Genomic DNA, 56,427 nt, shown 5'->3' on the forward strand with positions numbered 1-56,427 from the left:
AATCTTGGTGACGTCAATCTCCGGCTGACCAATAACCTTCAGGTCATTCTCGGTCACAGCAGCGTCATAACGCGTCGGCAGCATGTCATTGACAACCTGCTCGAGGATCGGGCCGCGACCAAAGCGCGCGTCGATAAGCTGGCGCGGAGCCTTGCCACGACGGAAACCTGGAATATTAACCTGCTGAGCGATTGCCTTGTACGCCTGGTCAATTTCCGGGCCGAGCTCCTCGAACGGCACGGTGACGGTCAGCTTCACGCGGGTGTCGCTGAGCTTGTCCACAGAAGTCTTCACGGAAATTCTCTCCTGGCTAGATTGCGGAATCGTTCTAAAAATTAACAGGGACGCATGAAGCGTCCCTTTGTCGGGGCGACAGGATTTGAACCTGCGACCCCCTGCTCCCAAAGCAGGTGCGCTACCAAACTGCGCCACGCCCCGTAAGGTGACCGCAAGCCTACCGATGAAGCACCGGCTTGCTCACGGGAGACGATTCTAGCGTGACCTAAAAACAGGCCACATCATTGGGGGCCAATTGCATACAACTAGATCCCAATGTTGCTGCTAGAGCAAGGAAAAAACCGGCGACACTTTAACGTGAAAGCCGGCTCCCTTGGAGGGAATGACGGGAATCGAACCCGCGTCTTCAGCTTGGAAGGCTGAGGTATTAGCCACTATACGACATTCCCAGCTGCGCAAAGCGCGCTCAACAGCATATCCCACAGCGCGGCCCCCTTCAAAAAGGAACTCTTTTCAGCCCCGATTCGTTGGGAAAGTAGTTGACCATCAAGAAGAAAAGGGATCTCGTGGAACTCGTTATCTTGCTAGGCATTGGTGTCCTTCTCTTCGGCGCCGTCAAAGTCATCGGAGGCGCGCAAAATAACAGCCAGCGCGCGCAGATCGACGAAGCCAAGCTTGACGACGAGCTTGCGGACGCCCGCAGGTGGATCGACCGCCTCGGCCACCAGGTCCTCACTATTTCCGGTAACGACGCTGCGTCGACGCAGGCGATGGCGGATGCGTCGGAGCGCTATAACGCAGCGCATTCCGCTCTAACCTCGGCGCGCACGGTACGCCAAGCGCAGCTCGCCCGCGAATCCGCCCTCGAGGGCCTCTATTACGTCAATGCTGCGCGTGAAATCCTCGGGCTCACGCCCGGCCCACAACTGCCTGAGCTTGAAGCCCAGCGCCAGGCCGGCCGCGTCACCGAGCCACGCACCGCAGAGTTCGACGGCCAGACGATCCAAGCCTCCCCCTACGCCAGCGCCAACACCCCGCACTACTACCCCGGCGGCGCTGTTGCTGGCCGCCCCGTTCCGGCCGGCTGGTACTCCAGCGCCTGGTGGGCACCCGCCGCAATGACTGGCGTGTGGGCTGCAAGTTCCATGATGTTCTACTCCGCCATGTTCGCCGGCATGGCGGGCACCCCCAGCGCAGACGCGTTCGCTGCTGGAGGCATGGGCGATGCCGGCGATGCTGGCGATCTAGGCGATGCCGGTAGCGATCTGGGCGATGCCGGCGGAGACCTTGACGGTGGCGGCTTCGAGGGCTTCGGCGACTTCGGTGGCGGCGACGGTTTCGACTTCGACTTTTTCTAGTAACGGACGCAACACTTAGTCCCGATGTGTAATGTAGCTCTCATTACAGAGTCACATCGAAGGAGTGCACAACATGGCAGCAAAGATCAATACCCGCATTAATGAGATGCTCGGAATCGAGCACCCGATCATCCAGGGCGGCATGCAGTGGGTTGGCAAGGCCGAGCTCGCAGCAGCTGTTTCCAACGCCGGTGGCCTGGGAATTCTCACCTCGCTGACTCAGCCGACTCCAGAAGATCTGGGTAAGGAGATTGATCGCTGCCGTGAGATGACGGACAAGCCCTTCGGTGTGAACCTGACCATTCTGCCGACGATTACTCCGCCACCGTACGAGGAGTACCTCCGCGTAGCCATTGAAAAGGGCATCAAGATTGTAGAGACTGCTGGCGCGAACCCAGCTCAGCTCGTGCCGTCGCTGAAGGCAGCTGGCGTCACCGTCATCCACAAGTGCACCTCTGTGCGCCACGCCATCAGCGCCCAGAGCAAGGGCGTTGACATCCTTTCCATCGACGGCTTCGAGTGCGCCGGCCACCCCGGCGAGGACGACATCCCGGGCCTCATCCTTCTGCCGGCAGCAGCCGACAAGCTGGAGATTCCGTTCGTTGCATCCGGTGGTATTGCGGACGGCCGCGGTATGGCCGCCGCCCTCTCCCTCGGCGCCGAAGGCATCAACATGGGTACCCGTTTCCTGGCCACCAAGGAAGCCCCCATCCACCAGAACGTGAAGGACGCGCTCGTGGAGCGCTCCGAGCTGGACACCAACCTCATCCTCCGCACCCTCAACAACACCGCGCGTGTGGCGAAGAATGCGGTGAGTGACGAGGTCGTCGAGAAGCTCAATGCTGGCGCAACCTTCCCAGAGATTCGCGACCTCGTGGCCGGCAAGCGCGGCGCTCAGGTCTACGAGACCGGTGACCTCGACGCTGGCATCTGGTCCGCCGGTCCGGTCCAGGGCATCATCAACGACATCCCGTCCTGCCAGGAGCTCATCGACCGCATCGTGGCTGACACGGTGGAGATCATCGAAGGCCGTCTGGCCGGCTTCGTGTCTAAGTAAGGCTGCCCGCCATGTCACGCCAGCTCAAAGGCAATATCACCAGCGAAACGCGGGGCACCACGGAAATCGTCCGGATTTCCAACCCCGCCAAACGCAACGCCCTGGAGCCGGATTCCTACTGGGCGATCGGCGACGCAGTCAATGCTGCCAACGCAAACCCGGACATCCGCTGTGTGATCATCACCGGCGATGAGTCCGCGTTCTGCTCTGGCATGGACCTGCAGGCGTTCCTGAGTGAGAATTCCGCTGAGGCCGCCTCACACTCCCTCGGCGGTATCGAGCACGTCATCTACGCCATCACCCGCGCGGACGTGCCCGTCATTGCCGCGGCCGAAGGCGCTATCGCTGGCATCGGCGCCTCATTGGCCTGCGCCTGTGACCTTATCGTCGCTGGCCAATCCGCGTTCATCACCCTGCCCTTCGGCCGGATCGGTCTCATGCCCGACGGTGGCGCGGTAGCTACGTTGGCCGCATCCGTTGGCCGTCACCGTGCCATGCAGTTGGTGCTGCGCCAGGAACGCATCCCTGCTGTGGACGCAGCACAGATGGGGCTCGTGGCCGAGGTCGCGGAAGGTCCCGCCCTCGACCTCGCACTCGAGTGGGCCGAGGAATTCCGCCTCTCCCCGCGCGGCGCTGTCGCCCAGACCAAGCGCGCCGTCAACCGGGTTTCTTTGCCCCAGCTGCCACTCAGCCTGGCTGAAGAAGCCCGCGAGCAGACACTGCTCACCCAAAGCGCAGAACACAAGGAAGGTGTGGCGGCCTTCCTGGAGCGTCGCGCGCCGAAGTTCTAATCCCTCCACCTTTAAGGACCGCACGGAATACCCACACGGTGTTCTGTGCGGTCCTCTTTACTTTCTCCCAGCACATTAGGTAAGGTTTGCCTTGGCTAGTCAAGGGTAACCTTATTTCCATAGGTCACCGCCCTTGGACTGGCCAGGTTAAAAACGAGAAAGTCCCCAAATCTGTTCATCGCCGCCTTCCTGGTCGGCCTTCGAGAAGGCTTGGAAGCATCGCTCATCGTCGGCATGTTGTTCGCCGCGATTCACCGCCGCAATAGTCCGAGCAGCGACATCCAAACCAACACCGCCACCCACACAGTCTGGGTCGGGGTGTTTCTAGCAGCTGCGATCTGCACCGCCCTCGGTGCCCTTTTCACCTTCGGACGTTATGGTCTTTCCTTCCGCGCCCAAGAAGCAATCGGCGGCATCATGTCGCTCATCGCCGTGGCCATGATCACCGGCATGGTCCTCTCCTTGAGCAACGAGAACGGCAAGCTGCGCACCATGCTCGACGACAAAACCGGCATCGCGCTGACCAAAGGTACGCAAGCGATGTTCTGGCTCGCGTTCGTGGCCGTCGCCCGCGAAGGCATCGAACTGACGCTTTTGCTGTGGGGTTGGACCACTACCCCGAGTGCGATCACCGGAGCATTCGCGGGCATCGCCATCGCAATCCTGATGGGATGGCTGATTTACCGTGGCGCACTCCGCCTCGACCTGAAAACGTTCTTCACCTGGTCGAGCGCCCTGCTCATCATCGTCGCGGCAGGCATCCTCGCCTACGCCATCCACGATCTCCAGGAGGCCCAGTTCCTCCCTGGCCCCTTCTCCGGCGCACCGATTGCCCCAACACACCCACGAACCGGCGAAGTCCTCACCGGATTTGCCACCTATCCATTCTGGTTGGCGTCCTTCCCATTCGGCTGGGCTTTCAACCTCGATGGGGTCATCGACCCAGCGGGGATCACCGCCACACTCCTCCAAGCGTTCACCGGGTTCATGCCCCAAATGTCCTGGCTGCAGGTCGTCGGTTGGGGCGTTTACCTCGCCGTCATTGTCCCGGTTTTCGTGGGGCATGTGCGAGGGGCGAAGCGCGGTGGCGTCGATAAGCAAAAAACTGACTCTCATCCACGAAAGGTCTCATTATGAAGCGCTCCCCTGTCATCCTTGCCTCGCTGGCTCTCGCCCTCCCACTCGCGGGATGCGTGGAAAACAGCAGCGGCGACGGCATCGACGTACAAGCGAAGGAAGATGCGTGCACGGTGTCCACGAACTCTGTTGAATCTGGCACCAGCACTTTCTCCATCACCAATGAAGGTGAGCGCGTGACCGAGTTCTACGTTCTCGCCGACGATGGCCTGCGCGTGATCGCTGAGCGCGAGAACATCACCCCTGGCAGCACCGCGGACCTGACCGTGCAGCTGGAGCCCGGTTCCTACTTCACCGCGTGTAAGCCCGGCCTGCGCGGACCGAACGTCGGCCAGGCCGAGTTCACTGTGACCGGCGAGCCGATCCAGTACAGCGAGTCCGATGAACAGCGCTTCAATGAGGCACGCGATAACTACGTGGCCTTTGTGAAGAACGAGGTCTCGGAGCTTCTGCCAAAAGTCGAGGAATTCGCCGAAGCCTACGCCGCCGGCAATGATGAGAAGGCCAAGGAGCTCTACCCCACCACCCGCGTGCACTATGAGCGCATCGAGCCGATCGCAGAGGCCCTCGGCGTTCTGGACGCACGCATTGACTACCGCGAGGTCGACTACATCGCCGAGGCTGACCAGCTGAAGGAAGATGATCCGACCTTCACCGAGTGGCTCGGTTTCCACCGCATGGAGAAGGACCTGTGGCCGCCAGCTGCAGACACCAAGAATGCTGACGGCGCGCCTGCCCGCGAAGGCTGGGAGCCGTCTTCACCGTCGAAGCGCCGTGAGATCGCCGATGCCCTCATCGCCGACGTCGAGGAACTACACTCCACCGTCACCTCCCCGGACTTCGCAGAGGAGAATGACATCACCGTCGACACCGTGTCCAATGGCGCCATGGGCCTGCTCGAAGAAGTTGCCACCACCAAGGTCACCGGCGAGGAAAACTGGTGGTCACACAAGGACCTCTACGATTTCCAGGCCAACATCCAAGGCTCCCGCATCGCGTTCGACATGGTCAAAGACATCGCCGCCGAGCGCGGAGAAGAGGGCAAGAAGCTTGTCGACGAAATCTCCTCCCGCTTCGACGACATCCAAGCCCTCCTCGACCAGTACGGCAGCCTTGAAACCGGGTACGTCGACTACGACGAGGTTGACGCTGGCCAGCAGGCCAAGCTGACCCGTGCACTGGACGCCCTGCGTGAGCCGCTGTCCAACCTCACGGGCACCGTGCTGGGACTCAACGTGGACACGGAGGCGGAATCCTAAATGACTGGATTCAACCGGCGCACCTTCTTGGCGCTCGGCGGTGTGAGTGCCGCCGGCGCTGCCGCCGCTGCCTGCTCTCGGGACTCCTCTAGTGCATCGGGTTCTGCCGGCAGCACCTCCCCGGACGAGCTCATCATCGACTTCGCCGGTGAGCACCAGGCAGGAATCATCAGCCCGATGCAAACCAGCCTCCACTTCGCGGCTTTCGACATGGATGAGAAGGCCACCCGCGATGACCTCATTGACCTGCTGAAGCGCTGGACCGATGCTTCCCGACGATTGACCCTCGGTGGCGAAGTCAGCGCCAAAGGTGCCTTCGGCGGTGGCGAAAACTTCCCGCCCGATGATTCCGGTGAAGCCTTTGATCTAGGCCCGTCTGCCTTGACCATCACCATTGGTTTCGGCCGCAGCCTGTTCCGCGACCAGTTTGGGCTGGCTGACAAGCTACCGGATGAGTTCACCGTCATGCCACCGATGTCCAACGACTTCCTCAACCGTGAGCAGTCCGACGGCGACATCTGCATCCAGGCCTGCGCCAACGACCCGCAGGTAGCCACCCATGCCATCCGCAACCTGACCCGCTTGGCTGTGCCTGATGCGGTGCTGCGCTGGAGCCAAATCGGATTCGGCAAAGCTGCCGTGACCACGCGCGAGGAGCCCACCCCACGCAACCTCTTCGGGCAGAAAGACGGCACCGCCAATATCCGCGCTGAGGACACTGAGGCACTCGACGAACACGTCTGGATCCCCGCCACATCCTCCCAGCCTTGGGCTGCGGGCGGTTCCTATCTGACAGCCCGGCGCATCGCCATGAACATCGAGGTCTGGGACACCCTCCAACTCCAGGAGCAGGAGCGTGTCACCGGCCGCGACAAGTTCGAAGGTGCCCCGCTGAGTGGCACCAACGAATTCGACGAACCCGACTTCGCCGCAACCAATGAACGCGGACGCCCCGTCATCGATCACGGCTCCCACGTGTTCAACGTGCACCCCGACCAGAACGGCGGCATCCGCATGCTGCGGCGCGCCTTCAACTTCGTCGACGGTTCCAACGAGCAAGGTCGCCTCGACGCCGGCTTGTTCTTCATCGCGTTCACACGCACCGTCGACAGGTTTGCCACCGTGCACCAGTCCATGTCGCGTGACGAGATGTTCCTCGAGTACCTCAAAACCACCAAAACTGGTACCTACCTCATTCCACCTGGCGTAGGCGAGGCCGGTTTCGTGGGCGAAGGAATGTTCGCTTAAAAGCACTTGGGGCCGGGTTTTTGTAAAGTCGGCCCTATGAAAGCCCTCAAGGCAATCGGAAAAGTTCTGCTCGGGGTACTAGCGGCCATCCTCGTCCTGGTGCTCATCGTCTTCGGTCTGCGCGCCTACAACGGGCACAAGTACCCAATCACGCAGTCCATGGCCGAAGCCATGAGCTCTGACAAATCCACCTACGAGACCTCGGAGCACATCACCACCATCGAGGGCGAGTACTTAAACGGCTTCCACTTCCAACCGGCCGATAAGAAGCACCGTGGCGTCGTCGTGATCTACGGTGGCTCGGAAGGCTCCCCGGACTACTCCCGCGCCAAGCAGCTTTTCGACGCCGGCTACGAAGTCTTAAGCCTCTTCTTCTTCGGACAACCGAACAAGAAACCCACCCTCGCCAACGTCCCATTGGAACAGTTCGACGAGGTCACCGCCTACATCGCCGACCACGTGGAGGATCCTGCCCCCGTCACTGTCATCGGCACATCCAAGGGCGCGGAGTTCGCTGCTCTCCTCGCAGCACACGGCTACCCGGTGGACAATGTCGTCGCCTTCGCACCAGCCGACCATTCCTACAGTGGTCTCGACTTCACCAGCGGTGAGGACTTCCCCTCTTTCACCGATAAGGGTGAGGTGGTGGGGTATGCGTCGTTTAGGAAGGCGTCGATAAGCTCTGGTGCGAAAATGCTCTGGGATATGGCCACGGGCTACCCGGTCTCCTACCGCGCAACCTACGAAAGCGCCGCAGCCAACGCGAGCGATGGTGCACGGATCGACCTTTCTGATTTCGACGGCAACGTCCTGCTCTTCGCTGGCAACGCCGACCAGATGTGGCAGGCCGGCATTGCCGCGCGTGCACTCGCCGAACAGGGCGACAATATTGAGGCGCACGTCTACCCCGATGCTGGACATGTGTTCTTCCCTGATGCCGAAAAGCTACCGAATGGTTGGCAGATCATGCTCGGAGGAACCGCGGAAGGAAACCGCGCCGCCCACGAGGCTTCGGAGAAAACCCTGCTCGAGCGCCTCGCGGAATGGCACGGGTAATCATGCTGCCCTGGGTTGGGCGCGAAGCAGACGGCGGAGATCTCTCACGAGCTTCCCACTCACCACATCACGCCACCCGGCGCGCACCACACTAAACCCGAGGGCCTGGATCTCGTGCTGGCGATCAAGCTGGTCAAGCAACACTTTTACCCCATCGCCGTAGGTACCGTCAGACTTGATCCGCCCATCGAACTCAACGGCGAGCCACCCATTAATCATCATGTCCACGGACGCAAAACGCTGCTGCGCAAAAATGTCCTCGAAGACGACCTCCACCTGGAACTCAAAGGTGTGCGCCTCCGGGATCTCCGCCCGCAGCACCGCGTCACGGCCAATCGTCTCAAGCGCGCTTTGCGACGTCCCCGCACTCCACCCCACCACCCCCTCAAACCCCCGTATCCCATTCGCCCTGGGCAGCATGCTTCTGGCCCAGTACAGCAGCGCCTCCTGGGAGACCTTGCGGTAGTAACGCAGATGTTCCATGGGCACCAGCGCATCCAGTCGGCCGTAATAGCGGTAAATGTCGAAGAACACCTGGATCGGGTGCACCGTGAGCACGCCATTGTGCTCTTCCACCAGATCCTTTCGGAAGCTCCCACTGCGATACACCACCCGTGGGTCCTTCGGCTGCTTCCCCGGCTTCGCCCCCGACAGGTACCGCAGGTCCACCGCCTCCACCCACTCCAAGGTGGGCAGCCCCATAAGCCGTGCCGCCGCTGGCCCCGTCACCGCCGCACGAGGAAACGCCGCCGCGATGTCCCTGATCTCCCCCAGGCTCAGTCCCTTTTGTTTTCTGTTTTGTTGTCTGTTTTGTTTTCTGTCATTCCCCCTCATGTCTTCCAATGGTTCCTCATCCGCGACGGCCGCGCGAGGGAAAATTGTCCACTCTGGTGTGCATTGCCCACGCACGCTCCCGCTCCGCGCTCGCACGCCGCCCTCCCACAACGCCCCCTCGGGGCCACCCTCCGGGGCGAGTTAGTCCCGTTGCAGTCTGCCGCCACACCAGCCACAGTCGACCTGGGCTTTTGTTGGGTAGGTTCCGGACGCGACTAACCCAGCCTGAGAACGAGGGGTAGGGGGTGGGGCAAGGCCGTCGGAAAGCGAAAACTCGCCCTTCGCGGCCTCTCCGCAAGGCGAGTTAGTCGCGTTGCGGTTCGGCGCCACACCAGCCACAGCCGACCTGGGCTTTTGCCAATGCAATTTCGGACGGGACTAACCGGGCCCTGAGAAGGCGGCGCGGAGGGCGGCGCAGAAGGCGCGGCGCGGAGGGCGGGGCGGAGGGCAACGACCGCCCCGAGAAAAGCAAAAACCCGCTCCGAAGAGCGGGCTGCGCTAAAAGCGCGAAGGTGAACAGGACTAGAGCGTCTTCGGCGCCGGGATCTCCTCGGTCTCACCGGTCTCCTCGTAGCGGGCGAGGATGTCAATGCGGCGCTGGTGGCGCTCCTCTACTTGGTGGTCGGGGCCGATGCCAACGAAAGCGTCGACAATAGCGAGGGTCTCCTCCAGCGTGTGCATGCGGCCACCAATGCCGATGAGCTGGGCGTTGTTGTGCTCGCGGGCGAGCTGCGCGGTTTCAACGGACCAGGCGAGAGCGCAGCGTGCGCCCTTCACCTTGTTCGCGGCGATCTGCTCACCGTTGCCGGAACCGCCGAGGACGAGGCCGAGGGACTCCGGGTCGGCGACGGTCTTCTCAGCTGCGGCGATGCAGAAAGCTGGGTAGTCGTCGGCGGCGTCGTACTCGTGTGCACCGCAGTCGATGACCTCAAAGCCCTTGGCCTTGAGGTGCTCTGCGATCTGGTTCTTCCGCTCGAATCCGGCGTGGTCTGCTCCAAGGTAAATACGCATGGTGCCTAGCCTACGGGAAAACCAGCGGCCAAAGCACCAGAGCCCAACGTGCTTAGACCTGCGGGTCCTCAGTGCGGGAGCGCTTGAGCTCGAAGAAGTACGGGAAGGAAGCCAGGCCGACGGCGTGGTCGAACATGGCACCGGCCTCTTCACCTTCAGGCACGCGGGTGATGACGGGCCCGAAGAAAGCATTGTCGCCGAGCTTGATTACGGGGGTGCCTACCTCGTCGCCGACTTCGTCCATGGCGGACTGGTGGTAGGTGCGGAGCTGAGCATCGAAGGAGTCCGAGTTGGCTACAGAAGCAAAGGAGGCGTCCAGGCCGACCTGCTCGAGGGCTTGGGCAATCACAGCATCGTAGGCGCCAAAGCCCTGCTTGCCGCTTTCTCCACCTGGGTGGATGAGGGTGCCCATGGCGGTGTAGAGCTCATCGATCTTTTCGGGAGCTTCGGCTTTCACTTTCGCGAATACGCGGGCCGGGCCCCAGTTGGCTTCCATCTTGGAGGCGTAGTCGGCGGGGAGATCGCGGCCGTCGTTAAGCACGGAGAGCGACATGGGCACCCAGTCGACGCTGATGTCGCGGACTTTTTCTACTTCTTTGACCCAGCGGGAGGTGAGCCAGCAGAACGGGCAGGATACGTCGAACCAGAAGGTTACTTTTTGAGTCATGTCCCCAAGGGTACGTTGGAACGCATGAAGGCAAATCTGTTTCGATCTGACGCACAGCACCGCGCGGAGCTCATCAGCGACGTGCACTACACCGTTGACCTCGACATTACGGGCGCGGACACATTCACGTCCCGCACGAAGGTGACGTTTGAATCGAAAGCGGGTGAGACGTTCTTTGACCTCATTGCGGATAGCTTCGAGGCAACGCTCGATGGCACGCTTATCGACGAGCGAAAGCTCACGCTTTCGCCCGGCCCCCACGAACTGATCGTGGAGGCAACCCACACGTACTCCCGCACGGGCGAGGGCCTGCACAAGTTCACCGACCCGGCTGATGGCAAGGATTACCTGTACACCCAGTTCGAGCCGGCGATGGCCATGCGCACTTTCGCGTGTTTCGATCAGCCCGATCTCAAGGCGACCTATGAGATTTCAGTGACTGCGCCGGAGCGTTATGTCGTGGTGCTCAACGAGGCGGTGGAGCGCACCGACAACGGCGACGGCACGGCCACGACTCGGACGAAGCTCGACTACCCGCTGTCGACCTATCTCATTTGTGTTTGTGCCGGCGAATTCGAGCGTGTTTCTGATACGTACACCTGCACTGACAACGGAAAGGAGCGGACAATCGAGCTTGGTCTGTACGCCCGGGCGAGCCTCATTCCGCATATGGATTCGGAGCGCCTGTTCAAGCAGACGAAGGACGGCTTCGATTTCTACCACGAGAAATTCGGCCGCACCTACCCGTTCGGCGACAAGTACGACCAGATCTTCTGCCCTGAGTACAACATGGGCGCGATGGAGCACGTCGGTGCGGTGACCTACCGGGACGAGTACGTCTTCACGTCCGAGCCGACTCCTTACCGTCTTGAACGCCGCAACGACACGATCCTCCACGAGATGGCCCACATGTGGTTCGGTGACTTGGTCACCATGAAGTGGTGGGATGATCTGTGGCTCAACGAGTCCTTTGCCACGTGGTCGGCCGCAACGGCCCAGGTGGGCATCGGTGAGTACCCGGAGGCGTGGACCACGTTCGCCTCGGTGGAAAAGGCATGGGCCTACAACCAGGACCAGCTGCCGTCGACGCACCCGATTGCGGCGGATGCGCCGGATATTGAGACGGCGGAGCAGAATTTCGACGGCATCACCTACGCCAAGGGCGCCAGCGTGCTGAAGCAGCTTCAGGCCTATGTCGGCTACGAGGAGTTCTTCGCCGGGGTGCGCACGCACTTTGACAACCACGCCTACTCAAATGCCGAGTTCGCGGACTTGCTCGGGGCACTCGAGGAGGCGTCGGGACGCGACCTGTCCGATTGGGCGCAGCAGTGGCTGCGCACCACCGGCGTGTCCCGTCTTCGCCCGGAAATCTCTGCGGACAGCTTCGCGGTCGTGCAGGAGTCCGATGTTCTACGCACGCACCGCGTCCGTGTCGGCCTGTATTCGCTTATTCGCGGCTCCGTCACCCGCATCAAACAGGTCGAACTCGATGTCTCCGGCGAGCGCACCGAGATCCCTGAACTGGCGGGCGTGGAGCACGACCTCGCGCTGGTCAACGACGATGACCTCACCTACTGCCTCATGGGGCTGACCGAGGAACACCAGCGTTTTGCCTTGGAACACCTCGGTGACATTGAGGATTCGCTGGCGCGCACCCTCGTGTGGTCGTCGTTGTGGGAGTCCGTGCGTGATGGCTTCCTGCCCGCCCGTCAGTTCGTTCAGCTGGTGGCACGCTTTGCTCGCCAGGAAACACACCCGAGTGTGCAGGAGCGTCTGCTCGCCCAGGCAACCCAGGCAGTCAAGCAGTACGTTGCCGACGATTGGCGTGCCGAGGGCATGGCGCTGCTCAACACCGCTTTCCGGGGTGCTGAGCCTGCTGTCGTCTTCGACCGGGCGCTGGCCCGCCTCACTCCGGACAAAGAGACGGTGGATCACTTCACCACGCTGCTGGAGACCTCCGATAACCAGGAAACGCGCTGGCTCGCGCTGACGAACCTCATTGCGGCGGGAGAGTTGCCGGTTGCGGCGGCAGAGGATGAGAAGGACTCCTCCTCGGAGGGGGCGGTGTCGAGGTTGAGGGCGCGGGCAAGCGTCGATAAGCGATGGGCGTGGGACAAGCTGGTGAGCGAGGACCTCACCAACCTTGAATCCCGCTACCTGATGGATGGCCTGACGTTCACCCGCGAGGGCTTGGAGGGTTTGACCGACGAGTACTTCCGCGTGGCGCCAGAGTTGTGGAACCGTCTGACCAACGAGATGGCGCAGCGCACCCTCGAGGGCATGTACCCGCTGTGGGATGTCTCCAAGGAAGCGATCGCGAAGGCGGACGAATTCCTGGCTGGTGACATGCCCTCAGGACTGCGCCGCATCATCTCTGAAGGCCAGGACCGTGCAGCCCGCGCACTGCGGAACCGCAAGGTGGACGCGCAGGCCTAGAGCTTGGCCAGGGCCTGATCGAGGTCAGCGATCAGGTCCTCAACGTCCTCGATGCCGACGGAGATGCGCACGAGCGTCGGCGGCACCTCGAGGGCGGAACCCGCGACGGAGACATGCGTCATGGTGGCGGGGTGCTCGAGCAGGCTCTCCACACCACCGAGGGACTCTGCCAGGCAGAACACCTTGGTGGAGCGACAGAAGGTTTTGGCCTGCTCCGCAGTGTTGAAGGCCACGGAGACCATGCCGCCGAAGCGGGTCATCTGGCGCGCGGCGATCTCGTGGCCCGGGTGATCCTCCAGGCCCGGGTAGTAGACGCGGGCAACCTTGTCGGAGGCCTTCAGGTGCTTTGCCACGGCCTCAGCGTTGTCGCAGTGCTTGTCCATGCGCACGCTCAAGGTCTTCAAGCCGCGGCCGGTGAGGTAGGTATCAAACGGGGACGGAATAGCGCCGACCCAGCCGAAGAAGAAGCGGAGCTGATCCTCGAAGTCATTGAGGGCGTCGAAGCTGGCGGCGGTTACGCCGGTGACACCCTGGGAGGTGGAATCGGCCGGACGGTTCGCGCACACCACACCACCGATGACGTCGGAGTGTCCACCGATGTACTTGGTGGTCGAGTGCAGCACCACGTCCGCGCCGAGCAGCAGCGGCTTCTGCAAGTACGGGGAGGCAAAGGTGTTGTCCACAACGAGGGTTGCATTGCCCTTGATGTCCGCGATCGCCTGAATATCGGCGATGGACAGCAGCGGGTTCGTGGGTGTTTCTACCCAGATGACCTTGGTGTTGTCCTGGATCGCGGCGGCGATCTCATCGGTGTTGGTGATGTCCACCGGGGTGTTCTCAATCCCCCAGTGGCTGAAGATCTGCTGGATCAGGCGGTAGGTGCCGCCGTAAGCGTCGTTGCCGATGACGATGTGGTCGCCCGGCTTAAGCAGGATGCGCAGCACCGAGTCCACGGCCGCCATGCCGGAGGCAAAAGCGACGCAGTAATCGGCCTTCTCCAGCGCGGCGACGGTCTTCTCCAGAGCCGTAATGGTCGGGTTGCCCACGCGGGTGTACTCGTAGCCATTGCGGGTCACCGCCAGGTCATCCTGCGCGAAGGTGGTCGACGCGTAGATAGGGGTGTTAATCGACCCATAAAGGGAATCCGGCTCGTATCCGGCGTGGATGGAGTCGGTGCTGAAACCTGAGCGAGTGTTCTCGGTCATGGCGGTCCTTTCCTTTGTGGGCTTTGAGGGAACGTCGATAAGCACAATAGACCAAGCGGTCCATTTTGACCGACGGCGCGGTCGATTTAGATTCACGGCTAAGGTGAGCTGTGTGGACACAATGTATGAAGCACTCGGTGGTGACAGTTTCTTTCGGCGCCTGGTTTCCGGCTTCTACCAGCAGGTCAGAAAAGATGACCTCATTGGGCCGATGTACCCGGAGGATGACTGGGATGGCGCCGAGGATCGCCTGCGCTGGTTCCTCGCACAATATTGGGGTGGCCCTACCACCTACAATGAGCAGCGCGGTGCGCCGATGTTGCGCCGCCGCCACTTCCCCTACCCGATCGGCCAAGCGGAAGCGGAACGTTGGCTTGAGCTGATGAACCGCTCGCTGGACCAGTTCACCGCGGACGAGCTCAACGAGGAACAGCGCGCCGCACTGGTCAACCACATGGAGCGCGTGGCCTACATGACCATCAACCAGCCGGGCGACCACCCAGGATTGCCCACGGAGAAGAACCTGTTGTAAGTCGGCCCCCAAAAACGCGAACACAATAGTTTTGGGGAACTAGCATGTTCCCCATGCCATCAACGTCGACTTCCCCGTCTCAGACTCTGCTCGCCGTCGTGCCTGGGCTTATCGACGCCGGCGAGGTCTCCGCCCCCTGCGCCGCCGTAGACATCGCGGCCTTTGATTACAACGCGGCACAGATGCAGCAGCGCTCCAAGGGATTGCCCATCCGTGTGGCGTCTAAGTCCCTGCGAAGCGTGGCCGCACTACGCCGTGCGCTGTCTCACCCCGGCTTCCAGGGCATCTTGTCCTACAGCGTGCCGGAGGCAATCAACCTGGCACGCGAGGGCTTCGACGACATCGTGGTTGCTTACCCCTCCGTGAACAAGGTTGCCCTGCGGGAACTGGCTAGTGATGATCAGCTGCGCAGCACCATCACCGTGATGGTGGACTGCGTGGAGCACCTCGACCTCATCAGCTTTGCGGTGCAGGAGGCTGGCAATCCCGGCCCGATTCGCGTGTCCATTGATCTGGACTGCACCTTGCACCTGCCCGGCCTGGTCATCGGGCCACGCCGCTCCCCCATCCGCACACCGGAACAAACCGATGAGCTGGCACGCCAGATCACCGCGCGCACAGAACTCGCCCTGGTGGGCCTCATGGCCTACGAGGGACAGGTTGCCTCCGTTGCGGATGCCGAATCCGGCATTCCCGGCGCGGTGAAGCGCTGGCTGCGCACCACCTCCATGGACCAGCTCGGCCCACGCCGGGCTGAGTGCATCGCGGCAGCACGCCAGCATGCTGACCTGGAATTTGTCAACGGTGGCGGCACAGGATCACTCGATGTCAGTGCGGCCGAAGGAACGCTGACTGAGCTCGCGGCGGGCTCCGGTTTTTATACCCCAGTTATCTTTGACAACTTCGCCGATATCAACCACAAGCCGTCCGCGTTTTTCATCTGCCAGGTTTCACGCATCCCGGCACCGGGCTGGGCAACTGTGAACTCGGGCGGGTGGATCGCCTCCGGCCCACCGGCGGCGGATCGCGTACCAGTGCCGGTGTACCCGGCCGGGCTGCAATATTCCGCAACCGAGGGCGCGGGCGAAGTACAAACACCGCTCCACGGCCCTGCGACCAGCAGCCTAGGCGTGGGTGACACCGTGTGGTTCCGCCACGCGAAAGCGGGCGAAATGACCGAGCACGTGGACAACATCATCGCCGTCTTTCCAGACGGCACAACCGAAACATGGGATACCTACCGAGGACAAGGGTGGACACTGCGATGACATTTACACCGGAAAAGCGCACTAACCAGCGATTCAGCAACTGGTCAGGTTCTGTAAACACCAACCCGGGCGCTTTCTACTACCCCGCCACCATCAGCGAGGTGCAGCACATCGTCCGCACGCTGCCCGCCGGCCAGAGTGTGCGTACTGTCGGCGGCGGCCACTCCTTCACCCCGGTGGCTGCCGGCGCGCAGGCGATGATCAGCCTGGACAAACTCGCCGGCATCATCAACGTGGACACGGAGGAGAAGCGCGTCCGCTTCCTCGCCGGCACGCGCCTGTACCGCATCCCGGAGTACCTGCAGCCTTTCGGTCTCGCGCTGGCCAACCAGGGCGATATTGATAACCAGTCCGTCGCCGGCGCGATCTCCACATCGACGCACGGCACCGGCATCGAGTGGACCGGGTTCGCGGGCACAGTTACGGGTCTCAAGCTTGTCGACGCCAACGGGGAGATCCGCACCTACTCCATCGACGACGATCCAGACCTCCTGCGCCTCATCACCGTTTCCGTGGGCGCACTGGGCGTCATCGTCGAAGTGGAAATGCAGTGTGTGGACGCCTTTGACCTGCTGGCACGCGAGACCAGCGACAACCTTGATGACATCCTGGATAGCTGGGATGAACGCACCCGTGCCGTCGACCACTTCGAGGCTTTCTGGTTCCCGCACACGGACAAGGCGATGATCAAGAACAACACCCGCCTTGCCCCGGGTGAGCCGGCACCGGGCGGTGAGCCAAAGAAGCGCGGCCGCCTCACCCAGTTCATCGAAGATGACGTGGTGGGCAACGGAGCTTTCGCCGCCGCCCTCACCGTTGCGCGCATCGCACCGAAGACCACGCCATTCCTCAACGGTGTTGCTACGGACGCCATGGCAGCTAACACGTACCGCTCCCGTGCACATGAGGTCTTTGCCACCCCGCGCCGCGTGCGCTTCCACGAAACAGAATTCGCTGTGCCCCTGGCCGATGGCCCGGAGACCGTCCGCGAAATCCGCCGTGAGATTGACCGTCGCGGCTGGCTCATCCCCTTCCCGCTGGAGCTGCGCTCCACCGCCGCGGATGATGTGGCTCTGTCCACCGCCAACGGACGCGAGTCGATGTACATCGCCTTCCACGTCCCCCGCGCGATGAACCCGCACGATTACTTCCCGCACATCGAGCAGATCTTCATCGCCGCCGGTGGCCGCCCCCACTGGGGCAAGATGCACACCCGCGACCGGGAATTCTTCGCGCAGGCCTACCCGCGTTTCGACGAATTCTGCACCCTCCGCGAAACCATGGACCCCACCCGCAAATTCGGGTCCCCACACCTTACGCAGCTTTTCGGATAACTCCGAAAAGGCAAAGGATTTAGAACAGCAGGTTGAGTGCGGTGGAGTGGTACACGCTGCCGAAAGGCGCGTCCATGCGCACCCACCGGCCTGCTGTGGCAATCCGCAGGTGACGGGGCAGCTCCACCGGAGCACCTGGCCCTGGGATGAGCCCCAACGACGTGCAGGTAAAGATCATGCGCATGGGCACTTCTACGGCACTGCCGCCGGTTTCCTGCTCACTATCCACGGTGAGCACCGTCTGATTAAGCAAGGACCGCGGCGGGCCAAGAGGGCCAGAGAATTGGCGCGCCAAACGGCGTCCTTGATCAGCCAGGTCACGTACGACGGCAACGGGCACCACGTCACGCTCCACGAATCCCTCCGACGGCGGCAATGCGCCGGGCCAGCGGGAATCGCGGGCAGGGCCGATCTCCGTGCGCCCATCCGCGAGTGCCGCATCCACGTCCTTCGCAGCCACGACGGCTTTGTCTCGGGACACCGTTCCCCTCACGCGACGCGCGGCGAAGCAATCAAAGGGGGTGGTGACGAAGATGTCGAGGGTGCCGTCCCCGCGATCGTCGATACGCGCTGAAGCGTCCTCATCCAACGACAAGGCGCGGGAGGTGAGAGCCTTGAGCCCTGCTGCTCCCGCGCTGATTTCGAGCGTTTCGATGATTACTCGCCCGAACCTGCCGTAAGAATTCCACGCTCCTGCTGCGTGATCTCACGCGGCGCTGCGGTGGACAGATCCACGGCAACCAGCACCGTCTTAACCACGCCGCACACGTTGCCGTGGCGGTCCTTCAGATCCTGCGTGGTTTTGAAGGACGTGTTGCCGATCTCCGTCACGGTGGTATCCACCGTGACCTTCTTCGTATCCGGCATCACCGGGCGGAGGTAATCCACCTCAACGTGGCGGACGAACACACCGAATTCCTGCTCCTGGTCCGCGAAGTTTTCCTGCATGAAGGCGATACGCGCTTCCTGCGAGATGTCCACGAACTTGCAGTTGTTCAGGTGCCCATACCGGTCATAGTCGTTCCAACGCAGCGGAATGACCTGGGTATCTGAAAGAAGGTTGCCCACAGTGATTGTCCTTTCGTCTCAGATGTTTAACGGGTGAGCTTGCGGTGGGTGACGCGGGACGGCTTCGCCGCTTCCTCACCCAGGCGCTCAACCTTGTTGGCCTCGTAGTCGCCGAAGTTACCTTCGAACCAGAACCACTTGCCCTCTTCGACGTTGCCTTCCCACGCGAGGATGTGGGTACAGGTGCGGTCCAAGAACCAGCGGTCGTGCGAAATCACCACAGCACAGCCAGGGAATTTCTGCAGCGCGTTTTCGAGGGAACCCAGGGTTTCCACATCGAGGTCGTTCGTCGGCTCATCGAGCAGGATCAGGTTGCCGCCCTGCTTCAGCGTCAGCGCCAGGTTCAGGCGGTTACGCTCACCACCGGAGAGAACCTTCGACGGCTTCTGCTGGTCCGGCCCCTTGAAGCCGAAGGCGGACAGGTATGCACGCGACGGCATTTCGTTCTGGCCAACGTGGATGTAATCCAGCCCGTCGGAGACAACTTCCCACACGGTCTGCTCTGGGTCGATGTTCTCGCGGTTCTGGTCCACGTAGGAGATCTTCACGGTATCGCCGATCTCCACCGTGCCGGAATCCGGCTCTTCAAAACCAACAATGGTTTTGAAGAGGGTGGACTTACCCACACCGTTCGGGCCAATGACGCCCACGATGCCGTTACGCGGCAGGGTGAACGAAAGGTCCTTGATCAGGGTGCGACCATCGAAGCCCTTGTTCAGATCCTTCACCTCGACGACCTTGTTGCCCAGGCGCGGCGGGGTAGGAATCTGAATCTCTTCGAAGTCGAGCTTCTTGTACTGCTCCGCCTCGGCTGCCATCTCTTCGTAGCGCTCCAGACGAGCCTTGTTCTTCGCCTGACGTGCCTTTGGCGAGGAACGGACCCACTCGAGCTCGCTCTTCAGACGCTTCTGCAGCTTCTGGTCCTTCTTGCCAGCAACCTCAAGGCGCTCAGCCTTCTTCTCCAGGTAGGTGGAGTAGTTGCCCTCGTACGGGTAGAGCTTGCCGCGGTCGACCTCACAGATCCACTCGGCGACGTTGTCCAGGAAGTAGCGGTCGTGCGTAATCGCCAGCACTGCACCCGGGTAGGTCTGCAGGTGCTTCTCCAGCCACAGGACGCTCTCCGCGTCGAGGTGGTTCGTCGGCTCGTCGAGAAGCAGCAAGTCCGGCTCCGACAGCAGCAGCTTGGCCAGCGCGACACGGCGGCGCTCACCACCGGAGAGGTTGGTCACCGGCGAATCAGACGGCGGGCAGCGCAGTGCTTCCATCGCCTGTTCAATTTTGGAGTCCACCTCCCATGCGTCCGCAGCGTCCAGCTCCTCCTGCAGTTTGCCCATTTCTTCCATGAGCTCATCGGAGTAGTTGGTTGCCATCTCGGTAGCGATTTCTTCGAAGCGCTGCTTCTTTTCAAAGATCTCGCCGAGGCCCTCTTCGACGTTCTCACGAACCGTCTTTTCCTCATTCAGCGGCGGCTCCTGGAGCAGGATGCCCACGGTGGCACCGGGGTCCAGGAAAGCCTCACCGTTGTTTGGCTGATCAATGCCAGCCATGATCTTCAGCAGGGAGGACTTACCTGCACCGTTCGGGCCAACGACACCAATCTTGGCGCCGGGGTAAAAGGCCATGGTGACATTGTCCAGAATGACTTTTTCACCGACGGCCCTGCGAACGTTTTTCATCGTGTAGATGAACTCAGCCACTAGCGTCCCCTTCTCTCGCGTTTCATGCGTTGTGGTGGAGGTTTGAAAACCACCTCAAAGGGTACATCACCCCGGCGACAAGCTGGGTCGCCCCGTCTTACCCAGCCATTGCTGGCTGTGGTCGCGGTGCGTTTGCGCCGGATGGCCTATTGAGGACACCATCGCCCGCAACACTCTGATTGCTTGTCGACGGCGCCGGTTTCGCCTGCTGCCCCTGCTGGTCGTCCTGAGCGTTCTGGCTGGCCTGGCTGTCCTCCGGTGCCTTGGTGTTCTGGGTGTTCTGCGTGACAGTCACGCCGTGCTTCTTCCCGTACTCCTCCACGGTGAGGAGTTTGACATCGTCAACGCCATCTGGCGTGTGCGCCTGGGAAGCGGTAGAGCGATAAGCCACTTGGTGGCGGTTGAGTTCTAGCGCGATTTGGTTGGCTTTGATGATGTGCTTGTAGCGCGTCACGTTTTCCTTGTCCGTCCACTTTTCGGAGACAAGGCGACCGGAGACGATAACGGGCACGCCTTTGCGGAGGGAGGCTTGCACGTTCAAAGCCAACTGACCCCAGCATTCAACGTCGATGTAAAGGGTGTCTGTGTCCGCCCACATGTTGTTGCCGTTGGTATCCACGCTGTCCGTGCGCACGCGGCGGCTCGCCGCAAGGCGCAGTCGGGTGAGGAAGCTGCCAGTGTCAAAAGCTTTGCTCACCGGATCCTCAATCAGGTTGCCCGACAGTGTGATGGGTAGGTACGTCATTGCAGTGTCCTTTCGGAAAAGTTGTTGTGATGTTTCGTGTACTTTTCGCCCCGCTCCCGCATCCGGGAATGCGTGACACCAACAACGCTTCCTTAAATCGGCGCACTGCGCGAATACACCCCTAAAAACCTGTGGATAACTCAAAATAAATTCCACAGGCTCATGCCCGATTTTGCGCTTCATTCAATGGGAATGAAGCGCTCCCCCACCAAATTTTTTAACCGCGTGGGCCGCCACCGCGCGTCTTGGAGTACTGGGCCAGCATCTCGTTGTACGCGCGCCACTCCTCATCATCTGTCTCCTCTTCGCGCAGGTCACGGGCCTTTGATTCAGCGCGATCTTCACGGAGCCACCCCACGGCAAGGTACAGGAACACGACCGCCATGGGGAAACTTCCGGCCGCCCAACCGATGCCGGCGCCGACTTTTTGATCGCGCAAAAAGTCCGGGTTCCATGGAAGCGAAAGATTTTCGTAAAAACTTTCCCCCAAAACTAAATTCAGCTGCATGAGGTACACACCCATGAAGAGGTGGATGGGCATAGAGAAGACAAACCACGCGAAACGAACCGGCGTTGGTTTCCTACCCGGGATGTGGTCCGGGCCAATAAGTTCCCAGAAGTAGAAGTATCCGGACACCAAGAATGCGGCGTTCATGAGCACGTGGCCGGCATGCTCAGACACGGCCACTTGGTAGAAGGACGGGAAGACGTAGAGCACGTAGAAGACCACGAGGAACTGCACCGTCGATACCGGCGGGTAAGTAATCACGCGCACGAAGGTGGACTCTTCAAAAGCCTTCACCCATGCGTGCGGCCCAAATTCGTCTTCCGGATATGCGCGCTTGATCAGGGTCAATGGCGCACCGAGCGCCAAGAATACGGGCGCGCCCATGGACAGAATCATGTGCACGACCATGTGCACGGAGAACGCAGCCGGCATGTACATACCAATGCCGGAGGACATGGTGATCACGATCGTCGCGCAGCCAACCAGCCACCACGCAGTGCGGGACTTCTCCCAGCCGGACACGCGGCGCAGTAGGTGCAGGTAGTACACGGCCAGCAGCACACCAATAACGGAGAACAGCACCTCCGGGCGCCAGATCGTCCACACGTTGGTGAACGTCGGCGCTTCATAGAGGTTGTAGCCCATCTTCACCTGCATCTGCGTCAGGTCCGTCACCACCGGGGTGGGCGGCGGGGTGCGCCCCATCGACACAGCCACACCGGTCACAGCAGCCATGACCACTGCTTCCACGACGGCGATCCGTCGGAACAGCGCCGGACGTTCCTGCAGGTGCGGGATGGTCAGCTCACGGTGGGCATAGCCCAGCAAGCCCAGAACAACCAGACCAACGGCCTTCGCCAGGACGGTGGCGCCGTAGGCGGTGGCCAAAAGATCGTCGATACGCACCCTGATGAGCGCATTAATCACGCCTGAAATTGCGACAGCAAAGAAGGAGAACAGCGCGATACGCGAGTAACGCGCGACAGCTTGCGGCATGTGCGGGCCAAGGCGACGACCGTGCGCGATGAGCGCGAGCAGGCCACCAACCCACACCATCATGAACACGAGGTGCCACAGGAAGGAGTTCGTGCCGTAATCGTGGTTACCACCCGCCGCGGAGTGGCCGGACATACCCAGCGGCATGATGGCAGCAAGACTGCCAAGCAGCAGTGCTACCTGCGAAGACCAGCTACTCGCCAGCAGCCCACACGCCGCCACCGCGGCAGCGAGAAACGCCACGAGCAGCCAAATCTTCGCATCCGCCACGCGATCCAGCGCCATCGCCCACATCTCAGGGCTAAACAGCACGTCTGTCAGCGGAGTGCCCGAAATATCGGAGAGCACCAGCGGAATCATGAACAGCCCGATGAGCGCCAGACCCGCACTCGCCCAGGCGCCCGTGCGCCCCGCAATGTGCCCATCCACAGTCAGGCGCGCGCCGTGCAGCTCCTTCTCATTCGGCGGAATCAGGAAAGCAGAAAACATGAAGGAGCCCGTGGCCAGCGATGCAAGAATCCAGGCTGCAGCGCGTATCGACGGCAACCCCACCGTCGTCAACACCCCCGGATCTGGAATGCCCAACGCCGCCAGCGAATCGCCGAGGAACACGAACGACAACGTTCCTGCCACCAACGCGCTGACAAGCATCAACACCACGTAGATCGGCCAAGCTACACGCGCTGAAACACTCAAGGACATGCGTTAAAGCGTACAAGTTACCCACGCTTATCAGCGACTCCCCCAGCGTGCGTTACGATGATGAACACCAAGCCTCCATAGCTCAGTGGATTAGAGCATCCGGTTTCTACCCGGCTGGTCGCGGGTTCGAGTCCTGCTGGGGGCGCAAATTTTTTCGCTGGTCAGCCCACTGGTCAGGTAGTCTTTTCAACCGTGTTTCGCACCATGTTGAAGTCCAAGATCCACCGCGCCACGGTCACGCAGGCCGACCTGCATTACGTCGGCTCCTGCACGATTGACGCTGACCTCATGAAGGCAGCTGATCTGCTCGAAGGCGAGCAGATCGACATCGTGGATATCAATAACGGCAACCGCCTGACCACCTACGCCATCACCGGTGAGGCCGGCTCCGGGGTAATCGGCATCAACGGCGCTGCCGCGCGCCTGATTAACCCCGGTGACCTGGTGATCATCATCGGCTACGCCCAGTATTCGGACGAGGAATTGGCGGATTACAGTCCGCGGGTGGTGTTCGTCGATGAGAGCAACAAGATCCTGGAGAACGGCGAAGACCCAGCTCACGCGCCGGAAGGAACGGGCCTACGCAACCCGCGCCACCCCGAAGACAACTAGTTTTTTCACTAAACCCCTTGACGGCATATCGATTATCGACAGCATCGAATACCGATAAGAAAGGATTGCCGTCATGAACACCTCCACCCCAACCCCTGACCCCCGTCCGCCGAAGGGCCGCGACCGCACGAAGGTTTCCTGGTCTGATGCCCTCGCCGTCGCCATCACCTTCGCATGGCTCCTGCCAGAGATCATCGCGCTGGTGAACGATGGAACGATTTCCAGCCGACTCTCCCCCGCCATCGAAGGTGGCCTGCACTTTGCGGATCTTTCCTCAGGCCCGCAGACCATGTTCACCGTCGCCCTGGGCTTGAAACTGGCATCTCTGCTCTGCGCCGTTTTCCTCACGACAAACACCTTCACCGACATGGCGAAGGGCAACGTGTTCACCGAAAAGAACGCGCGGCGGCTCAACGTGGCAGGGAACAGCATCGTTGTCTTCTTCATTGCCCGATTGGGCCTGGAAGGCCTAGCCAATAACTGGGCGGCCGCCGAACTTGGCATCGACTGGTGGGGCGACGCCGGCACAAGCACCCCACTCTCCGAGCTGGCCCCGGCTCTGCTCCTCATCTTCGTTCTCGGCGCACTGGCCAGGATCCTGCGCCGCGGCGCGAAACTCGAAGAGGATGTGGACGGCCTTGTCTAACCCCACCACTGAACCCCAAGTGATCTGCCACCTCGACGAGCTCATGGCTGAGCGCGGCATCACCGGCGCCGCACTCGCCGCAAAGGTAGGCATCACGCCCGTCAACCTCTCCGTCCTGAAAAACAACCGCGCGAAAGCCGTTCGATTTAGCACCCTCGCCGCGATCTGCCAGGCGCTCGACTGTCAGCCGGGGGATGTCTTCTCAGTGAAGTAGGCTCGCAGGCATGAGTTTTCCTTCCCCCTCCCACGACTCCTACGCCCTGATCACCGGTGCCAGCCAAGGCATCGGCGAGGCCATGGCGCGCGACTTTGCCAAAGCTGGGTACAACCTCATCGTCGTCGCTAGGCGAAAGGACGTGCTCGAAGCGCTCGCCGCCGAGCTCTCAGACGCACACGGAGTTGAGGTCGTCGTCGCAGCACATGATCTCTCCGTCGCCGAAGACGTGGACGAGCTTCTTTCGCTTATCGACGATTACCGGGTCTCCATCTGCGTCAACTCCGCCGGCATCGCCTCCTTCGGCCCATTCATGGAGCAGGACTGGAACTACGAAACAAACCAGTTCAACCTGAATGCCACCGCTGTCTTCCGCATCACCAAAGCCGTGCTGGACCAAATGGTTCCGCGCGGCGAGGGCGCACTGTGCAACGTTGGCTCCGCCGCCGGCAACGTGCCGATTCCGAACAACGCCACCTACGTGTTCACCAAAGCCGGCGTCAACGCATTCACGGAAGCACTGCACTACGAACTGAAGAAAACCGGCGTGCACTGCACCTTGCTTGCGCCTGGCCCCGTGCGTGATGCCGTGGTTCCGGAGGAAGAGCAATCCATCGTGGACAAGGTTGTCCCGGACTTCCTGTGGACCACCTACGAGTCCTGCTCCGCCGAAACCATTGAGGCGATGATGAAAAACCGCCGCCGCATCACCCCGGGCCCGCTATCCAAGGCCATGGACTTCGTATCCTCCTTCGCCCCGCGCGGTGCGCTGGCACCCGTGATGGGCTGGTTCTACGCCAAGATGGGCTAGCGTTGTGCCCATGAGTGAAGCACTAGCTGCTAAAGACGACCGCATTGTTTGGATCGACCTTGAAATGACAGGGCTGGACCCTGACCGCCACGTCATCGTGGAAGTCGCCGCCCTGGTCACCGATGCGGAACTCAACATCCTCGACGAGGGAATTGACCTTGTCATCCACGCCAGCGAAGACGAACTCGCGGAGATGGATGACTTTGTCACCAACATGCACGCTTCCTCCGGTCTCACCGAGCAGATCAAGGCCTCCACGGTCACGCTGGAGGAGGCGGAGGAGGCGGTGCTGGAATTCGTCGAGAAGCATTGCGCAGACATTCGCCCACCGCTGGCCGGCAACTCCATCGCGACGGACCGCACCTTCATCCGCGCTTACATGCCGCGGCTTGATGAGCGCCTGCACTACCGCATGATCGACGTATCCACCATCAAAGAGCTCACCCGCCGCTGGTTCCCCAAGGCCTACTACAACCAGCCCGATAAGGGGCTGGCACACCGCGCGCTCGCTGACATCGTGGAATCCATCCGTGAGCTGGACTACTACCGCCGCGCCGTCTTCACCGCTACTCCCGGCCCTGAATCTGGCGAAGCCTCCTCGTTTTCGCAGGCCGCCGAGCAGCGCTACCAGCGGTTTTTGTAAAACGCACCAAGTGAACTAGAGTTGGTTTCCGCTGCGCAAGCAGCGATGGTGGCTGTAGTTCAGCTGGTAGAGCACCAGGTTGTGATCCTGGGTGTCGCGGGTTCGAGCCCCGTCAGCCACCCCGAAGAAAAAAGGCCCCGTGCCACTCCGCTTCAGCGGGATGGTGCGGGGTCTTGCGCATGCCGCGGACGCAGATGAGCCGAAAACTAGGCAGACGTGTCGGCGTTACCGGCCTTGATTGTCTCCCAATCAATGTTCCAGTAGCCCAGGCCGTCGGTGCCGGGCAGGGTGTCACCCTTGGTGTTCACAATCTCCACCGGGTCACCGCGCTTGACGGTGTTCATGTACCACTGTGCATCCGCCGGGGTGGCGTTGATGCAGCCGTGAGAGACGTTCGTCTGCCCCATTGCCCACGTTGCCCACGGTGCGGAGTGGACGTAGATGCCAGACCAGGACAGCTGGGTGGCGTAATTCACCGGGGTAACGTAGCCGCCCGCTTCCAGGCTGAGGCCGTAGGTGCGGGAGTCCATGACCAAGCTGTCGTGCTTGTCACCCACCACGTAAGTGCCGTTCGGGGTGTCGTAGCTGTTGTCACGCCCCAGGGCGATGGCGAAGGACTTCACTTCCTCACCATTGCGGTACACCGTCAGGGTTTTGGTGCTGTTGTCCACTTTGGTAAGGACTTCCTCACCAATGGTGAAGTTCGTTTCACTGTCCTGCTGACCGTAGATGCCGTTGCCAAAGTCCTTGCCATAAAGGTCGGCCTTGACCGTCACCTCCGTACCTGGCGTCCAGTACTCCTTGGGGCGCCAGATCAGTTGATTGCTCTCAACCCAGTAGAAGGCGCCCAGAGTGTTATTGGACGTCTCAATCGTGATGGCGTCCTGCACCGCCTGACGGTCCTCCGGGGACACGTCAAGGTAGAAGGCGATGGCTTGGGCAACACCAACCTCAGAGCCCTGGGTGGGGCTGATCGACGCAGCCAACTGCAAGCGGGGGCTCACGGTGGTGAACGTGGCAATCGAGGCCGTACCCAGCTTGGTCATGGCCTTGACGGTGTAGGTCTTGCCATACCCCAGCGGTTCAGTGGTGGTCCATTCCGTGCGGTCTTCGTTGAAGGTGGCCTCAACTTCCTTGCCGGACTCATTCGTCATGGTGACGGTATCCAGCCCCGCGGGAGTGTTCACGGTAACCGGGATACCCGGCTCTACATCCTCCGAGCCGTCCTTGACCGAAATGGTTGCAGGGGTGTCCTGGACAATCTCGGACTCCCCGGATTCCGCGGCGTCCCCGCGTTCGAGGGTGCACCCCACCGCGGCGGCGCCAACGAGCACTGCCGCCATGCCAGTAACAACTACACGCCGGATGTTTGACACTGACCACACCGACTTAGAGGACATGCTTCAACCACTTAACTTTCTGCCGCACGCCGATACCGCTATCGGACTTCACCTTTATTAGTCGCTTATAACGCCTACTTGGTTACAGGATTCCCACTCTTGAATTCTGCACCGCCATGAACACCGCCATGAACATACAAAAGCGACTGCCGTGACGGACACCTTAACCGCTCGCCCCACATAGTCCCACTTGAAACATTCACTTCCTCACAGTCGTTATCGTATTGTTTCCAAGCCTTTGAAACACCCCTTTAACCAGGCGATTTCACCTATTTAAATTGTGGTGCTATATTTTTCTTTCGTTGCCGTAAGGCAGAGCGCCATTAGCTCAATTGGTAGAGCAACTGACTCTTAATCAGTGGGTTCGGGGTTCGATTCCCTGATGGCGCACAGACCACGAGGTCGGAGCACACCCAGTGCCCTGGCCTCGTTTTTCGTATCCAGGACAGTTCATCAGACTACCCTTGTTGGGCATGAGCACCACCCCAGCAACAACACCCCACCCCATCACCGCCGTCACCGTTTTCGCGGGTGCACGGGAAGCCACCGTGCCCGCGATGAACACGTTGGCTAGGGATTTCGGGGCAACGCTTGCCCGGCGCGGGATCACGCTCGTCTACGGCGGTAGCCGGCTGGGGCTCATGGGGGCTGTCGCCCAGGGTGCAATCGACGGTGGCGGGTCGACGGTGGGGATCATCCCGAAGCACCTTGCCGCGCATGAGATCGCGCACACGAACCTCACGGAGCTCGTCTTCGTGGATACGCTCGCGCAGCGCAAGGCCCTCATGGGTAAGCGGTGTGATGCGTTCGTTGCGCTTCCTGGGGGTACAGGCACGCTCGATGAGCTTTTCGACGAATGGACCAACCAACAACTCGCCCTCCACACCAAACCCATCGGGCTGTTGGGCGTCGATTTTTGGCAGCCGCTGATCCAGATGGTGGACCACATGGTCGCCCACGGTTTTGTGCGGCAGGAGGATCGGGACAGCCTCGTCGTGGCAGATGATCCTAATGAGTTGCTGGATCTGTTGGCTCAGTGGCAGCCGCAGCGTCCGCGCTGGTCCCCTGCCCCACAGGACGTCTCACACGAATCAAAGTGAGTAGGGTTGCTTGATATGACCAAGGCTCTTGTCATCGTTGATGTTCAGAATGATTTCTGCCCCGGCGGTTCCCTCGCCACTGAGCGTGGGGATGTCGTAGCGGAGAGTATTGCCCAGCTCCTCGCCACCAATTCCGGGGACTATGACCACATCGTGGCTACCCAGGATTGGCACATTGATCCGGGCACACACTTTTCTAATACCCCCGATTTTGTGGACACGTGGCCTGTCCACTGCGTTGCGGACTCCGAAGGCGCTGCGATGCGGGCGCTACTGGCGAAGGAATCAGCCGCAGCCGTTATCGAGGAGTACTTCCGCAAAGGGCGGTATGAGGCGGCGTATAGCGGATTCGAGGGGGCGTCGACAAGCGATGAAGATGTACTTCTTGCGCAGTGGCTGAATGAGCGTGGCGTGACGCATATCGACGTCGTGGGCATCGCCACCGATCACTGCGTACGCGCGACCGCACTGGATGGGCTACGCGAAGGCTTTAACGTGCGCGTGCTGCGCGAGCACTGCTCCCCCGTGAGCGAAGAGCGCGGCCTTGCGGCGTTGGAGGAACTCCGCGAAGCCGGCGCCACCGTTATCTAAGCAAAAACAGCGCGCCCCTCATCGACAGGGACGCGCTATTTTTATTGTGTTTTAGTTGCGCTCAGCGAGCAGACGCTGCAGCTCCTTGAGATCCTTCTTCTTCTTGCGCTTGTTAGAAGACTTGATGGCCACCAGCAGCACAACTGCTACGGCGACACCGGCGAGAACCTTCTGCACCTTGTCGTCCTTGAGCTTGTTGCTGACCTGCGCCTTAGCGTTGTTAGCCAGGTTTTCCGGACGGGTACGGTCCGCAATCTCATCGATCGTGTTGGCCAGGTTGACGCGGGTGCGCTCGATTTCGCGCTGGATATCGTTAATATCGCGTGCCACTTTTAACTCCCCTGAAGGTTTGTTTCTCTCTTTGTTCTCCCAAGTACTGTACCGAAGAATCCGTGGCGCAGTATGAAGACAGTGCCACTATGGTGGCGGATATGACTGAACAGATTCGTTTGAACGTCGGCGACACCGCCCCTGCTTTCACTCTGACCAATGACAAGGGCGAGACCGTCTCCCTGTCCGATTACGCCGGCCAGCGCGTCATCGTCTACTTCTACCCACGCGCCAACACCCCTGGCTGCACCCGTGAGGCCTGTGATTTCTCCGAGAACCTCTCCGAGTTCGAGGACGCTTCAGTCGCAGTCGTGGGCATCAGCCCGGACTCGCCGGAGAAGCTGGCCAAGTTCCGTGCTGACCATGACCTGACCATCGAGCTGCTTTCTGATGAGTCCAAGGAAGTCATGACCGCTTACGGCGCCTTCGGCGAGAAGAAGAACTACGGCAAGATCGTCCAAGGCGTGATCCGCTCCACCTTCCTCGTCGGCGCTGATGGCACCATCGAAGCAGCCCAGTACAACGTCAAGGCCACCGGCCACGTTGGCCGCCTGCTGCGCGATCTGGACTTCAGCTAAGCGGCGAAGACCCCCACCCCGAACAGCTGTTTCTTTCAGCGGGTGGGGCACTGTACACTGTGAACCGCTCCGCGCCATGTCGCGGCCTACTTTTCAGGGCCCACGACGCTGAGGTGCGGGTGCGCGCCCGTGGCGGAATTGGCAGACGCGCTGGATTTAGGTTCCAGTGCCGTAAGGCGTGTGAGTTCAAGTCTCACCGGGCGCACAAATTCTTTGCCCTCCACCTCAGACCTTGGGGGCTCAACACTTTGATTGATAGAGTCTGGGGTGTGAGCGACCAAGACCAACACACTGAGCAACCCCCACAGCGCAAGCGTCTGCGCGTGCGCGCATGGCACGTCATCCTGCTTGTGGCGGCCGTGGCGGTGAGCCTCCTGCTGGCTAGCTGGCAGTGGTCGCGCTACACCTCCGGCACAGGATCACTCCAAAACTTGGGTTACGCACTGCAGTGGCCCATGTTCGGCCTGTTCTTCATATACATCTACCGCGCCGGTATGAAGATGGAGAACGAAAAAATCGATGCTGAAAACGCCGGCCGCTCCATGGATGCACTCTACGAAGCCGACGCCGCAGCATTCGGCGATCCGGACAAAGATGCCCCCATGACGGAGATCAGTGAGGACTTCCTCCCCCAACGGCGTGAGTTGGATGTGGAGGAATTCAATGAGCTAAACACTCCACGTAGGCGCCGGCCTATCGACGACACCAGGTAACCACCAGTAGCGAAAGACGAAAGAACAATGACCACTCCCCCAACCACCCCGGAACCGCGCATTCACCCGGAACGTAAGCGCCGTGTGAAGACTGCGCTGACGTTGTTCTCCGTTGCCGCATGGGTCACCGGTGTCATGCTGCTTCTGCTGTGCGTGCGCATGGTGATGGAGTACGCCCTTCACATGGATGTTGGCAGCCTGAACTGGGTGGCCATTGCCCACGGCTGGATGTACGCACTGTTCCTCTTGGCAACCTTGAACCTGGGCATGAAGGCCCGCTGGGCCACGAAGACCTGGCTCGTCACCGCCCTAGCCGGCGTTGTGCCGTTCCTGTCCTTCTTCGTCGAACACTGGCGCCGCCAGGAAGTCACGAAGGAATTCGCCCTCAACGAGCCCTAGACCTCCCCGGTTAGCCGTTCTTGGCTGCCAGGGCGTCGTGCATCCATGGTCCGGTTTGACTATCGCACCTTCCAGCGATCGGCGACCTGCGGTTTTGTCGCGCACGGATCGCCATAGTCAAACGGGCACACCGAAAGACCAGCTGTCGCTGGCTTTCGGCAAGAGGTGTCGCTTACCGCCCGTACAAGAGCGTCATTGCTCCGAAGGGGTGGACTGTGTTGGGGATGAGGTATCCGCGTGGTGATCTCCACATTGGTGTGCCTCTGATGTTTTCCACCCGCCCGTGGTGGGGTTTGGATGGGTCATCGTCGTTGGTGCGGTTGTGGTACCTGCACAGCATGGCAAGGTTATCCATGTTGGTTAACCCACCCCTCGACCAGGCTTTGATGTGGTGGACCTCGCAGTTATCGGCTGCATGCCTACAATCCGGCACAGGACAGGTGGGCATTGTGGCGCGGGCTAAGTCGCGCTGTTTCTGGTTAGCGAAGCGCTGCGTGTCGTACAGGTTGACGGGGCCTTCCTGGGGGTGGAACAGGGCGACTTCCAAGACGTCCCCAAAATTCTGCTGAAGGAATTCCGCACCGGTCATGGTGGTGCCATCGGTGAGCCCCAGGATGACATCATTTCCGTGACCTTTCATGATGTTGATGTGCTCGTCCAACGGGATGAGGACCAAGGGGCGGGGGACTGCAGGGGCAATACCAGAAGGAGCTTCACCCTCTTCGGGGCGCAGGCCCAGGATGGCCATGAGTTTCTCGTACATCTGGGGCCCAGCAGGACCATCGTCAAGGTTCTGTCGTGTGGCGAATTCGATGGCGGCAGCGTCGTCTTCTAGGGCCATGATGGTCACAGGACGCCTCTTCTTATTCGAGCGACCATACCGAACTGTTGGCTCCGGAGCAGGCTTATCCACCTCAGGCACGATGTCCGTCGAACGACGCTTCAACGTGTCGTAATTGCCCGGAACAGACAACAGGGCGAGGCGCAGGCGCCACTTCTCGGCGGAGTCCTTGATCCCAGCGAGGCGACCTTCGATGTAGGCCAGCTGATCCATGGACTTCTTCGTGGAACGGGCGATCTTGATCGCGTTGGCTTGCTTACGGGTGAACGTGGTTTTGCCGTAGTAGGCCGTGTGGACTTTTACTAATTCGCGAACACGGGCAGGGCTGCAGCCAGCATCGAGGAGCACCCGGGCATCAAAGTCTGCCAGGGCCTCGATCGGGTTGGTCAAACCCGCTACTAAGGCTGCAAAAGAACTCATGCCATGCACGCTAAACCGAAACGCAAGAAAGCGAAAGGATCAGCCAAAACGGCCTGTGGATAACACAAAACTATCCACAGGCCGCGCGCGCTGAAGTATGCGGCAGGACACGTAAAGAGGCCACGTAACCAGCAGAAACAGGCCGGTTCCCTCAAAACCCAAAAAAGTTAAAGCCTGCGCTTTACGCTCCCACCAGCTTGGCAATCTCCGGCGCGAGCACGCGCAGGGCTGCGCCACGGTGGGAGCGTTCGTTCTTCTCGTCCGGGCTCAGCTCGGCTGAGGAACGGCCGGGGCAATCTGCGGGTTCAAAAAGCGGGTCGTAGCCAAAGCCGTTCTCCCCGCGTGGCTCGCGGAGCAAGGCGCCCTCCCAGCGACCTTCCGCGGTGATCTCACGGGGCTGACCGTCAGGCGACAGCTCAGCTGGCACGTCAAGTGCGCAGCACGACACGAAAGCAGCGGCGCGGTGGTCAATATCGCTCATTTGCGCGAGCAACAGATCGTTGTTCGCCTGGTCATCGCCGTGGTCCCCAGACCAGCGGGCGGACAGGACACCCGGCATACCATTGAGTGCTTCGACGGCAATGCCCGAATCATCTGCCACGCAGGCAAGCCCCGTTGCGGCAGCACCCGCACGCGCCTTGATCAGTGCGTTCTCTTCAAAGGTCAGGCCGGTCTCCGGCGGTTCAGGGTATGGCTCTACGTCTTTGAGGGAGACAAGCTCCACGCCCGCGATGGAAAACTCAGCGAGAACCGTTTCCAGTTCGCGGAGTTTCTTTGCATTCCCAGAGGCAACGAGGATCTTCAGCGGTGTATTTACCACCCCAGCGCCGCCTTCTGCGCCGCGATGAGCTCGAAACAGCCCTTCTCAGCCGAATCGAGCATGGCGTTCAGTTGATCGCGGCCGAACAGGCCGTGCTCACCCGTGCCTTGGACTTCAACGAAGTTGCCGGACTCCGTCATCACCACGTTCAAGTCCACCTCTGCACGGGAGTCTTCCTCATACGGCAGATCCAGGCACACAGCGCCGTCGACGATGCCCACGGAGACAGCAGCGACCGGCGGCTGCAGCGGCTCCCCTGGAACCAGGCCGCGTTCCTTCAGGTGTGCGATCGCATCAGCCAAGGCAACGTACGCGCCGGTGATGGACGCGGTACGGGTACCACCATCAGCCTGCAGCACATCGCAGTCGATCTGAATGGTGTTCTCCCCCAGCTGCGACAGATCCACGGCCGCGCGCAGGGAGCGGCCCACCAAACGGGAAATCTCGTGGGTGCGTCCCTTGACCTTGCCTCGCATGGATTCACGTGGCATACGCTCATGCGTTGCCGCCGGCAGCATCGAGTATTCAGCCGTGAGCCAGCCCTCGCCGGAATCCTTCTTGAAGCGGGGCACGCCCTCCTCGGCGGAGGCAGTACACATCACGCGGGTGTTGCCGAATTCGACGAGGACGGAGCCAGCAGGATTCGTCGTAAAGCCACGCGTAATGCGCACCGGGCGCATCTCATCAAGCTCGCGACCATCAGCACGGACAAAGGAATTTGCTTCAGTCATGCCACGAGCCTACAGAACCTCGTAGACATCCTTCGCACAGCCGACAACAACCTCACCATCGAATTCCGCCTTGGCAGCTGCGAGGGTTGCTTCCTTGTCGGACCATGGCTGAATGTGAACGAGCACAAGCTTCTTCACACCCGCTTCACGCGCCAGCCGGCCAGCTTCCTGGCCTGACATGTGCATTCCGGGCGGGGTGTTCTCATCGGCAACCGGCCCCCACGCAGCCTCACAGAGGAACAGGTCAGCACCACGGGCCGCCTCCACCAGCGCGGGTGTGTAGGCAGAATCCCCCGAGAACGTAATCACCGCGCCAGAATCCTTGTCCTCCACACGCAAGGCATGCGACTCCGCTGCTGGGTGCACCACCGCGAAAGGAGTGACCGTCACGGCATCAATGTCCACGGACTCACCCGATACCCAGGTGTGTACATCAAAGGTGTCCGACAGATCATCAATCTCATCCGGACCGTTCGCGCTCATTCGACCCAAGTGCTCTGCCGCATAGCTGGGGCCGTAGAGCATGTGACGCCGCGTTGCTGGCGCCGTGGGGTGGAAACGACGCCACACGCACAACGACGCAGTGTCCGAGCAGTGGTCAGCGTGAAGGTGACTGAATAGCAGATGCGCATCCGACGGATCGCCTACCTCTTGCAGCGCAGCTAGAGCACCCGGACCAAAATCCATGAGAATTCCCGGGTCCCCCTCACGCGCGTTAATCAGGTAGGACGATCCGGGGTTGCCCGGAGCCGCAAGCGACCCAGTGCATCCGAGAACAGTCAATTTCATGCGAACACTGTGCCACGGATCCTAAGAAATACCTAAAACAAACTCGCCATGACCTGCCATAATCCCCACCGACATGGGCTAAATCACTTATGTAGTTCCGTGTGACACGGCCGCGACGTGCGGGCCAAGGAACCTCTCCGCAAGACGGTTGAAGGTTTCCGGGTCACCGGTGGACTCAAAAACCCTCGTGGGTTCATGCCCCTCATCAGCAAACATGTCGTTTTCCGTGAGAATGCGCAGCACGTCCTTCGCGGTTTCCTCTGCCGAGGAGACGAGCGTGACATCATCGCCGATAGCCAGCTGAATCACGCCGGAAAGCAGCGGGTAGTGCGTGCAGCCCAACACGAGCGTGTCCACACCCGCTGCCTGCAACGGCTCCAAGTAGCCCTGTGCCACACCAAGAATCTGGCGGCCCGAAGTGATGCCACGCTCCACGAATTCCACGAACGCCGGGCAGGCCGCGGCAGTTACTTCCACTGACGGCGTCAGATTGAACAAATCTTGGTATGCCCCGGAACGGATGGTCGCTTCCGTACCAATAACCCCCACCTTGCCGTTGCGGGTCGTTGCCACCGCACGACGCACGGCTGGCTTGATCACCTCGATCACCGGGACGTCGTAACGCTCACGCGCATCATGCAAAAATGCAGCGGATGCCGTGTTACACGCAATGACAATCATCTTGCAGCCGCGCTCAACCAACTCATCCGCAATGTCCATCGCATGTTGGCGCACCTGCGCGAGCGGCTTAGGGCCATACGGCCCATTCGCGGAATCCCCGATGTACAGCACCGATTCATGTTGCAGCTGATCCATGACCGCGCGAGCCACGGTCAATCCCCCGAACCCAGAATCAAAAATCCCAATTGGCGCGTTGTTATTCACGCATAAAAGTGTACCGCCCCTCGTGGGGGCGGTACTGAGAGCATGTTGCTTATCGACGGATCGTGCAGATAAGACCTACGCTGCGTCAACCTTCGCCGGCTGTGCAGCTACGGAGCTGAGACCCGGCTCAGCAACGAGAGCGGAGTTCACGCGGGAGAACACACCCGTGAGCAGGTCCAGCTCAGATTCAGAGAGGTTGTCAAAGAACACGCGGCGCATCTCAGCCACGTGACCCGGCAGCGCTTCCTGCACGGTCTTCTCACCCGTTGGGGTCAGTGCTGCGAAGGTGGAACGGCCATCATTCGGGTCCGGAATGCGAACGACGAGGCCCTTCTTCTCCAAACGGGTAACCACGCGCGACAGGTGGGACAGCGACATCGACGTCGCCTCCGACAGGTCCGTCATGCGGCGCGAGTTGTGCTTAGAGTCAGAGATTTTCAGCAGCGCCTGGAACTCAAAGTACGTAACACCAGCGTCGCGCTTCAGCTGTGCGTCAAGGCTGGTGGGCAGCTGCATCTGCATGGCCCAGAAACGGGCCCAAACATCATTTTCGTGGGCGGACAGTCCGCCGAAAGGGGCATCCATGTTGCTCATGAAACTAAGAATAGCTTAAGGCTTAGAAAATTCATATTTTCTGAATTGACCTTCTTATAAACACTGGTCACGAACAGTTTCACGGCGTGTCGTTTCGGCAACAACTTAAGAAATCACTTATCTGATGCCACAACTAAGGAGGATTCTTAAGAAAACAGGGACTGCCTTACTGCATGCGCTGCGAAGACTGCTTCAGCGCTTTCTTCTGCTGCTTCTTGGCGGCCAGTGCTGGCGGGTCATCAGACGTAATAATCACGCCCGCCGCGATACCGCCCAATGCGCCGAAGAGGTGCGCCTGCCAGCTCACCCCTGGTGTCAGCGGCAAAACGCCCCACACCAAACCGGAATAAAACAGGCCAAGCACAACCCCCAAGGCAATCTGTGATGCTGAGCGGTTGAAGATACCGCGGACCAACAGGTAACCCAACCAGCCATACACCAGCATGGACGCGCCGATATGGTTTGTTCCCAACCCACCGAAGAACCACACACCGACACCGCCGAGGGCAACCACAAAAGCAGTGACCTCCCAGAACACTCGGCTTCCTGAGTAACCGATAAGGAATGCAAAGATAGCACCCGGCACCGTATTGGACATGAGGTGCTCAAAATTCACGTGCAGAATCGGCGACGTAAAAATGTAGGGCAAGGACGATACATCCAGCGGGTGAATACCAAACGCCGTTAAGGTTCCACCGAACAAGAACACGTTGATGATGTGAACTGCCCAGATGAGCACCACATACCCCACCGCATACGTCAGTCCCAGACGCATCTGGCTCCGGCGGGTTTTCTGCCGGGGATGAATCGGCTGCGTCGGCTGGCCGGGATACGACGGCCTCATGGGCAAGCCACCATTCGGTGCGCCGTACGGATTGCCGAACTGGCCACCCGGCTGGTTGCCGTACTGGTTGCCGGGATATGGGCTGGAAGGGGGAAAAGTGCTCATCGTGCGGCTTAGCTTAATGGGTTTGGTGCGAGGATGTCGCTCCATGCAGTAACGCCGTAGCCTGATTCGGCGGATGCCACTGCATCCACAATCGCGGCTTCCACGCAGCGGGCCGATGCGTCACACAGGGCGTAGAACAGCTCCGGGTCAGTGGTGGCGGGGGTTTCCTGCGCCGTCGATAAGCAGAAAAGCGTATCCCCATCAAGCGGCGAGTGGGCGGGGCGCACGGCGCGCGCCAAGCCATCGTGCCCAGTCATGGCCAAGCGTTCGAGCTGTGCGGTTGGCAATGGGCACGTGGTGGCCACGACTCCGATGGTGGTGTTGAGCTTCGGGGTGGGGCGTTCCAACTGGGAAAACGCCTGTGTATCTACCGGCGGGCGGGTGGGATCGCCATAGAACCGGCCCGTTGCCGAATCGATGGGGCTGCCCAACGGGTTGGCCACGACCGCGGCGGCCACGATGTACTCGATCTGGCCATCGGCGCTTTTCACCGTGGTTTGAGCACGGCCAAATCCGCCGCGCAGCGCGCCGGCCAAGGCGCCACAACCGGCGCCTACTGTGCCGGAGCGATCCCCAGCAGTGCCGTCGAAAGCAGCGCGGATTGCTGCCGCGCCGTCCTCCGCGCCCGGACGATGGTTCGGATCCCCCACGATGAGATCAAAGATGACGGCGGCGGGGACAATGGGTACGCGCGGGCCTGGATTGCCCTCGCCGAAGACAGGGAAGCCGATGCCGCGGGATTCCAGCTCCCGCATGGCGCCATCGGCAGCGGCAAGACCAAAAGCGGAACCACCGGACAGCACAACGGCATGGACGCGCTCAACGCTGTTGTGAGGATCCAGCAGATCCGTCTCACGCGTGCCAGGTCCGCCACCACGAACATCCACGGCACCGAGTGCACCAGCACCATCGGTGGACACAATGGCGGTGACCCCCGTGTCCCCCAAAGAACAATGGCCAAGCGCAAGACCCGGCACAGAAAAATCAGTGACTAGCGGCGTCATGGCCCACGATGTGCCTGCAGCCACGTCACTCCCCCATCAAGGCTTCCAGCAGAGACTGTTGGCAGTACGCCAACCATTCCACCAAGTTGGCCTGATCTTGTTCCGCAGCCTCCGTCGGCGCTTCTGCTGCTGCGACGTACAACCGCATGTCATTGAGTGCAGCGATGAACTGCTCTGCCTCGTGTTCCTCAATGGTCACGGCCACGCCACCCGTGGGGCCGAGCGCCATGTTGACTACCTGGAGGTTGGACAACTTCGCCTTGATGATGTCGGTTTCATGAAGGGAACGCAGCAACGCGTTATCGCCTTCAAATTCCTCATCCCCGGCGCGCTCAAAATCCGGCAGGAGGCGAGCCAAAGACGGATCGGTGGGCGCTTCAGTGTGGCCGGTGGACATGTCCATCATCTCCGCCAACTCATCCTTCGGCGCCGACTGTGCGCGCTGAATGAGGGCTTCGGAGACGGTGGCGGTGAGGTCACCGATCACTTCACGCTCCATCGGATCAAACACGGTGCTGTAACGCGGGGTGCGTACAAACCCCTTCTTCCGCCGCCACGGCTGCATTGTTGCTAGTCCTCCCTCTAACCAGCCTGCTGCATGGTTGCCCACAGGCCGGCGGTGTGCAACTTCTTCACATCGCCTTCGACTTTATCTTTTTCGCCTGAGGAGACCACGGCCTTGCCTTCTGTATGCACCTGCATCATAAGTTCCTGCGCGCGCTTGCGGCTGTAGCCCAGCACGGTTTGGAACACGTAGGTGACGTAGCTTTGCAGATTCACCGGGTCATCCCACACGATGCACATCCACGGCAGGTTCTCTGCTGTTTCAACATTGATCTCGATCGCTTCGTCGAGCTCGGGCGTGGCCATGGGCGATCCCAGGCGGACCTCATGTGTGACACCGTTCATGGGCCCAAGAGTACTAAAGATCGGCAGCTCCCCGCGGGCAGGCCGAGTGCTGGCTGCGAAGACGGCGGCTGCGACTAGTGTTGTCTGCATGACACAGCCCGAGTCCGCGTCCACATCCCAGCAGCCGTCGACAGCTTTTCTCACTGACATGTACGAGCTGACAATGCTCGATGCCTCCATGAAGGACGGCACTCATTCCCGCGAGTGTGTCTTTGAGGTCTTCGGCCGCAAGCTGCCCAATGAGCGCCGCTACGGTGTCGTGGCTGGAACCGGCCGCCTCATCCAGGCCGTGCGTGATTTCCGCTTCACCGAAGACCAGATCGCCACCGCCGATTTCCTGAGTGAAGAGACAAAGGACTACCTGCGCCACTATCGCTTCACCGGGCAGATCGACGGCTATAAGGAAGGCGAGCTGTATTTCCCGTATTCCCCCATCCTCACCGTGCGCGGCACCTTTGCGGAGTGCTGTGTCCTGGAAACCGTCATCCTGTCCATCCTGAACGCTGACTCCGCGGTTGCTACCGCGGCATCCCGCATGGTCACCGCCGCTGATGGCCGTCCGATCATGGAGATGGGCTCCCGCCGCACCAATGAGCAGGCTGCAGTTACCGGTGCGCGTGCCGCTTACATCGCTGGTTTTTCCTCCACTTCCAACATGGAGGCGTCCCTGCGTTACGGCATTCCCGCCGCTGGTACGGCAGCCCACGCGTGGACCCTGCTGCACACGAACCCGGATGGCACGCCGAATGAGAAGGCTGCGTTCAAGGCCCAGATTGAATCCCTCGGAGTGGACACCACCTTGCTGGTGGATACCTACGACATCACTCAGGGCGTGATCAACGCCATCGAAGTCGGTGGCACTGAACTCGGTGGTGTGCGTATTGACTCGGGTGATCTGGGCATTATGTCCCGCCGCGTGCGTGCGCAGCTGGATGAGCTGGGGGCATACAACACCAAGATCATCGTGTCCTCTGACCTGGATGAGTTCACCATCGCCGGCCTGCGCTCCGATCCAGTCGATGGCTACGGCGTGGGCACGTCCGTGGTCACTGGCTCTGGCGCACCGACCGCCGGCATGGTGTACAAGCTCGTTGAGGTGGACGGAGTGCCCGTGGCCAAGCGTTCCTCCGGCAAGCAGATGATGGGCGGCGCGAAGGGCGCTGTGCGTACCTACCGCGGGTCCGGTGTCGCCGTGGAGGAGATCGTCTACCCGCAAAACAACGTGCCGGACAACCCAACGTCTCTGGATTACCGCAAGCTCGTCGTCCCGCTCATGCGCGACGGGGAGATCGTCGATGGTTTGGACGACCTCGAGGCCACCCGCGCCCACTTGGCAAAGCAGCGTGAAACCCTGCCGTGGGAGGGCCTTGCACTGTCGCGCGATGAACCGGCGATCCGCACTCGTTTCATCGGCTTCCCGGAAAGCTAGCGGGCACGAGTGGACACAGAGAAGGACGCTAAAGACGCGGAAGCCGACGGCCAGGACCCGTTGTCGCTGAGCACACAGGAGCTGCTCGCCGCTGCGGTAGAAGCCCTGGGCGGCGCGGAGCGCCCCGGCCAGGTGGCTATGGCCGATGCCGTGACCAAGGCACTCACTGAGGAGCGCCACCTTGCCGTGCAGGCAGGCACGGGTACGGGTAAGTCGCTGGCCTACTTGGTTCCCGCGATCCGTCATGCGCAGACCACGGATACGACGGTGATCGTGTCCACCGCCACGTTGGCGCTCCAGCGGCAGCTGGTGGAGCGGGATTTGCCACGCCTCGTCGAAGCGCTTGATCCGCTACTCACCCGCACGCCGACCTTCGCCATTCAGAAGGGTCGCTCGAATTACCTGTGTTTGAACAAGCTGGCGGTGGATCCGCAGCAAGAAGAAGCGCTCATCGACGAAGAGGAGATCTCCTGGCTCGGCCGCCACATCAAGCGCGTCTACGAGTGGGCGGATGAGACGGAAACGGGCGACCGCGATGACCTTGAACCTGGCGTGCCAGATCAGGCGTGGCGTCAGCTGTCCGTGACTGCTGCGGAGTGCGTCGGCGCCACGCGTTGCCCGCACGGTGAAGAGTGTTTCGCCGAGGCCGCTCGCCGCCGCACGCAGGACGTGGACATCGTTGTCACCAACCACGCACTGCTAGCCATCGACGCGATGAGTGACATCAATGTCCTGCCCGAACACAGCGCCGTCATCATCGATGAGGCCCACGAGCTCGACGGCCGCGTCACCTCCGTTGCCACGAATGAAATCTCCGCGCGCGCACTCACGCTCGCCGCACGTCGCGCCGGCAAACTCAAGGCCAAGACCGAACAAAGCAAGCTCGAATCGCTTATCGACGATTTCACCGCCGTCCTCGCCCTCGAAAACCCCGGCCGCTGGGAAACCATCTCCGATCCCGCCCGCGCGTCCTTCGCCGGTGTCCGTGATGCCTTGTGGCGCACCCGAGATGCCATCTCCCGCGGCCCCGAGGGCGAAGCCACGAATGATCCAGAGACCTTCGCTGAGCGCGAGAACCTCAAGAACCATCTTGCTGAGCTGCATGATTCCATCGTGCGCATCCTCGAAGTATTTGATGAGCCGGACCCCTCCAAGCACGTGGACGTGGTGTGGCTGACCCGCAATGAGCGTTATTCCGACACCACTGATTCTGTCTCCGTGGCACCACTGTCTGTGTCCACTCTTCTGCGGGACAATCTCTTCGGTGAACAAACCGTCGTGCTTGCCTCCGCAACCCTGACTGTGGGCGGTAATTTCCGCGCCATGGCAGCCTCCTGGGGGCTCCCCAACGGCAGTTGGGATTCCTTGGATGCTGGTACTCCCTTTGATCCGCGTAAAGCGGGGATCCTCTACGTGGCCAAGCATCTCCCACCACCAGGCCGGGATGGACTCGGTGAAGACACCATCACGGAGATCGCCGAACTCATCACCGCGGCGGGTGGGCGGACGTTGGGCCTGTTTTCGTCGAAACGCGCTGCCGTCGAAGCAGCTGATGCACTGCGCTTGAAACTGCCCTTCGACATTCTTGTCCAGGGCGATGATTCCATTGGCGCGTTGGTGAACAAGTTCGCGGCGAGTGAGAATGTCTGCCTCTTCGGCACACTCAGCCTCTGGCAAGGCGTGGATGTCCCCGGGAAATCTCTGTCCCAGGTGATCATCGACCGCATCCCCTTCCCCCGCCCAGACGATCCGCTTCTGCAGGCGCGGTCCAATGCTGCTGATGCCGCTGGTCGCTCCGGCTTCATGGAAGTTTCCGCGACGCATGCCGCCTTACTCCTCGCCCAAGGCGCTGGACGCCTCCTGCGCAGCACCAGCGACCGCGGCGTGGTGTCCATTCTGGATAGCCGCCTAGCAACAAAGCGCTACGGCCAGTTTCTCCGCGCCTCCCTGCCGGATTTTTGGGAGACCACAGACCCTGACGTTGTCCGCGGTGCACTTAAACGCCTAGTGGCCTCGGACGGCAGCGGCCGTCACTGACCCTGGGGCGACCTCCGTAAAACCTGCATCCTGCACGACGACGGTCGTTTTATCCGCCACGACCTCTGCGAAGACATCCTGCGGCAGCTCATGCACCACGAGCGGGAAACCCGCCTGCGCCCAGGAAAGCGCCCAGTCCTCCTCCATCGCAGCCGCCAACAGCATGGAGGCATGACCCGCCTGCGCTGCTGCCTTGCCCACGGACATACCCAAAGAATCATCGATGATCACGCTGGGAGTCGGTGCGGTGAGAATCTCCTCTGCTGTGGGGACCTGCTCACCCTCATGCGGCAGCTCCGTCCCCTTGATCTGAAGCTTCGCAATGTCGTGCGGTACCTCCCCTACCGCCGACGGGATGAACGCTCGCGCCTGAGCCGTGCCATTCGTGGCGCTGCACCCCGGCAGCGCCTGAACATGATCCCAACTCGCGCCGCGCGCACGGCGCGCAATTTTCCGGATCCGGTGGCCGTACCACCCGGCCAGCGCATCACGCCATGCGCCGTCACGCCCAGCGCGCGGGTCCATGCACACCGCCACCACGGCCTGCGCCGCCGCAGTGAGCAGATGCGCACGCTTTGGCGGTTCCTGCTTTGGGATATGCAGGGCAATCTGCATCGCCTGCACAGTGGCCGGATCCGCCGGGTCCTCACCACCCCGCGAAGGGTCCTCCATTGCGATGTGGAGGAGGCGGTGGGCGGTGCGGATATCGTCGATAAGCTGCTGCTCAAGCATTAATCGAGCGCAACCTTGCCTTCAATCCCCTGCTCTTCATTGAGCCGATCAATCTCATGACGCGGCACACCCATGATGTACAACACCGAATCCAGGAACGGGTGGTTCACCGACGTGTCCGCGACCTCACGCAGCGCCGGCTTCGCGTTGAACGCGATACCCAAGCCCGCCGCGGTGAGCATGTCGATGTCATTCGCACCGTCACCCACCGCAACGGTCTGGGACATGCGCAGGCCGGAGTCCTTGGCAAACTCAGCCAGGAACTCAGCCTTCGCCTGCCTGTCGACGACCTTCCCAATCACCCGGCCCGTCAACTTTCCGTCAACGACTTCCAGCGTGTTCGCGCGGACATAATCCAGATCAAGCTCTTCCGCCATCGGCTCCAGAACCTGGATGAAACCACCGGAGACAACCGCGGTGCGGTAGCCCATCTGCTTCAACGTACGAATCGTCGTGCGCGCACCCGGGGTCAAAACAATGTCGCGCGCCACCTCATCGAGCACAGACGCATCCAGGCCAGCGAGCGTAGCCACACGCTCACGCAAGGACTCCTCAAAATCGAGTTCACCGCGCATCGCACGCTCGGTCACCTCAGCGACCTCAGCTTCACGGCCAGCGTGTGCCGCGAGCATCTCAATGACCTCGCCTGTGATCAAGGTGGAGTCACAGTCGAAGCACACCAAACGCTTCGAGCGGCGGGCAAGACCGGAACGCTCAATCGCGATATCCACGCCCAACCCCGCCGACAGCTCCGCCAACGCCTGACGCACCGTGTGGCTCACCTCATCGCCGGTGCCCGGGATGGTGATGGACAGCTCCAAGCCCGTGACTGGGTAGTCGGAGATGCCACGAATACGGTCAATATTCGCCCCGAAGTCCGCCAGAGTACGGCCGATTTCAGAGACGGCCTCCGCCGTCACCGGATCCCCGAGCACCACCACCACGTGCGTAGAACGCTTACGCTGCGGCGACAAGTACTGCTCTTCCGTATCAATACGCACGGAGTGGTCCGCTAACTCTGGCGCCGCCTCCAAGTCACGGCGCAGGGCCTCTGTCATCGACGTATTCACACCGGCAAAGGCCGCCAGGGCCAAATAACCACGGAACTGTGCCTGCTCCACATCCAGCAACTGCACGCCGTGCTGGGACAGAACGGCGAAGAACGCTGCGGTCACACCTGGGCGGTCTGCGCCCGTCACAGTGATGACGGCTGATTGAAGTCCGGGCTGAAGGGTCACCTCATAACTCATGGCTATGAAACTACCCCACGACAGCACGAAGCCCCACTCCACGGGGTGTGGAGCGGGGCTTCGATCAGGAGTTTCGCTGCAGCAACAAGGTGCTGCGCTTTAGCCCTTAGGCGTCGTGGTGGCCAGTGTGAGCCTCACGGCGCATGGCCTCAACCATGTGCGGGTGGTGCAGCTCGAAGGCCGGACGCTCAGAGCGGATACGCGGCAGCGAGGTGAAGTTGTGTCCCGGAGGCGGGCAAGAGGTTGCCCACTCGAGGGAGTTGCCGTAACCCCACGGGTCGTCGACGGTGACGATCTCGCCGTAGCGCCAGGACTTGTACACGTTCCAGATGAACGGCAGGAAGCCGATACCCAGGATGAAGGAGCCAACCGTGGAGATTTGGTTGAACAGCGTGAAGCCGTCCGTATCCAGGTAGTCAGCGTAACGACGCGGCATACCCATGTTGCCCAGCCAGTGCTGGATCAAGAAGGTCATGTTGAAGCCGATGACCACGAGCCAGAAGTGGATCTTGCCCAGACGCTCATCCAGCATGCGACCCGTCATCTTCGGGAACCAGAAGTACACGCCAGCAGTGGTAGCGAACACGATGGTGCCGAAGAGGGTGTAGTGGAAGTGAGCAACCACGAAGTAGGTGTCAGACAGCTGGAAGTCCAGCGGCGGGGAAGCCAGCATAATACCGGTCAGACCACCGAAGAGGAACGTGAACAGGAAGCCCATGGACCACAGCATCGGGGTCTCGAACGTCAGGTGACCGTTCCACATGGTGCCCACCCAGTTGAAGAACTTCACACCGGTCGGCACAGCAATCAGGAACGTCATGAACGAGAAGAACGGCAGCAGGACCGCACCGGTCACGTACATGTGGTGTGCCCACACAGCCATGGACAGGCCACCAATAGCCAGGGTTGCGAAGACCAGGCCGATGTAGCCGAAGATCGGCTTACGGGAGAAGACCGGGATGATCTCGGAGATGATGCCGAAGAACGGCAGTGCGAGGACGTACACCTCAGGGTGGCCGAAGAACCAGAACAGGTGCTGCCACAGGATGGCGCCACCGTTAGCCGGGTCGTAGATGTGGCCGCCGAGCTTACGGTCGTACAGAACACCAAGAGCAGCTGCGAGCAGCAGCGGGAAGATCAGCAGCGCGATGATGGACGCAACGAAGATCGTCCAGGTGAACACCGGCAGACGGAACATGGTCATACCCGGTGCACGCAGGGTCAGAACCGTGGTCACCATGTTGATAGCGGAAGCAACGGTACCGATACCGGTTGCACCCACACCCAGGATCCACAGGTCAGCGCCAACACCCGGGGTGTTAATCGCATCAGCCAGCGGCATGTACATGGTCCAGCCGAAGTCAGCTGCACCGCCCGGGGTAGCAAAGCCAGCCAGCATTGCCAGAACACCAGCGGTGGTGATCCAGAAACCGAACGCGTTCAGACGCGGGAAAGCCACATCCGGTGCGCCGATCTGCAGCGGCAGAACGAAGTTAGCAAAGCCCCACACCACTGGGGTACCGAATGCCAGAAGCATCACGGTGCCGTGCATGGTGAACAGCTGGTTGAACTGCTCGTTGGACAGGAACCGCAGACCCGGGTTGAAAAGCTCCGCACGGATCAGCAGTGCCATGAAGCCACCGAGGAAGAACCAAATAAAGGACGTGATGATGTAGAAAATGCCCAGTTGCTTATGGTCCGTGGTGGTCATGAGGTCCCAAAGACGGGTACCCTTACGTGCCTTCCCGGTCGGCTCCGGCCGAGAAGGTGCTACAGACGCGGCATCATTATCTAGCCGCGGTGCTACAGCAGTCATTCGTTTCCTCCTGATTGTCATGCTCAGCCGCACAACGGCCCGTCAGGTTTTCCGGACCGCACCTATAACTAACGTTCCCGTCAGTGTCCCTTTTTCTGGGGCACTGACGCGATAGCCATAGATAGAGCACAGCTAATACCGCTTCATCCTATCGCCCCATCCAGTGAAAAGCCAGACATGCTTCAGCTCACTCACGTCAATACCCTCAATCACGTGAAGCAGCCGAGGCCTTCCCCCACAGGTCGCCTTGACCTGCATGTTCTACGGGAGAGCCCGCCACGCCCAAAATGTCCTCCCCTCCCCCACTTCCCCTCAACTAACCCCGGAATAGGTAAAGCCAAAGACGGCCCCGCGTGATGATTTTCACACGGGGCCGTCAGGCAATTATCAGCTAGAAGTCCCAGTCATCGTCCTGGGTGTCCTCGGCCTTACCGATGACGTAGGAAGAACCGGAGCCGGAGAAGAAGTCGTGGTTCTCATCCGCGTTCGGGGACAGGGACGCCAGGATTGCCGGCGACACACGAGTCTCATCAACCGGGAAGAGGCCCTCGTAGCCCAGGTTGTTCAGAGCCTTGTTGGCGTTGTAACGGAGGAAGCGCTTCACATCCTCGGTCCAGCCCAGCGGATCATAGATGTCTTCGGTGTACTGGCACTCGTTGTCATAGAGGTCGTACAGCAGGTCGAAGGTGTACTCCTTCAACTCATCCTGACGCTCCTGCGTCTCCTTGCGCACACCCTGCTGGTACTTGTAGCCGATGTAGTAGCCGTGCACCGCCTCATCACGGATGATCAGACGGATGACATCAGCCGTGTTCGTCAGCTTGGAGTGCACCGACCAGTTCAGCGGCAGGTAGAAGCCGGAGTAGAAGAGGAAGGACTCCAGCATCACGGAAGCAACCTTGCGCTTCAACGGATCATCGCCCTCGTAGTAGCTCAGGATGATCTTGGCCTTACGCTGCAGGTTCTCATTTTCCTCAGACCAACGGAACGCATCATTAATAGACGGCGTATCCGCCAACGTCATGAAGATGTTGGAGTAAGACTTCGCGTGAACCGACTCCATGAACGCAATATTGGTGAGCACTGCTTCCTCATGCAGCGACGTCGCATCTGGCAGCAACGACACAGCACCGACCGTGCCCTGAATGGTGTCCAAGAGCGTCAAGCCGGTGAACACACGCATCGTCGCGGTCTTCTCTTCATCCGTCAGCGTGCGCCAACTCGGAATATCGTTAGACACTGGAATCTTCTCTGGCAGCCAGAAGTTACCCGTCAGACGGTCCCAGACCTCCAGGTCCTTGTCATCAGGAATGGAGTTCCAGTTGATGGCCTTCACCGGTTTGTCATGCTCGGCCAAGTACTCGTCGTACTCATGCGCGTAGGTCACGCAGATCATCCTCTCGTAGTGCGAAAAGCAGGGGGTTATTCAATTCGTCGAAAAGCACAGGCTTAGAGCATGCAGGACACGCAGCCCTCAATCTCAGTTCCTTCCAGCGCCATCTGGCGGAGACGGATGTAGTACAGCGTCTTGATGCTCTTACGCCAAGCGTAGATCTGCGCACGGTTAAGGTCACGCGTCGTCACCGTGTCCTTGAAGAACAGCGTCAACGACAGGCCCTGGTCCACGTACTTCGTGGCCACCGCATAGGTATCGATGATCTTCTCGTACCCAATTTCATAGGCATCCGTGAAGTATTCGATGTTCTCATTGTCCATGTGCGGTGCCGGGTAGTACACGCGGCCGATCTTGCCTTCCTTGCGGATCTCGATCTTGGACGCGATTGGGTGAATCGAAGACGTCGAGTTGTTGATGTAGGAAATCGAGCCCGTCGGCGGAACTGCCTGCAGGTAACGGTTGTAGATACCGTCGCGTGCAACATCAGCCTTCAGCTGCGCCCACTCCTCAGCAGACGGAGGCGTTGCGTTGGACTTAGCGAAGATCTCCTTGACCTTCTCCGTCTTCGGTTGGAAGTCCTCCGGGTTGTAGCGGTCGAAGAACTCGCCGGTGGCGTACTCAGAGCGCTCAAAACCGTCGAAAGCCTGGCCCTTTTCCACGGCAATCTTGTGGGAGGCCTTGATGCACTCGTACATCACGGTGGCGAAGTAGGCGTTGGTGAAGTCCAGGCCTTCCTCCGAGCCGTAGTGAATGTGCTCGCGGCCCAAGTAGCCGTGCAGGTTCATCTGACCCAAGCCGATGGCGTGCGAAGCATTGTTGCCCTCGCGCACAGACGGAACCGAATCGATCGAGGTCTTGTCCGCCACTGCTGTGAGGCCACGGATTGCGGTCTCCACAGTCTTGGAGAAGTCCTCCGAGTCCATCGCCATCGCAATATTCAGGGATCCCAGGTTGCAGGAAATATCCTGGCCCACTTCCTGGTACGTCAGATCATCATTGAGCTCCGACGGAGTGTTCACCTGAAGGATCTCGGAACACAGGTTGGACATGTTCACGCGGCCAATCTTGACCGGGTTCGCCCTGTTCGCCGTGTCCTCGAACATGATGTACGGATAGCCGGACTCAAACTGGATCTCCGCAATCGTCTGGAAGAACTGACGGGCGTTGATCTTGGACTTGCGGATACGCGGGTCCTCGACCATCTCCTCGTACTTCTCCGTCACCGAGATATCAGCAAACGGCACGCCGTAGACGCGCTCCACGTCATACGGGGAGAACAGGTACATGTCATCGTTGCGCTTGGCCAGCTCAAAGGTGATGTCCGGAATGACCACACCAAGCGACAGTGTCTTAATACGGATCTTCTCATCCGCGTTCTCACGCTTGGTGTCCAGGAAGCTCAGGATGTCCGGGTGGTGCGCGTTGAGGTACACCGCACCAGCACCCTGACGGGCACCGAGCTGGTTCGCGTAGGAGAAGGAGTCCTCCAGCAGCTTCATCACGGGGATAACACCAGAAGACTGGTTCTCAATGCGCTTAATCGGCGCACCCGTCTCGCGGATGTTGGACAGCAGCAGCGCCACGCCACCACCGCGCTTGGACAGCTGCAGGGAGGAGTTAATCGCGCGCCCGATGGACTCCATATTGTCCTCAATACGCAGAAGGAAGCAGGACACGAGCTCGCCGCGCTGCGCCTTACCGGCATTCAGAAAGGTCGGGGTTGCCGGCTGGAAACGGCCGGTCATAATCTCGTCGACAAGCGAGGAAGCAAGCTCTTCATTGCCATCCGCGAGGAAGAGTGCGGTCATGGACACGCGATCTTCGAAGCGCTCCAGATAACGGCGGCCGTCAAACGTCTTGAGCGTATACGAGGTGTAGTACTTGTACGCACCCAAGAAGGACTTAAAGCGGAACTTGTAGGAGTACGCACGCTTGAACGTGGACTTCACAAAATCCCAGTCGTACTGAGCAATAACCTCAGGCTCATAGTACTTGTTCTCCACCAGGTAATCCATCTTCTCTTCCAAGTCGTGGAAGTAGACGGTGTTCTGGTTAACGTGCTGCAAGAAGTACTGGTTGGCAGCTTCCCGGTCCTTATCAAACTGAATCTGACCGTTCTCGTCATACAGATTCAACAGCGCATTCAACGCGTGGAAGTCAAGCTGATCCACCTTGTTCACCGGCTCAGCGACGGTTTTCCCCAGATTTTCGGACACGATGGGCGGCCTTTCTTTTTTAGATAATGGCTAATTCAAGCAGGCGATGCTTGGTTTGAAGGTTTGTTCAGAGTTATTCAAGGTCATTCAAGGCGACGCTACTCACACAGCTTGATAGCGTGCACGCAGCCGCGCAAGTCTTTCAGCATTCTCATTCGCAGGTTGCGCCTTACGCTGCTCGAGTGCTTCTTCTTCAGCGGCAGTGAGCGGTTCAAGCCCCAGTTCAGCCGACTGTTCCAGCAAGGAGTCGCGCACATACTCCACGTCAGTTTCCGTACCCATCAGCTCAAAGCGGTAGAGGTACGGTTTGCCGGTCTTCGCAGAAATCACATCTCCTGCCAGGCAGAAATCCGGACCGAAATTCGAATTGCCCGCGGCGATCACGCCACGCAGAAGATTGCGGTTGTGCTCATTGTTCAAAAAGCGGATGACTTGAGGGGGCACCGGGCGAGAGTTCACGCCCTTCACCAAGGACACACCCCCGCCATATGTCGGACACACAAGCACGTAAGGCTTATCGACGACAAGGTCTCCCTCCAGCTTCCGCAGCGGGATCCGCGCGGCAGGCAACCCCAACTTCTCAACAAAACGGGCCGTGTTACCCGTCACCGAGGAGAAGTAGACCACCAACATCTGCAAAACCCTTTCCTATACTTCAAGCCGCCAGCAAGTGACGGCTTGGAAACAATGTGCGGAAGCTTAAGCGACGCTTTCTGCGAGAGTGCGGATGCGGTCTGGGCGGAAGCCCGACCAGTGCTCACCGTCAACCTCAACAACCGGTGCCTGCAGGTAGCCCAGCGCCATGACGTAGTCACGTGCGGAGTCATCCATGGAGATATCCACCGTGGTGTACTCCAGGCCCGCACGGTCGAGAGCCTTCTTAGTTGCGTTGCACTGGACACATGCCGGCTTGGTGTAGAGGGTGATGGACATGACCGCGAATCTCTTTCTGTGAGGCGATGGTTAACGGAGTAACTGACGAAAATGAATCGAATTCTCCTCGCATCCCCTGGGGGAGGCGAACACTTGGCAACACTATACGTTGTGCCATATTTCGGCAACTCATACTACATGTAGTAGTTACACGCATGATATTCGCAGGATAGGGATAGAAAATCACCTACATGTAGTTCAATTCATGTCCTTGATGCTGCAAAAAAGGCTTACAACGGTGGAATTTCATTCAAAAAACTAGTTTTGCTCCCCCAAAAAGAGCCCTCCCCGACCCCATTACATCTGGATCGAGGAGAGCTCTCGCGCCTTGAGGGCTATTGACGACGCGACCGTGCGATCAACGCCACCACACCAATCAGCAACACCAGAATGCCAATGGCGATAATTCCCGCCATCACCATCCAGTTCAGCCCGCCACCTTCAGACTCTTCCTGTGCTGGGGCAGCTTCCTTGGATTCAGACGCATCCGCACTGTTGTTCGCCTGATCTCCAGGGGGTGTGTCACTCGGCTCCGGGCCATTCTTGTCCGTCGGACGCCAGTCCGGCCCATCGGTTTTCTCCCCCACGACATCGAAGACAATCTCAAAAGGCTGCTCCACGCCCATGATGTCGTCTGCCATTCCCTGCTCAAGGGCCACTCCCACATAGTAGGCACCGGCGTAAGCACGCGGACTGTCATCTCCGTCCTGCTCACGGTTGCGGTAGTTCACCACATCACCAGCGACAGCCCCCTCTTCACTTTCGTCATAGAAGATGAGCGAATCACTTCCATGGTCGATGCGCAGCGGTGAATACAGCTTGAAGTTGAGTGTGTCCGCTGCTTGACGTTCAGACGCTCCAGTGCGGACATTCACCACTGGCTGCTGCCCATACTCAACAGGAATCTTGTAGAAGCGGTACTCACCAGGCACCAAAGCATCCTTGTAGGCGCCAGGTTTCACTTCAGTAGCGGCACTGAAGCTCGTGCCACCCTTCACGTCGGTCGCTCCATTGAAGTCGAGCTGCGGGGCGTCCTCATTAGCCTTGTCTGCATCGGGTGCTGGGTACTTAGCTACTTGTGCCTCGTCGAGAATCGGCTCGAAGTCGATGACCACTTCCACGTCAGCTTCAGCGCCCGAGGTCAGCTCATCTCTCACCCCGCTCAACAGAGAAAACTCTGTCGGAACAATCCATTCCTTCGAGTCACAGTTGTCACCACCCTTTTCTGGGTCGATGACTCTCACACCCGGCTCCGGTGGAAGATAGCCCGAACCATACGTGGAGCCCGGACCCAAACCGGATGCAAGCGCCGAGCGGCAGTTTTCATTCGCGTTCTGCAGGTCACGCCCAATGACATGCAGGTTAGCCTCCCTAGCGCGACCTGAAGCCTGACGTTGTGGAAGAACCGCCGTGCTCACAATCGCACGATGCCCTTCCGGAATAGCCAACTTGAAAAAGTGCGACGGCATGTCATCGCGGGGATCGCTCTTGAAGGGCACATCTACTTTCGTGCGGTAGCGGCCCTCCCCCAACCACTTCGCATCTTCCGGCGTATCCGCATACTCAAACCACGTACCCGCCGTCTGATACGTCTCAGCAGAACGCTGCGCCAAAAACTTCAACGACTTAGCCAACGACGCAGTATCATCCGCCTCCAAAAAATCCCCCCCAGACACCCGAGCAACACACTCAAGCTCCGCACGAGCCTGCTCATCAGTCTTAAACCCAACCGTATGAATCGTCAGATCAAAACCCTCACCCGCAAGCTCCTTAGCCACCTCACACACCGGCGGCGGCGCACACGTATCAATACCATCCGACACCAAAATAATGCTGCGCTCACCCTCATCCCCCAACTCCTCGGCAGCCGCACGCAAAGAATTACCAATCGGCGTATACCCACTCGGAGTCATCTCATCAATCTTGCTATTCAACAACCCACGATCAAGCTTGCCCACCGGCACCAACGTCTCAATATCCTGACACCCCCGCTCATGATCCTCAGGCGCATTCGACACCCTCATCCCATAAGCCAACAACCCCAAATTCGCCGAATCCGGCAAATCATCCACCAACTCATGCGCAGCCCTCTTCGCCGCATCCATACGCGTCCCACCATCAACATCCGCATCCAACATCGACCCAGACGCATCAACAATCAACGCAGCCTTACTAGAACTCACACCACCTCCCCCACTCTCTTGAGCGGATGCTGCCTGCGGAACAACAACACTCCACGCCACTACCAGCGCTGCCATAAACAAAAAAGAAAGAAAAACAACGGAAAACTTATATGTCTTATTCATGTCAGTACATCCTGAATAGGGAACAGAACCTGCCAGATTCAGTTATTTGCGGCGTCGCAGCGCGATGAGCGCAACAAGTGCAGCGAGCAACAACACGATGCCGGCACCGATTGCCACCATCACCATGGTCTTGGCATCAAAGCCGCCTTCATCTACCTGATCTTGTGCCTGAGTATCCGAATCCTTCGGCTTCTCCTTGCCGTCAACGGCTGGCTCCCCCGGCGGAGTATCACTCGGCTCTGGGCCATCCTTTTCCGTCGGACGCCAATTTGGCCCATCTGCTTTCTGCCCAACGGCATCAAATGAGATTTCAAAGGGCTGTTCCACACCCATCATTGCGTCTTCATCACCCTGAGGCCTCCCCAGACCGATGTAGTAGTAACCAGCATTCGCTTGCTGATCCCCTGAGGCGGCAACATCCCTGTTTCGGTATTGGATCACTCCAGCAGAGAGGGTGGCCTCCGGTCGCGTCGATTCGAACTTGATCATCTCCCGGAACGGTGAGTACAGCGCAGGAGAAAGATTGCCCAGGCTATCCCCCTCGGATTCGAGAGCACGGTAACTGAACACAGGCTGCTGGCCGTATTCCACCGGAATCTTGTAGAAGCGATACTCACCTCGGACGATCGCGTCCTTGTAGGTTCCTGGCTTCACTTCCATCGCGTCGGAGAAGCTGGTGCCACCTTTAATACTCTGCGGCGAATCAAAGCTCAGGTCCCCTTTGTATTCTTCTTTCTTTTCTCCGTCCGGGTACTTATACACTTCATCCTCGTCTGGGATGGGTTCAAAGTTGATCACTACTTCAACTTCGACATCTTCCTCGGCCGTACCTTGGCTTTTATCGGTCGTCGTGAAGTAAATCTCATCCGGAATTGTCCAATGGCGGCTGCACCCACGTTCTTCCTTAACCGGCTCAAATCGCCTGATGAGGGCCGATGGCATCCAGCTAACCCCACCACTCGTCCCGCCGTCCATTTCGGTGGAAGTACCACCATAAATGCCGTCGCACTTCTCAGCGGTTTCATTCTGCGCGTCGATACGGCTCACAACAAAACCCGCGTCGTGGGCGCGACCCGAGGATGAGCGCTTAGGCAGCACAGTCGTGGAGATAACCGCTTTGTGCCCCTCTGGAATAGCAACTTTGTAGTAGCCCCGCTTCACATCATCGCCGGGGCTTTCTTGGAGCTCCGCTTTCACCTTGGTGCGATAGCGGCCCTCCCCCAACCACTTCGCATCCTCAGGCGTATCCGCATACTCAAACCACGTACCCGCCGTCTGATACGTCTCAGCAGAACGCTGCGCCAAAAACTTCAACGACTTAGCCAACGACGCAGTATCATCCGCCTCCAAAAAATCCCCACCAGACACCCGAGCAACACACTCAAGCTCCGCACGAGCCTGCTCATCAGTCTTAAACCCAACCGTATGAATCGTCAGATCAAAACCCTCACCCGCAAGCTCCTTAGCCACCTCACACACCGGCGGCGGCGCACACGTATCAATACCATCCGACACCAAAATAATGCTGCGCTCACCCTCATCCCCCAACTCCTCGGCAGCCGCACGCAAAGAATGACCAATCGGCGTATACCCACTCGGCGTCATCTCATCAATCTTGCTCTTCAACAACCCACGATCAAGCTTGCCCACCGGCACCAACGTCTCAATATCCTGACACCCCCGCTCATGATCCTCAGGCGCATTCGAGACCCTCATGCCATAAGCCAACAAACCCAAATTCGCCGAATCCGGCAAATCATTCACCAACTCATGCGCAGCCCTCTTCGCCGCATCCATACGCGTCCCACCATCAACATCCGCATCCAACATCGACCCAGACGCATCAACAATCAACGCAGCCTTACTAGAACTCACACCACCTCCCCCACTTTCCCCCTGCGCCATGGCCACCCCCGGCACGATGAGTCCCCCGACAAGTAGAAGCACAGCTGCGGCAAGCACCGACACCACACCGAACGCGTACTTTTTCGTCGTATCCATAAGCATGATCCTGAAAAGTCGACGGACAGGTAAGTAGGCAAAAATTAACGCGCAACAATAAAGTCACGGTTAACTCCGCATACCCATTGTGTTTCAGGTCACACGATCGGGCAACAAGTTTTAGACAAAAAATGCCCCGCCACGGGATAATCCCATGTGGCGGGGCAAAAACTAGAAGCCGAACGCTTTAGCCCTGACGAGCCTTGAAGCGCGGATCCTTCTTGTTGATCACGTAGACCTTGCCGCGGCGGCGCACAACCTGAGCGCCCGGCTTGTTCTTCAGCGACCGAAGGGAATTGCGGACCTTCATCGGGCGCTCCTTTCTGTGTCTAGCCGCGCCGGCCACCACCCGTTGCAGGTGAACAGCCAGTACGTTTTGGATTAGGCGGAAGAATACTCTTCCGCGGCTCCACCCTCACCGGAATAATCCCCGGTCAGAGCACAGCCGTACAACGGGGCACTATGTTACCCGACCATTCCGCCTGAGCCAAACCGCTAGAGTGGCAGCTATGTCTGTGAGGGATGAAGAGTTGCAAAAAGAGATCGCTAACAAGCTTGGCGTGAAGCCTACTATCGACGTCGCCGCGGAGATCGAAGCGCGCGTCGATTTCCTGGCGGATTACCTACGCACAACCCGCGCCGCGGGCTATGTCCTGGGCATCTCCGGCGGCCAAGACTCCACGCTCGCAGGAAAGCTCGCGCAACTCGCTGTGGAGAAAGTGCGTGCTGAGGGAGAGGAGGCTGAATTCGTGGCCGTACGCCTTCCCCATGGCGTGCAGGCCGATGAGGATGACGCCCAACTGGCTCTCACATTCATCGCACCCGATGAGGCCGTGACAGCAAATATTGAACCCGCCACCACCGCCATGGCCACTGCAGTCGCGGATGCACTCGGCGTAGATGGGCTCAGCGATTTCAACAAAGGCAATGTCAAAGCTCGTATGCGCATGATCGCGCAGTACGCCATCGCTGGCGAACGAGGCCTACTCGTGGTGGGCACCGACCATGCAGCGGAGAACATCACCGGCTTCTTCACCAAACACGGCGACGGCGCCGCCGACCTCATTCCTCTCGCTGGCCTGAACAAACGACAGGGTGCGGCCATGCTCAAGCACCTCGGCGCAAACCCACGCTTGTGGGAGAAGGTCCCCACCGCAGACCTGGAGGAAGACCGCCCGGCCTTGCC

56 protein-coding genes and 6 tRNA genes (2 of these 62 only partly in view) are annotated in these 56,427 nt (G+C 60.1%); 28 read left to right on the forward strand and 34 right to left on the reverse strand.

Going from position 1 to position 56,427, the window contains the following annotated elements:
* From tig to L8U60_RS03140, 3 genes are all read right to left on the reverse strand, one after another.
* Nucleotides 1-294: the 5' portion of a trigger factor gene (gene tig, locus L8U60_RS03130; RefSeq protein ID WP_269964938.1), read on the reverse strand. Its footprint begins 1,065 nt before the window's first position; only the first 294 of its 1,359 coding nucleotides appear in the window; its start codon is at nucleotides 292-294; its stop codon lies beyond the left edge, outside the window.
* A 70-nt stretch (nucleotides 295-364) separates the two neighbouring features.
* A tRNA-Pro gene (locus L8U60_RS03135) sits at nucleotides 365-438 on the reverse strand.
* Between the two features lie 173 nt (nucleotides 439-611).
* A tRNA-Gly gene (locus L8U60_RS03140) sits at nucleotides 612-686 on the reverse strand.
* 117 nt (nucleotides 687-803) lie between these two features.
* Here L8U60_RS03140 and L8U60_RS03145 point away from each other — a divergent pair.
* The 7 genes from L8U60_RS03145 to L8U60_RS03175 all read left to right on the forward strand — a co-directional run bounded on the left by L8U60_RS03145 (nucleotide 804) and on the right by L8U60_RS03175 (nucleotide 8,143).
* A complete protein-coding gene (locus L8U60_RS03145) occupies nucleotides 804-1,595 on the forward strand; it encodes a DUF1542 domain-containing protein (protein WP_269964939.1) in 792 nt (263 codons plus the stop codon).
* Between the two features lie 73 nt (nucleotides 1,596-1,668).
* Nucleotides 1,669-2,652, forward strand: coding sequence for an NAD(P)H-dependent flavin oxidoreductase (locus L8U60_RS03150; RefSeq protein ID WP_269964940.1), 984 nt, complete (start codon nucleotides 1,669-1,671; stop codon nucleotides 2,650-2,652).
* Nucleotides 2,653-2,663: 11 nt separating this feature from the next.
* The gene (locus tag L8U60_RS03155) at nucleotides 2,664-3,443 is read left to right on the forward strand and encodes an enoyl-CoA hydratase-related protein (protein ID WP_269964941.1); all 780 of its coding nucleotides are present in this window, start codon (nucleotides 2,664-2,666) and stop codon (nucleotides 3,441-3,443) included.
* Between the two features lie 189 nt (nucleotides 3,444-3,632).
* On the forward strand, nucleotides 3,633-4,580 hold the full coding sequence (locus L8U60_RS03160; RefSeq protein WP_269965004.1) for an FTR1 family iron permease: 948 nt from the start codon (nucleotides 3,633-3,635) through the stop codon (nucleotides 4,578-4,580).
* On the forward strand, nucleotides 4,577-5,839 hold the full coding sequence (gene efeO / locus L8U60_RS03165; protein WP_269964942.1) for an iron uptake system protein EfeO: 1,263 nt from the start codon (nucleotides 4,577-4,579) through the stop codon (nucleotides 5,837-5,839). Before L8U60_RS03160 ends, efeO begins: the two co-directional genes overlap by 4 nt.
* Nucleotides 5,840-7,087 carry an iron uptake transporter deferrochelatase/peroxidase subunit gene (gene efeB / locus L8U60_RS03170; RefSeq protein ID WP_269964943.1) on the forward strand — a complete coding sequence of 416 codons (1,248 nt, stop codon included), beginning with the start codon at nucleotides 5,840-5,842 and terminating at the stop codon, nucleotides 7,085-7,087.
* 36 nt (nucleotides 7,088-7,123) lie between these two features.
* A complete protein-coding gene (locus L8U60_RS03175; RefSeq protein WP_269964944.1) occupies nucleotides 7,124-8,143 on the forward strand; it encodes a dienelactone hydrolase family protein in 1,020 nt (339 codons plus the stop codon).
* On the opposite strand, the gene L8U60_RS03180 is transcribed toward L8U60_RS03175, so the two are convergent.
* The 3 genes from L8U60_RS03180 to L8U60_RS03190 all read right to left on the reverse strand — a co-directional run bounded on the left by L8U60_RS03180 (nucleotide 8,144) and on the right by L8U60_RS03190 (nucleotide 10,655).
* Entirely contained in the window at nucleotides 8,144-8,977 is an 834-nt protein-coding gene (locus L8U60_RS03180) for a hypothetical protein (protein ID WP_269964945.1), read from the reverse strand.
* Between the two features lie 522 nt (nucleotides 8,978-9,499).
* Nucleotides 9,500-9,988: a ribose-5-phosphate isomerase gene (locus tag L8U60_RS03185; RefSeq protein ID WP_269964946.1), complete on the reverse strand. Its 489-nt coding sequence runs from the start codon at nucleotides 9,986-9,988 to the stop codon at nucleotides 9,500-9,502.
* A gap of 52 nt (nucleotides 9,989-10,040) precedes the next feature.
* Entirely contained in the window at nucleotides 10,041-10,655 is a 615-nt protein-coding gene (locus L8U60_RS03190; protein ID WP_269964947.1) for a mycothiol-dependent nitroreductase Rv2466c family protein, read from the reverse strand.
* 24 nt (nucleotides 10,656-10,679) lie between these two features.
* On the opposite strand from L8U60_RS03190, the gene pepN reads away from it, so the two are divergent.
* Nucleotides 10,680-13,091: an aminopeptidase N gene (gene pepN / locus L8U60_RS03195; RefSeq protein ID WP_269964948.1), complete on the forward strand. Its 2,412-nt coding sequence runs from the start codon at nucleotides 10,680-10,682 to the stop codon at nucleotides 13,089-13,091.
* On the opposite strand, the gene L8U60_RS03200 is transcribed toward pepN, so the two are convergent.
* The gene (locus L8U60_RS03200) at nucleotides 13,088-14,296 is read right to left on the reverse strand and encodes a cystathionine gamma-synthase (RefSeq protein ID WP_269964949.1); all 1,209 of its coding nucleotides are present in this window, start codon (nucleotides 14,294-14,296) and stop codon (nucleotides 13,088-13,090) included. The two genes, pepN and L8U60_RS03200, sit on opposite strands and share 4 nt — an antisense overlap.
* Nucleotides 14,297-14,417: 121 nt before the next feature.
* Here L8U60_RS03200 and L8U60_RS03205 point away from each other — a divergent pair, with 121 nt between their 5' ends.
* The 3 genes from L8U60_RS03205 to L8U60_RS03215 are packed head-to-tail and all read left to right on the forward strand — an operon-like array spanning nucleotide 14,418 to nucleotide 17,430.
* A complete protein-coding gene (locus L8U60_RS03205) occupies nucleotides 14,418-14,828 on the forward strand; it encodes a globin (protein ID WP_269965005.1) in 411 nt (136 codons plus the stop codon).
* Nucleotides 14,829-14,881: 53 nt separating this feature from the next.
* A complete protein-coding gene (locus L8U60_RS03210) occupies nucleotides 14,882-16,096 on the forward strand; it encodes an alanine racemase (protein WP_269964950.1) in 1,215 nt (404 codons plus the stop codon).
* Nucleotides 16,093-17,430, forward strand: coding sequence for a D-arabinono-1,4-lactone oxidase (locus L8U60_RS03215; RefSeq protein ID WP_269964951.1), 1,338 nt, complete (start codon nucleotides 16,093-16,095; stop codon nucleotides 17,428-17,430). The genes L8U60_RS03210 and L8U60_RS03215 overlap by 4 nt, the downstream gene beginning before the upstream one ends.
* 19 nt (nucleotides 17,431-17,449) lie before the next feature.
* On the opposite strand, the gene L8U60_RS03220 is transcribed toward L8U60_RS03215, so the two are convergent.
* The 5 genes from L8U60_RS03220 to L8U60_RS03240 form a co-directional block, all read right to left on the reverse strand.
* Nucleotides 17,450-18,088, reverse strand: coding sequence for a DUF8185 domain-containing protein (locus L8U60_RS03220; RefSeq protein ID WP_269965006.1), 639 nt, complete (start codon nucleotides 18,086-18,088; stop codon nucleotides 17,450-17,452).
* Nucleotides 18,088-18,504 carry an acyl-CoA thioesterase gene (locus L8U60_RS03225; protein WP_420840142.1) on the reverse strand — a complete coding sequence of 139 codons (417 nt, stop codon included), beginning with the start codon at nucleotides 18,502-18,504 and terminating at the stop codon, nucleotides 18,088-18,090. Before L8U60_RS03225 ends, L8U60_RS03220 begins: the two co-directional genes overlap by 1 nt.
* A 20-nt stretch (nucleotides 18,505-18,524) precedes the next feature.
* Complete coding sequence (ettA, locus tag L8U60_RS03230; RefSeq protein ID WP_269964953.1) at nucleotides 18,525-20,195, reverse strand: energy-dependent translational throttle protein EttA; 1,671 nt, start codon at nucleotides 20,193-20,195, stop codon at nucleotides 18,525-18,527.
* A gap of 97 nt (nucleotides 20,196-20,292) precedes the next feature.
* Entirely contained in the window at nucleotides 20,293-20,940 is a 648-nt protein-coding gene (locus L8U60_RS03235) for a single-stranded DNA-binding protein (RefSeq protein ID WP_269964954.1), read from the reverse strand.
* Nucleotides 20,941-21,157: 217 nt separating this feature from the next.
* Complete coding sequence (locus L8U60_RS03240; RefSeq protein ID WP_269964955.1) at nucleotides 21,158-23,146, reverse strand: bifunctional copper resistance protein CopD/cytochrome c oxidase assembly protein; 1,989 nt, start codon at nucleotides 23,144-23,146, stop codon at nucleotides 21,158-21,160.
* Nucleotides 23,147-23,217: 71 nt separating this feature from the next.
* On the opposite strand from L8U60_RS03240, the gene L8U60_RS03245 reads away from it, so the two are divergent.
* The 7 genes from L8U60_RS03245 (at nucleotide 23,218) to L8U60_RS03275 (ending at nucleotide 26,193) form a co-directional block, all read left to right on the forward strand.
* Nucleotides 23,218-23,291, forward strand: a tRNA-Arg gene (locus tag L8U60_RS03245).
* A 47-nt stretch (nucleotides 23,292-23,338) separates the two neighbouring features.
* Nucleotides 23,339-23,758, forward strand: a complete 420-nt coding sequence (gene panD, locus L8U60_RS03250; RefSeq protein WP_269964956.1) for an aspartate 1-decarboxylase — start codon at nucleotides 23,339-23,341, stop codon at nucleotides 23,756-23,758.
* A 73-nt stretch (nucleotides 23,759-23,831) separates the two neighbouring features.
* The gene (locus L8U60_RS03255; protein ID WP_269964957.1) at nucleotides 23,832-24,404 is read left to right on the forward strand and encodes a DUF2975 domain-containing protein; all 573 of its coding nucleotides are present in this window, start codon (nucleotides 23,832-23,834) and stop codon (nucleotides 24,402-24,404) included.
* The gene (locus L8U60_RS03260) at nucleotides 24,397-24,618 is read left to right on the forward strand and encodes a helix-turn-helix domain-containing protein (RefSeq protein WP_269964958.1); all 222 of its coding nucleotides are present in this window, start codon (nucleotides 24,397-24,399) and stop codon (nucleotides 24,616-24,618) included. Before L8U60_RS03255 ends, L8U60_RS03260 begins: the two co-directional genes overlap by 8 nt.
* A gap of 10 nt (nucleotides 24,619-24,628) precedes the next feature.
* Nucleotides 24,629-25,429, forward strand: coding sequence for a mycolate reductase (gene cmrA / locus L8U60_RS03265; RefSeq protein WP_269964959.1), 801 nt, complete (start codon nucleotides 24,629-24,631; stop codon nucleotides 25,427-25,429).
* A 10-nt stretch (nucleotides 25,430-25,439) separates the two neighbouring features.
* Nucleotides 25,440-26,072: an oligoribonuclease gene (orn, locus tag L8U60_RS03270; RefSeq protein WP_269964960.1), complete on the forward strand. Its 633-nt coding sequence runs from the start codon at nucleotides 25,440-25,442 to the stop codon at nucleotides 26,070-26,072.
* A gap of 48 nt (nucleotides 26,073-26,120) precedes the next feature.
* Nucleotides 26,121-26,193: transfer RNA gene (locus L8U60_RS03275), tRNA-His, on the forward strand.
* Nucleotides 26,194-26,278: 85 nt separating this feature from the next.
* Here the strand turns inward: L8U60_RS03275 and L8U60_RS03280 are convergent.
* Nucleotides 26,279-27,472, reverse strand: a complete 1,194-nt coding sequence (locus tag L8U60_RS03280; RefSeq protein ID WP_269964961.1) for a L,D-transpeptidase — start codon at nucleotides 27,470-27,472, stop codon at nucleotides 26,279-26,281.
* Nucleotides 27,473-27,789: 317 nt separating this feature from the next.
* On the opposite strand from L8U60_RS03280, the gene L8U60_RS03285 reads away from it, so the two are divergent.
* The 3 genes from L8U60_RS03285 (at nucleotide 27,790) to L8U60_RS03295 (ending at nucleotide 29,163) form a co-directional block, all read left to right on the forward strand.
* Nucleotides 27,790-27,862 (forward strand) — tRNA-Lys (locus tag L8U60_RS03285).
* An 83-nt stretch (nucleotides 27,863-27,945) separates the two neighbouring features.
* A complete protein-coding gene (locus tag L8U60_RS03290; RefSeq protein ID WP_269964962.1) occupies nucleotides 27,946-28,572 on the forward strand; it encodes an LOG family protein in 627 nt (208 codons plus the stop codon).
* A gap of 15 nt (nucleotides 28,573-28,587) precedes the next feature.
* Nucleotides 28,588-29,163, forward strand: coding sequence for an isochorismatase family protein (locus L8U60_RS03295; protein WP_269964963.1), 576 nt, complete (start codon nucleotides 28,588-28,590; stop codon nucleotides 29,161-29,163).
* A gap of 51 nt (nucleotides 29,164-29,214) precedes the next feature.
* Here the strand turns inward: L8U60_RS03295 and L8U60_RS03300 are convergent, their stop codons facing one another.
* Entirely contained in the window at nucleotides 29,215-29,493 is a 279-nt protein-coding gene (locus L8U60_RS03300) for a DUF3618 domain-containing protein (RefSeq protein WP_269964964.1), read from the reverse strand.
* Between the two features lie 101 nt (nucleotides 29,494-29,594).
* Between L8U60_RS03300 and bcp the strand changes: the two genes are divergently transcribed.
* From bcp to L8U60_RS03320, 4 genes are all read left to right on the forward strand, one after another.
* On the forward strand, nucleotides 29,595-30,071 hold the full coding sequence (gene bcp, locus L8U60_RS03305) for a thioredoxin-dependent thiol peroxidase (protein ID WP_269964965.1): 477 nt from the start codon (nucleotides 29,595-29,597) through the stop codon (nucleotides 30,069-30,071).
* 123 nt (nucleotides 30,072-30,194) lie between these two features.
* A tRNA-Leu gene (locus L8U60_RS03310) sits at nucleotides 30,195-30,276 on the forward strand.
* Between the two features lie 64 nt (nucleotides 30,277-30,340).
* Entirely contained in the window at nucleotides 30,341-30,784 is a 444-nt protein-coding gene (locus L8U60_RS03315) for an MreC domain-containing protein (protein WP_269964966.1), read from the forward strand.
* 27 nt (nucleotides 30,785-30,811) lie between these two features.
* Nucleotides 30,812-31,183, forward strand: a complete 372-nt coding sequence (locus L8U60_RS03320; protein WP_269964967.1) for a DUF3817 domain-containing protein — start codon at nucleotides 30,812-30,814, stop codon at nucleotides 31,181-31,183.
* Between the two features lie 172 nt (nucleotides 31,184-31,355).
* Here L8U60_RS03320 and L8U60_RS03325 read toward each other — a convergent pair whose 3' ends face one another.
* The 10 genes from L8U60_RS03325 to clpS form a co-directional block, all read right to left on the reverse strand.
* Nucleotides 31,356-32,444, reverse strand: a complete 1,089-nt coding sequence (locus tag L8U60_RS03325; protein WP_269964968.1) for an HNH endonuclease signature motif containing protein — start codon at nucleotides 32,442-32,444, stop codon at nucleotides 31,356-31,358.
* A 181-nt stretch (nucleotides 32,445-32,625) separates the two neighbouring features.
* The gene (rdgB, locus tag L8U60_RS03330) at nucleotides 32,626-33,249 is read right to left on the reverse strand and encodes an RdgB/HAM1 family non-canonical purine NTP pyrophosphatase (RefSeq protein ID WP_269965007.1); all 624 of its coding nucleotides are present in this window, start codon (nucleotides 33,247-33,249) and stop codon (nucleotides 32,626-32,628) included.
* Between the two features lie 8 nt (nucleotides 33,250-33,257).
* On the reverse strand, nucleotides 33,258-33,995 hold the full coding sequence (gene rph / locus L8U60_RS03335; protein WP_269964969.1) for a ribonuclease PH: 738 nt from the start codon (nucleotides 33,993-33,995) through the stop codon (nucleotides 33,258-33,260).
* A 9-nt stretch (nucleotides 33,996-34,004) separates the two neighbouring features.
* Nucleotides 34,005-34,784 (reverse strand): MBL fold metallo-hydrolase, encoded by a 780-nt coding sequence (locus L8U60_RS03340; RefSeq protein ID WP_269964970.1) that lies wholly within the window; start codon nucleotides 34,782-34,784, stop codon nucleotides 34,005-34,007.
* An 87-nt stretch (nucleotides 34,785-34,871) separates the two neighbouring features.
* Entirely contained in the window at nucleotides 34,872-35,669 is a 798-nt protein-coding gene (murI, locus tag L8U60_RS03345) for a glutamate racemase (RefSeq protein ID WP_269964971.1), read from the reverse strand.
* A gap of 75 nt (nucleotides 35,670-35,744) precedes the next feature.
* The gene (locus L8U60_RS03350) at nucleotides 35,745-36,263 is read right to left on the reverse strand and encodes a MarR family winged helix-turn-helix transcriptional regulator (protein WP_269964972.1); all 519 of its coding nucleotides are present in this window, start codon (nucleotides 36,261-36,263) and stop codon (nucleotides 35,745-35,747) included.
* A gap of 166 nt (nucleotides 36,264-36,429) precedes the next feature.
* Complete coding sequence (locus tag L8U60_RS03355; protein WP_420840141.1) at nucleotides 36,430-37,212, reverse strand: rhomboid family intramembrane serine protease; 783 nt, start codon at nucleotides 37,210-37,212, stop codon at nucleotides 36,430-36,432.
* Between the two features lie 8 nt (nucleotides 37,213-37,220).
* Nucleotides 37,221-38,216: a P1 family peptidase gene (locus L8U60_RS03360; protein ID WP_269965009.1), complete on the reverse strand. Its 996-nt coding sequence runs from the start codon at nucleotides 38,214-38,216 to the stop codon at nucleotides 37,221-37,223.
* 25 nt (nucleotides 38,217-38,241) lie between these two features.
* Entirely contained in the window at nucleotides 38,242-38,781 is a 540-nt protein-coding gene (locus L8U60_RS03365) for a DUF2017 domain-containing protein (RefSeq protein ID WP_269964973.1), read from the reverse strand.
* Nucleotides 38,782-38,798: 17 nt separating this feature from the next.
* On the reverse strand, nucleotides 38,799-39,125 hold the full coding sequence (gene clpS / locus L8U60_RS03370) for an ATP-dependent Clp protease adapter ClpS (protein ID WP_084576706.1): 327 nt from the start codon (nucleotides 39,123-39,125) through the stop codon (nucleotides 38,799-38,801).
* Nucleotides 39,126-39,213: 88 nt separating this feature from the next.
* Between clpS and L8U60_RS03375 the strand changes: the two genes are divergently transcribed.
* On the forward strand, nucleotides 39,214-40,554 hold the full coding sequence (locus tag L8U60_RS03375) for a nicotinate phosphoribosyltransferase (protein WP_269964974.1): 1,341 nt from the start codon (nucleotides 39,214-39,216) through the stop codon (nucleotides 40,552-40,554).
* A 60-nt stretch (nucleotides 40,555-40,614) separates the two neighbouring features.
* Nucleotides 40,615-42,591 carry an ATP-dependent DNA helicase gene (locus L8U60_RS03380; protein ID WP_274708447.1) on the forward strand — a complete coding sequence of 659 codons (1,977 nt, stop codon included), beginning with the start codon at nucleotides 40,615-40,617 and terminating at the stop codon, nucleotides 42,589-42,591.
* Here the strand turns inward: L8U60_RS03380 and L8U60_RS03385 are convergent.
* The 10 genes from L8U60_RS03385 to ykgO form a co-directional block, all read right to left on the reverse strand.
* Complete coding sequence (locus L8U60_RS03385; protein WP_269964976.1) at nucleotides 42,559-43,323, reverse strand: aminoacyl-tRNA hydrolase; 765 nt, start codon at nucleotides 43,321-43,323, stop codon at nucleotides 42,559-42,561. The genes L8U60_RS03380 and L8U60_RS03385 overlap by 33 nt on opposite strands.
* On the reverse strand, nucleotides 43,323-44,573 hold the full coding sequence (serB, locus tag L8U60_RS03390) for a phosphoserine phosphatase SerB (protein WP_269964977.1): 1,251 nt from the start codon (nucleotides 44,571-44,573) through the stop codon (nucleotides 43,323-43,325). The genes L8U60_RS03385 and serB overlap by 1 nt, the downstream gene beginning before the upstream one ends.
* A gap of 106 nt (nucleotides 44,574-44,679) precedes the next feature.
* Complete coding sequence (gene ctaD / locus L8U60_RS03395; RefSeq protein ID WP_269964978.1) at nucleotides 44,680-46,389, reverse strand: aa3-type cytochrome oxidase subunit I; 1,710 nt, start codon at nucleotides 46,387-46,389, stop codon at nucleotides 44,680-44,682.
* 391 nt (nucleotides 46,390-46,780) lie between these two features.
* Nucleotides 46,781-47,785 carry a class 1b ribonucleoside-diphosphate reductase subunit beta gene (nrdF, locus tag L8U60_RS03400; protein ID WP_269964979.1) on the reverse strand — a complete coding sequence of 335 codons (1,005 nt, stop codon included), beginning with the start codon at nucleotides 47,783-47,785 and terminating at the stop codon, nucleotides 46,781-46,783.
* A gap of 53 nt (nucleotides 47,786-47,838) precedes the next feature.
* Complete coding sequence (nrdE, locus tag L8U60_RS03405) at nucleotides 47,839-50,001, reverse strand: class 1b ribonucleoside-diphosphate reductase subunit alpha (RefSeq protein WP_269964980.1); 2,163 nt, start codon at nucleotides 49,999-50,001, stop codon at nucleotides 47,839-47,841.
* 102 nt (nucleotides 50,002-50,103) lie between these two features.
* Nucleotides 50,104-50,634, reverse strand: coding sequence for a class Ib ribonucleoside-diphosphate reductase assembly flavoprotein NrdI (gene nrdI, locus L8U60_RS03410; protein ID WP_269964981.1), 531 nt, complete (start codon nucleotides 50,632-50,634; stop codon nucleotides 50,104-50,106).
* Between the two features lie 66 nt (nucleotides 50,635-50,700).
* Nucleotides 50,701-50,934: a glutaredoxin-like protein NrdH gene (gene nrdH, locus L8U60_RS03415; RefSeq protein ID WP_269964982.1), complete on the reverse strand. Its 234-nt coding sequence runs from the start codon at nucleotides 50,932-50,934 to the stop codon at nucleotides 50,701-50,703.
* A 335-nt stretch (nucleotides 50,935-51,269) separates the two neighbouring features.
* On the reverse strand, nucleotides 51,270-53,117 hold the full coding sequence (locus L8U60_RS03420) for a vWA domain-containing protein (RefSeq protein WP_269964983.1): 1,848 nt from the start codon (nucleotides 53,115-53,117) through the stop codon (nucleotides 51,270-51,272).
* 165 nt (nucleotides 53,118-53,282) lie between these two features.
* Complete coding sequence (locus L8U60_RS03425) at nucleotides 53,283-55,241, reverse strand: vWA domain-containing protein (protein WP_269964984.1); 1,959 nt, start codon at nucleotides 55,239-55,241, stop codon at nucleotides 53,283-53,285.
* A 187-nt stretch (nucleotides 55,242-55,428) separates the two neighbouring features.
* On the reverse strand, nucleotides 55,429-55,551 hold the full coding sequence (gene ykgO / locus L8U60_RS03430; protein WP_034665258.1) for a type B 50S ribosomal protein L36: 123 nt from the start codon (nucleotides 55,549-55,551) through the stop codon (nucleotides 55,429-55,431).
* Between the two features lie 199 nt (nucleotides 55,552-55,750).
* Here ykgO and nadE point away from each other — a divergent pair, with 199 nt between their 5' ends.
* Nucleotides 55,751-56,427, forward strand: partial view of an ammonia-dependent NAD(+) synthetase gene (nadE, locus tag L8U60_RS03435; protein ID WP_269964985.1) — the 5' portion only. It continues 160 nt past the right edge of the window; 677 of the gene's 837 nt are visible here — the first part of the coding sequence; the start codon lies at nucleotides 55,751-55,753; the stop codon falls past the right edge of the window.

Source organism: Corynebacterium meitnerae (genome assembly GCF_027570075.1).
Classification (GTDB): domain Bacteria; phylum Actinomycetota; class Actinomycetes; order Mycobacteriales; family Mycobacteriaceae; genus Corynebacterium; species Corynebacterium meitnerae.

Coding starts and splice junctions, on each gene's coding strand:
- L8U60_RS03150 (WP_269964940.1), top strand. CDS start 1,669: ATGGCAGCAAAGATCAATACCCGCATTAATGAGATGCTCGGAATCGAG.
- L8U60_RS03155 (WP_269964941.1), top strand. CDS start 2,664: ATGTCACGCCAGCTCAAAGGCAATATCACCAGCGAAACGCGGGGCACC.
- efeO (WP_269964942.1), top strand. CDS start 4,577: ATGAAGCGCTCCCCTGTCATCCTTGCCTCGCTGGCTCTCGCCCTCCCA.
- efeB (WP_269964943.1), top strand. CDS start 5,840: ATGACTGGATTCAACCGGCGCACCTTCTTGGCGCTCGGCGGTGTGAGT.
- L8U60_RS03175 (WP_269964944.1), top strand. CDS start 7,124: ATGAAAGCCCTCAAGGCAATCGGAAAAGTTCTGCTCGGGGTACTAGCG.
- L8U60_RS03180 (WP_269964945.1), bottom strand. CDS start 8,977: ATGAGGGGGAATGACAGAAAACAAAACAGACAACAAAACAGAAAACAA.
- L8U60_RS03185 (WP_269964946.1), bottom strand. CDS start 9,988: ATGCGTATTTACCTTGGAGCAGACCACGCCGGATTCGAGCGGAAGAAC.
- L8U60_RS03190 (WP_269964947.1), bottom strand. CDS start 10,655: ATGACTCAAAAAGTAACCTTCTGGTTCGACGTATCCTGCCCGTTCTGC.
- pepN (WP_269964948.1), top strand. CDS start 10,680: ATGAAGGCAAATCTGTTTCGATCTGACGCACAGCACCGCGCGGAGCTC.
- L8U60_RS03200 (WP_269964949.1), bottom strand. CDS start 14,296: ATGACCGAGAACACTCGCTCAGGTTTCAGCACCGACTCCATCCACGCC.
- L8U60_RS03205 (WP_269965005.1), top strand. CDS start 14,418: ATGTATGAAGCACTCGGTGGTGACAGTTTCTTTCGGCGCCTGGTTTCC.
- L8U60_RS03210 (WP_269964950.1), top strand. CDS start 14,882: ATGCCATCAACGTCGACTTCCCCGTCTCAGACTCTGCTCGCCGTCGTG.
- L8U60_RS03215 (WP_269964951.1), top strand. CDS start 16,093: ATGACATTTACACCGGAAAAGCGCACTAACCAGCGATTCAGCAACTGG.
- L8U60_RS03235 (WP_269964954.1), bottom strand. CDS start 20,940: ATGACGTACCTACCCATCACACTGTCGGGCAACCTGATTGAGGATCCG.
- L8U60_RS03240 (WP_269964955.1), bottom strand. CDS start 23,146: ATGTCCTTGAGTGTTTCAGCGCGTGTAGCTTGGCCGATCTACGTGGTG.
- L8U60_RS03255 (WP_269964957.1), top strand. CDS start 23,832: ATGAACACCTCCACCCCAACCCCTGACCCCCGTCCGCCGAAGGGCCGC.
- cmrA (WP_269964959.1), top strand. CDS start 24,629: ATGAGTTTTCCTTCCCCCTCCCACGACTCCTACGCCCTGATCACCGGT.
- orn (WP_269964960.1), top strand. CDS start 25,440: ATGAGTGAAGCACTAGCTGCTAAAGACGACCGCATTGTTTGGATCGAC.
- L8U60_RS03280 (WP_269964961.1), bottom strand. CDS start 27,472: ATGTCCTCTAAGTCGGTGTGGTCAGTGTCAAACATCCGGCGTGTAGTT.
- L8U60_RS03290 (WP_269964962.1), top strand. CDS start 27,946: ATGAGCACCACCCCAGCAACAACACCCCACCCCATCACCGCCGTCACC.
- L8U60_RS03295 (WP_269964963.1), top strand. CDS start 28,588: ATGACCAAGGCTCTTGTCATCGTTGATGTTCAGAATGATTTCTGCCCC.
- bcp (WP_269964965.1), top strand. CDS start 29,595: ATGACTGAACAGATTCGTTTGAACGTCGGCGACACCGCCCCTGCTTTC.
- L8U60_RS03320 (WP_269964967.1), top strand. CDS start 30,812: ATGACCACTCCCCCAACCACCCCGGAACCGCGCATTCACCCGGAACGT.
- L8U60_RS03325 (WP_269964968.1), bottom strand. CDS start 32,444: ATGAGTTCTTTTGCAGCCTTAGTAGCGGGTTTGACCAACCCGATCGAG.
- rph (WP_269964969.1), bottom strand. CDS start 33,995: ATGACTGAAGCAAATTCCTTTGTCCGTGCTGATGGTCGCGAGCTTGAT.
- L8U60_RS03340 (WP_269964970.1), bottom strand. CDS start 34,784: ATGAAATTGACTGTTCTCGGATGCACTGGGTCGCTTGCGGCTCCGGGC.
- L8U60_RS03350 (WP_269964972.1), bottom strand. CDS start 36,263: ATGAGCAACATGGATGCCCCTTTCGGCGGACTGTCCGCCCACGAAAAT.
- L8U60_RS03355 (WP_420840141.1), bottom strand. CDS start 37,212: ATGAGCACTTTTCCCCCTTCCAGCCCATATCCCGGCAACCAGTACGGC.
- L8U60_RS03360 (WP_269965009.1), bottom strand. CDS start 38,216: ATGACGCCGCTAGTCACTGATTTTTCTGTGCCGGGTCTTGCGCTTGGC.
- L8U60_RS03365 (WP_269964973.1), bottom strand. CDS start 38,781: ATGCAGCCGTGGCGGCGGAAGAAGGGGTTTGTACGCACCCCGCGTTAC.
- clpS (WP_084576706.1), bottom strand. CDS start 39,125: ATGAACGGTGTCACACATGAGGTCCGCCTGGGATCGCCCATGGCCACG.
- L8U60_RS03375 (WP_269964974.1), top strand. CDS start 39,214: ATGACACAGCCCGAGTCCGCGTCCACATCCCAGCAGCCGTCGACAGCT.
- L8U60_RS03385 (WP_269964976.1), bottom strand. CDS start 43,323: ATGCTTGAGCAGCAGCTTATCGACGATATCCGCACCGCCCACCGCCTC.
- serB (WP_269964977.1), bottom strand. CDS start 44,573: ATGAGTTATGAGGTGACCCTTCAGCCCGGACTTCAATCAGCCGTCATC.
- ctaD (WP_269964978.1), bottom strand. CDS start 46,389: ATGACTGCTGTAGCACCGCGGCTAGATAATGATGCCGCGTCTGTAGCA.
- nrdF (WP_269964979.1), bottom strand. CDS start 47,785: ATGATCTGCGTGACCTACGCGCATGAGTACGACGAGTACTTGGCCGAG.
- nrdI (WP_269964981.1), bottom strand. CDS start 50,634: ATGTTGGTGGTCTACTTCTCCTCGGTGACGGGTAACACGGCCCGTTTT.
- nrdH (WP_269964982.1), bottom strand. CDS start 50,934: ATGTCCATCACCCTCTACACCAAGCCGGCATGTGTCCAGTGCAACGCA.
- L8U60_RS03425 (WP_269964984.1), bottom strand. CDS start 55,241: ATGGATACGACGAAAAAGTACGCGTTCGGTGTGGTGTCGGTGCTTGCC.
- ykgO (WP_034665258.1), bottom strand. CDS start 55,551: ATGAAGGTCCGCAATTCCCTTCGGTCGCTGAAGAACAAGCCGGGCGCT.